Annotated in this window: 38 protein-coding genes; 26 read left to right on the top strand and 12 right to left on the bottom strand. The window is 73.1% G+C overall.

What is annotated here, in order from left to right:
- The 4 genes from B4E97_RS09830 to B4E97_RS09815 all read left to right on the top strand — a co-directional run.
- A partial coding sequence (locus B4E97_RS09830) for a PTS sugar transporter subunit IIA (protein WP_286959699.1) occupies positions 1–873 on the top strand: 873 nt, incomplete at its 5' end.
- A gap of 49 nt (positions 874–922) precedes the next feature.
- Positions 923–2,536, top strand: coding sequence for a PTS ascorbate transporter subunit IIC (locus B4E97_RS09825; protein ID WP_286956448.1), 1,614 nt, complete (start codon positions 923–925; stop codon positions 2,534–2,536).
- Positions 2,537–2,713: 177 nt separating this feature from the next.
- On the top strand, positions 2,714–3,685 hold the full coding sequence (locus B4E97_RS09820; protein WP_286956450.1) for a bile acid:sodium symporter family protein: 972 nt from the start codon (positions 2,714–2,716) through the stop codon (positions 3,683–3,685).
- Between the two features lie 166 nt (positions 3,686–3,851).
- Positions 3,852–6,284, top strand: a complete 2,433-nt coding sequence (locus tag B4E97_RS09815; RefSeq protein ID WP_286959698.1) for a GH92 family glycosyl hydrolase — start codon at positions 3,852–3,854, stop codon at positions 6,282–6,284.
- A gap of 250 nt (positions 6,285–6,534) precedes the next feature.
- Here B4E97_RS09815 and B4E97_RS09810 read toward each other — a convergent pair whose 3' ends face one another.
- The 3 genes from B4E97_RS09810 to B4E97_RS09800 all read right to left on the bottom strand — a co-directional run bounded on the left by B4E97_RS09810 (position 6,535) and on the right by B4E97_RS09800 (position 10,659).
- On the bottom strand, positions 6,535–7,974 hold the full coding sequence (locus tag B4E97_RS09810; RefSeq protein ID WP_239262757.1) for an FAD-dependent oxidoreductase: 1,440 nt from the start codon (positions 7,972–7,974) through the stop codon (positions 6,535–6,537).
- Positions 7,975–7,991: 17 nt separating this feature from the next.
- Positions 7,992–9,695, bottom strand: coding sequence for an AMP-binding protein (locus B4E97_RS09805; protein WP_239262754.1), 1,704 nt, complete (start codon positions 9,693–9,695; stop codon positions 7,992–7,994).
- 241 nt (positions 9,696–9,936) lie between these two features.
- A complete protein-coding gene (locus tag B4E97_RS09800; RefSeq protein WP_019287958.1) occupies positions 9,937–10,659 on the bottom strand; it encodes an IclR family transcriptional regulator in 723 nt (240 codons plus the stop codon).
- A gap of 140 nt (positions 10,660–10,799) precedes the next feature.
- On the opposite strand from B4E97_RS09800, the gene leuC reads away from it, so the two are divergent.
- From leuC to B4E97_RS09780, 4 genes are all read left to right on the top strand, one after another.
- The gene (gene leuC, locus B4E97_RS09795; protein ID WP_019287957.1) at positions 10,800–12,218 is read left to right on the top strand and encodes a 3-isopropylmalate dehydratase large subunit; all 1,419 of its coding nucleotides are present in this window, start codon (positions 10,800–10,802) and stop codon (positions 12,216–12,218) included.
- A 10-nt stretch (positions 12,219–12,228) separates the two neighbouring features.
- Positions 12,229–12,819: a 3-isopropylmalate dehydratase small subunit gene (leuD, locus tag B4E97_RS09790; RefSeq protein ID WP_019287956.1), complete on the top strand. Its 591-nt coding sequence runs from the start codon at positions 12,229–12,231 to the stop codon at positions 12,817–12,819.
- Between the two features lie 461 nt (positions 12,820–13,280).
- Positions 13,281–13,865, top strand: a complete 585-nt coding sequence (locus B4E97_RS09785) for an HU family DNA-binding protein (RefSeq protein WP_019287955.1) — start codon at positions 13,281–13,283, stop codon at positions 13,863–13,865.
- Between the two features lie 44 nt (positions 13,866–13,909).
- A complete protein-coding gene (locus tag B4E97_RS09780) occupies positions 13,910–14,398 on the top strand; it encodes a hypothetical protein (RefSeq protein ID WP_286959697.1) in 489 nt (162 codons plus the stop codon).
- Here the strand turns inward: B4E97_RS09780 and cofC are convergent.
- Complete coding sequence (cofC, locus tag B4E97_RS09775) at positions 14,366–15,073, bottom strand: 2-phospho-L-lactate guanylyltransferase (RefSeq protein ID WP_029212643.1); 708 nt, start codon at positions 15,071–15,073, stop codon at positions 14,366–14,368. The genes B4E97_RS09780 and cofC overlap by 33 nt on opposite strands.
- Positions 15,074–15,201: 128 nt before the next feature.
- Here cofC and B4E97_RS09770 point away from each other — a divergent pair, with 128 nt between their 5' ends.
- Entirely contained in the window at positions 15,202–15,927 is a 726-nt protein-coding gene (locus B4E97_RS09770; protein ID WP_286959696.1) for a lysophospholipid acyltransferase family protein, read from the top strand.
- Positions 15,928–15,992: 65 nt separating this feature from the next.
- On the top strand, positions 15,993–16,943 hold the full coding sequence (locus tag B4E97_RS09765) for an NAD(P)H-dependent glycerol-3-phosphate dehydrogenase (protein WP_286959700.1): 951 nt from the start codon (positions 15,993–15,995) through the stop codon (positions 16,941–16,943).
- A gap of 196 nt (positions 16,944–17,139) precedes the next feature.
- Here the strand turns inward: B4E97_RS09765 and B4E97_RS09760 are convergent, their stop codons facing one another.
- The 6 genes from B4E97_RS09760 to B4E97_RS09735 form a co-directional block, all read right to left on the bottom strand.
- Positions 17,140–18,204, bottom strand: coding sequence for a trans-sulfuration enzyme family protein (locus B4E97_RS09760; RefSeq protein ID WP_286959695.1), 1,065 nt, complete (start codon positions 18,202–18,204; stop codon positions 17,140–17,142).
- Between the two features lie 64 nt (positions 18,205–18,268).
- Positions 18,269–19,246, bottom strand: a complete 978-nt coding sequence (locus B4E97_RS09755; RefSeq protein ID WP_286959694.1) for a GNAT family N-acetyltransferase — start codon at positions 19,244–19,246, stop codon at positions 18,269–18,271.
- A gap of 25 nt (positions 19,247–19,271) precedes the next feature.
- Positions 19,272–20,381 (bottom strand): metallophosphoesterase family protein, encoded by a 1,110-nt coding sequence (locus B4E97_RS09750; protein WP_286959693.1) that lies wholly within the window; start codon positions 20,379–20,381, stop codon positions 19,272–19,274.
- Between the two features lie 122 nt (positions 20,382–20,503).
- The gene (locus B4E97_RS09745; protein WP_034253124.1) at positions 20,504–21,469 is read right to left on the bottom strand and encodes a cation diffusion facilitator family transporter; all 966 of its coding nucleotides are present in this window, start codon (positions 21,467–21,469) and stop codon (positions 20,504–20,506) included.
- 22 nt (positions 21,470–21,491) lie between these two features.
- On the bottom strand, positions 21,492–21,965 hold the full coding sequence (locus B4E97_RS09740) for a DUF3515 family protein (protein WP_286956513.1): 474 nt from the start codon (positions 21,963–21,965) through the stop codon (positions 21,492–21,494).
- A gap of 10 nt (positions 21,966–21,975) precedes the next feature.
- Positions 21,976–22,209, bottom strand: coding sequence for an Lrp/AsnC family transcriptional regulator (locus B4E97_RS09735; protein ID WP_019287944.1), 234 nt, complete (start codon positions 22,207–22,209; stop codon positions 21,976–21,978).
- Positions 22,210–22,328: 119 nt separating this feature from the next.
- On the opposite strand from B4E97_RS09735, the gene thiL reads away from it, so the two are divergent.
- The gene (gene thiL / locus B4E97_RS09730; RefSeq protein WP_286959692.1) at positions 22,329–23,402 is read left to right on the top strand and encodes a thiamine-phosphate kinase; all 1,074 of its coding nucleotides are present in this window, start codon (positions 22,329–22,331) and stop codon (positions 23,400–23,402) included.
- Here thiL and B4E97_RS09725 read toward each other — a convergent pair.
- Together B4E97_RS09725 and rpmB are read right to left on the bottom strand one after the other, a co-directional pair.
- The gene (locus B4E97_RS09725) at positions 23,347–24,495 is read right to left on the bottom strand and encodes a DUF418 domain-containing protein (RefSeq protein WP_286959691.1); all 1,149 of its coding nucleotides are present in this window, start codon (positions 24,493–24,495) and stop codon (positions 23,347–23,349) included. The genes thiL and B4E97_RS09725 overlap by 56 nt on opposite strands.
- A gap of 86 nt (positions 24,496–24,581) precedes the next feature.
- Positions 24,582–24,776, bottom strand: coding sequence for a 50S ribosomal protein L28 (gene rpmB / locus B4E97_RS09720; protein WP_019287942.1), 195 nt, complete (start codon positions 24,774–24,776; stop codon positions 24,582–24,584).
- Between the two features lie 284 nt (positions 24,777–25,060).
- Here rpmB and B4E97_RS09715 point away from each other — a divergent pair, with 284 nt between their 5' ends.
- The 15 genes from B4E97_RS09715 to B4E97_RS09645 all read left to right on the top strand — a co-directional run bounded on the left by B4E97_RS09715 (position 25,061) and on the right by B4E97_RS09645 (position 42,303).
- On the top strand, positions 25,061–26,752 hold the full coding sequence (locus B4E97_RS09715; RefSeq protein WP_286959690.1) for a DAK2 domain-containing protein: 1,692 nt from the start codon (positions 25,061–25,063) through the stop codon (positions 26,750–26,752).
- A complete protein-coding gene (locus B4E97_RS09710; protein ID WP_239262722.1) occupies positions 26,753–29,074 on the top strand; it encodes an ATP-dependent DNA helicase RecG in 2,322 nt (773 codons plus the stop codon).
- Between the two features lie 15 nt (positions 29,075–29,089).
- A complete protein-coding gene (gene rsmD, locus B4E97_RS09705) occupies positions 29,090–29,650 on the top strand; it encodes a 16S rRNA (guanine(966)-N(2))-methyltransferase RsmD (protein WP_286959688.1) in 561 nt (186 codons plus the stop codon).
- Between the two features lie 87 nt (positions 29,651–29,737).
- Positions 29,738–30,229, top strand: a complete 492-nt coding sequence (gene coaD / locus B4E97_RS09700; RefSeq protein ID WP_019287938.1) for a pantetheine-phosphate adenylyltransferase — start codon at positions 29,738–29,740, stop codon at positions 30,227–30,229.
- 190 nt (positions 30,230–30,419) lie between these two features.
- Positions 30,420–30,989 carry a YceD family protein gene (locus tag B4E97_RS09695; protein WP_286959686.1) on the top strand — a complete coding sequence of 190 codons (570 nt, stop codon included), beginning with the start codon at positions 30,420–30,422 and terminating at the stop codon, positions 30,987–30,989.
- A 1-nt stretch (position 30,990) separates the two neighbouring features.
- Entirely contained in the window at positions 30,991–31,185 is a 195-nt protein-coding gene (rpmF, locus tag B4E97_RS09690) for a 50S ribosomal protein L32 (RefSeq protein ID WP_019287936.1), read from the top strand.
- Between the two features lie 17 nt (positions 31,186–31,202).
- Positions 31,203–32,018 carry a ribonuclease III gene (gene rnc / locus B4E97_RS09685; RefSeq protein ID WP_019287935.1) on the top strand — a complete coding sequence of 272 codons (816 nt, stop codon included), beginning with the start codon at positions 31,203–31,205 and terminating at the stop codon, positions 32,016–32,018.
- Between the two features lie 9 nt (positions 32,019–32,027).
- The gene (gene mutM, locus B4E97_RS09680) at positions 32,028–32,945 is read left to right on the top strand and encodes a bifunctional DNA-formamidopyrimidine glycosylase/DNA-(apurinic or apyrimidinic site) lyase (RefSeq protein ID WP_239262717.1); all 918 of its coding nucleotides are present in this window, start codon (positions 32,028–32,030) and stop codon (positions 32,943–32,945) included.
- A 162-nt stretch (positions 32,946–33,107) separates the two neighbouring features.
- Complete coding sequence (locus tag B4E97_RS09675; RefSeq protein WP_286959685.1) at positions 33,108–34,640, top strand: PHP domain-containing protein; 1,533 nt, start codon at positions 33,108–33,110, stop codon at positions 34,638–34,640.
- A gap of 402 nt (positions 34,641–35,042) precedes the next feature.
- The gene (locus B4E97_RS09670; RefSeq protein WP_286959684.1) at positions 35,043–35,498 is read left to right on the top strand and encodes a hypothetical protein; all 456 of its coding nucleotides are present in this window, start codon (positions 35,043–35,045) and stop codon (positions 35,496–35,498) included.
- A 184-nt stretch (positions 35,499–35,682) separates the two neighbouring features.
- Entirely contained in the window at positions 35,683–35,985 is a 303-nt protein-coding gene (locus B4E97_RS09665; RefSeq protein WP_286956555.1) for an acylphosphatase, read from the top strand.
- Positions 35,986–36,122: 137 nt separating this feature from the next.
- Positions 36,123–39,899 carry a chromosome segregation protein SMC gene (smc, locus tag B4E97_RS09660; RefSeq protein WP_239262709.1) on the top strand — a complete coding sequence of 1,259 codons (3,777 nt, stop codon included), beginning with the start codon at positions 36,123–36,125 and terminating at the stop codon, positions 39,897–39,899.
- Positions 39,900–39,966: 67 nt separating this feature from the next.
- Positions 39,967–40,140: a hypothetical protein gene (locus B4E97_RS09655; protein ID WP_239262707.1), complete on the top strand. Its 174-nt coding sequence runs from the start codon at positions 39,967–39,969 to the stop codon at positions 40,138–40,140.
- 121 nt (positions 40,141–40,261) lie between these two features.
- Positions 40,262–41,632: a signal recognition particle-docking protein FtsY gene (gene ftsY, locus B4E97_RS09650; RefSeq protein ID WP_286959683.1), complete on the top strand. Its 1,371-nt coding sequence runs from the start codon at positions 40,262–40,264 to the stop codon at positions 41,630–41,632.
- Entirely contained in the window at positions 41,632–42,303 is a 672-nt protein-coding gene (locus B4E97_RS09645) for a mismatch-specific DNA-glycosylase (protein ID WP_372490234.1), read from the top strand. The genes ftsY and B4E97_RS09645 overlap by 1 nt, the downstream gene beginning before the upstream one ends.
- Positions 42,304–42,318: the final 15 nt, after the last annotated feature.

The following is a 42,318-nucleotide window of genomic DNA, read 5'->3' as shown; positions in this document are numbered from 1 at the left end:
TCTGAACTCCGTGATCTGTTGCCCGTCAACGCGATTCGCCTCGACGTCGACGCGTCCGACTGGCGGGCGGCGATCCGTGCGGCCGGCGAGCTGCTCGGCGAGACCGGGGTCGCCGGGGACTCCTACACGGACGCCATGATCCGCGTCGTGGAGGAGCACGGTCCCTACATCGTCCTCGCGCCGGGCTTCGCCCTGGCCCATTCGAGGCCGGACGACTCCGTCACGCGGACCGGCATGAGCCTTGTGCGTCTGGCCGAGCCCGTGCGCTTCGGGCACGACACGAACGACCCGGTCACCCTCGTCATGGCCCTCGCATCGGTCGACTCGTCGGCCCACCAGGACGCCCTCGCGGCGCTGGCCGGCGTGCTCGCCGCCCCGGAGTGCCGCGAGGCGTTGGAGCGAGCGCAGACGCCGGACGAGGTGCGCGACGCCCTCACCGCTCGTCCCGCAGCGGCTCCGGCGGCTGCTGCATCCTCGGCCCCTGCTGACGCGCCCCCGGCAGCCACCACCACGCGCTCCACCGACGAGCAGCACGACCTCCGTCCCGCGATGGCCGACACAGCCGTCACAGGCGATGCCGTGCCGTCCAAGCGGCTCATCCTCACGGTGTGCGGCAACGGCCTCGGGACGAGCCTGTTCCTCAAGAACACCACGGAGCAGGTGCTCGACCGATGGGGCTGGACGCCATACCTCTCCGTCGAGGCCACCGACACGATCTCGGCCAAGGGCCGAGCCAAGGAAGCCGACTTCCTGCTCACCTCCGGGGCGATCGCCCAGACCCTCGGTGACGTCGGGGTTCCCGTGGAGGTCATCGACAACTTCACGTCCCAGAGCGAGATCGACGCCACTCTGCGGCGTCTCTACGCCATCTGACCGGCCTTAGTCACCGGCTCACCCACCCCTGCGCGCATCGGAGCGACCCATGGACGTCCTGCTGGCCATCGCCCAGTTCCTCGTCAACGAGATCCTGAGCGTCCCGGCCTACCTCATCGGCATCATCACCGCCATCGGCCTGATCGCCATGCGGCGCAGCGCCGGCCAGGTGGCGGGAGGCGCGCTCAAGGCCGTCCTCGGCTTCCTCCTGATCGGTGCCGGCGCCGGTCTCGTGGCGGCCTCGCTCACCCCCCTGGGCAAGATGATCCAGGGCGCGCTCGGCGCGCAGGGTGTCGTCCCCACCAACGAGGCCATCGCCGGCATCGCGCAGGCGCGGTACGGCGCGCAGGTGTCGTGGCTCATGATCCTCGGCTTTGTCGTCGCGATCCTGCTCGCCCGCTTCACGCCGCTGCGCTACGTCTTCCTCACCGGGCACCACCTGCTCTTCATGGCGACGCTGATCACGATCGTCATGGCCTCAGCAGGCATGCCCCCGGTCGTGGTGGTCGTCCTGGGGGCGATCCTCCTGGGGATCCTCATGGTGTCGCTGCCCGCGCTCTCCCAACCGTGGACCCGCAAGATCACCGGCGACGACTCCATCGCGATCGGGCACTTCGGAACCGCGGGCTACGTCGCCGCGGGCACCGTCGGACGCCTCGTCGACCCGCGGGGGACCAGCCGTTCTACCGAGGACCTCAAGGTCCCCGAGTCCCTACGCTTCCTGCGGGACTCGATGGTGGCGACGGCGCTGTCCATGGTGCTGATGTATGTCGTCGTCGCCGTCCTCTACCTCGTGCGCGCAGGGGCGACGACCGCCTTCACGGCGTTCGAGGGCGGCGCGACCAACGTGGGCAACTACGTGATGCAGGCGGTCACCCAGGGTCTGCAGTTCGGGATCGCGGTCGCGGTCATCCTCTTCGGCGTCCGCACGATCCTCGGTGAGCTCGTGCCCGCCTTCCAGGGCATCGCGGCCAAGGTCGTGCCCGGGGCGATCCCGGCGCTGGACGCCCCCATCGTGTTCCCCTACGCCCAGAACGCCGTGCTCATCGGCTTCCTGTCCAGCTTCCTCGGTGGCCTGATCGGCCTGCTCCTGCTCGGCGTCGTCTTCGGTCCGATGTTCGGGCTCGCCCTCATCCTGCCGGGGCTCGTGCCCCACTTCTTCACGGGTGGCGCGGCGGGTGTCTACGGCAACGCCACGGGCGGTCGCCGGGGCGCGGTGGCCGGCGGCCTGGTCAACGGCCTGCTGGTGACCTTCCTCCCCGCCCTGCTGCTCAAGGTGCTCGGCTCCTTCGGCTCGGAGAACACCACCTTCGGCGACGCCGACTTCGGCTGGTTCGGCATCCTGATCGGCTACGGCGCCCGCGCAGGCGTGGTGGCCGGCACGGTGATCCTGTCGCTCATCGGCCTGGCGCTGCTCTCGGCGGCCATCCTCGTGCAGAAGCGCGTGGTCGACCGGAGGTGGGACCCGGCACCGGCCGCCGGTCGGGCTGCCCCGGCCACCGTCACGGGTGCTGGGGTCGGCTCAGGCTCCGGGACAGCAGGACCCAGCAGCGCGGCGATGTCCACGCACGGATCCGGTGGGGCGCCTCGCTACCCGCGCATCGCACCGCCGGAAGGCGCTCCCACGCCTCCGCCCCCGCTCGAGGATGCGTCACGCCCCTGACCCGGGCCCTACGCCCTTCGTTCCCCCGAGATCGTGAGTGTTCGGTCCAACATCCTTGGACCAAACACTCACGATCTTTGGGGAGGACGACGCGTTTCAAGCGCACGTATGACGAGACGATCGTCCCGAGATGTGGAACGGCGGGTCACAGTGTGTGGTCCGTCCTAGGAGGTCCCCATGTCCAGCCCCGCGCCCACCGAGCAGCGCGACCCGTCCACCGCAGCCGAGGACCGCTCGGCCCGGATGGCCGTCACCCTCTTCCCGATCCTGATCCTGGCGGCCGCATCGTTCGGCTATCTGGCCCCGTCGTCGGCGAAACCCCTTCTGCCCCACGTCAACACGCTGCTAGGGATCATCATGTTCGGGATGGGGCTCAGCCTGCGCGGGCAGGACTTCGCGCTCGTGGCCCGCCGGCCGCTTCCCGTCCTCATCGGTGTCGTCGCCCAGTACCTCGTGATGCCCCTGCTCGGCTGGGCGGTGGCCAAGGCGCTGGGGCTGTCCCCGGAGCTGGCAGCCGGCGTCATCCTCGTGGGTTGCGCGCCCGGCGGCACCGCCTCCAACGTGGTGAGCTATCTCGCCAAGGCGGACACCGCGCTGTCGGTGGCGATGACCTCGGTGTCGACCCTGCTGGCCCCGATCCTCACCCCGCTGCTGACGTTGTGGCTCGCGGGGACCTACCTCCCCGTCGACGCGCGCAGCATGGCCTCCAGCATCCTGTGGATCGTGCTCGTCCCCGTCGTGCTGGGCCTGCTGGTGCGCACCTTCCTCGGCCGGGTCGTCGAGCGGGTGCTTCCCGCCCTGCCCTGGGTGTCCGTCGTCGCCATCTCGCTGGTCGTGGCCGCCGTCGTCTCGGGCTCGGCGTCCAAGGTCGTCGCTGCCGGCGGGATCGTCCTGCTCGCCGTCGTCCTGCACAACGGTCTCGGCTACCTGGTGGGCTATGGCCTTGCCGCCCTCACCGGACAGCGTGAGCGGGCCCGGCGCACCGTCGCCATCGAGGTCGGGATGCAGAACTCCGGTCTGGCCGCCGGCCTTGCGTCGCAGTACTTCTCGCCGACGGCCGCCCTGCCGGGCGCCGTGTTCTCGATCTGGCACAACCTCTCCGGAGCCATGCTCGCGGCGTACTTCCGGCGCCGCCCGATCCGCGATTGACCACCAGTGCGGGTAGGGGAGACGGGTAGGCAGGGGCGACGGGAGGGCACGGCGGTGAGCCAAGTCTTGGCCTGGATGGCGGCCGGTGTTCACGGGCGCGACACCGGGTCGCCCTGGATGCAGAATCTGCTTGCGGCACCACCCTTCTCGAGCCCCAGGAGCCCCCGTGCGCAGACTCGTCCCCCTCGCTGCTGCCAGCACGCTCGTCCTCGCCGTCACGTCGTCGGCCACCTCCGCAGCAGGCGCTCCGGTCGATCCGGCCACGCCGCTGGTCTCGCGGCCCCAGGTCGCCAAGGACCTGTCGCGCTACGTCGACCCCCTCGTCGGCACGAGCAACGGTGGCAACACCTATCCCGGCGCTGTCCGACCCTTCGGCATGCTGTCGTGGAGCCCCACCAGCACCGCGGGCGACCAGACCAGCACCGCTGCCTCCAACGGCTACAGCCATGACACCACCAAGCTGCGCGGCTTCTCGCTGACGCACGTCAACGGCGCCGGCTGTCACCCGGGCGCCATGGGTGACGTCCCGATCTTTCCCCACCCGGCCGCGATGGGGATCTCGCCCTCGGCGGACACCAAGGACGAGGTCTACGCCAGCACCTTCTCTCACGCGGGCGAGCGCGCGGTGCCCGGTCGCTACACCCTGGCCCTGGACAACGGCGTCCGCATCGACGCGGCCGCCACCACCCGGGCCGCCGTCACGTCGCTGGGCTTCCCTGCGGGCAAGCCCGCCAACCTGTTGTTCCGGACCTCGAACTCGCTCAACGGGAGCGAGTCGGCCGAGATCTCCATCGACCCGGCCACCCGCACCGTGACCGGGTCGGTCCTCACGGGCGCCTTCTGCGGTCGCCGCGCGACGGGCAACGGCAGCAACAAGCGCAGCTACTACCGCCTGCACTTCGTGGCGAGCTTCGACCGGGCCTTCACCGGGACGGGTACGTGGGTGAACGACCGGATCCGTCCCGGGACGAGGAGAGCCATCGGAGGTGAGGGCTACGAGACCGGGGCGGCTCGCGCCGGGAAGGGCTCGGGCGGCTGGGTCTCGTTCGCACCGGGCACCACGGTCGGCATGAAGGTCGGCATCTCCTACACCAGCCTCGGCGCGGCCAGGGCCAACCTCGCCGCCGAGGTCGCGCCGCGCGACACGGTCGCCAGCGTGGCCAGGGCGGCCGACCAGCAGTGGGACGAGCAGCTGACCCGGGTGCAGGTCGCCGGGGGGAGCACGGAGTCCCGCACCAAGCTCTACACCGCGCTCTACCACGCCTTCCTCGAGCCCAACGTGGTCAACGACGTGGCCGGGACCTACTGGGGGGCCGACCAGCGCGTCCACCGGCTGTCTCCCGGCCAACGCGCCCAGCTCGGCAACTTCTCCGGCTGGGACGAGTACCGCGCCCACACGCAGCTGCTCGCGCTCCTCGAGCCCCGGCTCGCCGGCGACTTCGCCCAGTCGCTGCTCAACAACAGCCGGCACCACGGCGGGGTCTGGGACCGGTGGGTGCACCTGACGGCCTGGACCCACGTCATGACGGGGGACCCGAGCGCGCCGACGCTGGCGGGCTTCTACTCCCTCGGGGTCCGCAACTTCGAGACCCGGGCGGCGTTCGCGTCCCTCTACCGCCAGGCGACCGTGCCGCACGCGGACGGCCTGTCGACCTACGGGTGCCCGGGCCAGTGCGCCGGCATCCGCCCGGACCTGGCGCAGTACCTGGCGCTCGGCTACGTGCCGCAGGACGGTGGCCACAGCTGGGGCGGCGCCGCCGAGACCCTGGAGGACTCGGTGGCGGACTACGCCCTGGCGGACTGGGCTGCACGTCTCGGCCGTACGTCGGAGGCCGACGCCATGCGCCGCCGGGCGTCCAGCTGGAAGAACACCTTCAACCCCGTGGCGACGCCCGACGGCGGCTACCAGCAGGCGCGCAACGCGGACGGCTCGTGGGTGCAGCCCTTCACGCCCGCCTCCGACAAGGGCTTCGCACAGGGCAGCTCGGCGACCTACACCTGGATGGTGCCGCACGACGTCTCCGGCCTGTCGCGGGCCATGGGTGGCGACGCCAGGGCCATCAGCCGACTGGACGCCTTCTTCCGCAAGCCCGACGGGTCGTGGGTGACGGGCGGTGACCCGCTCCGCTACGACGCGACCAACGAGCCGGGCATCCACACCCCCTGGCTCTACAACGCGCTCGGTGCTCCGTGGAAGACGCAGGAGGCCGTGCGGGCGATGGAGCGTCTGGCCTACACGACCGGACCCAAGGGGCTGCCGGGCAACGACGACCTGGGGACCATGTCCTCGTGGTACGTCTTCGCGGCGCTGGGGATCTATCCCCAGAACCCCGCCCGTGCGGAGATGCTCCTGTCGAGCCCGGTCTTCCCCCGGGCCTGGATCCGGCGCGACGGCGGGGCGACGATCCGGATCGACGCGCCGGCGGCCTCCCCCGACCACGTCTACATCGACCGGGTGCGCGTCAACGGCAGGCCGTGGACCCGGTCCTGGCTGACCGAGGGGGTCGTCAACGACGGCGGCGTCGTGCGGATCGACCTGCGCCGCACCCCCAACACCCGGTGGGCCACGATGCCGGGCGATCGCCCGGTCGACCGCTGAGGCCGTATGACGCAGCGCCCCGCCTCCTGTCCGGCTGAGCTCGGGCGGCGGGGCGCCGTCATGCGCGGCCCCGATGCGCGATCGACCGCCAGCGCCCCCACCCGGGATCGTGAGTGCTTGGTCCAAGAATGTTGGACGAAACACTCACGATCCTGCGAAGCGTGGCCAGCCTGCGAGGGGGTGGCCGGCCTGCGAGGGGGTGGCCGGCCTGCGAGGGGGTGGGGAAGGGCGAGGGCCAGGGGCCCGTCTGTCAGTGGTCCGTGACGAGGCGGAGGAGCTCGTCCCAGGTCGACACCTTGACGCGCTCGCGACCCTCGCCGCGGCCGAGCTCGATCTCCGCCGCGTCGATGGCGCGCCAGTCGGCCAGGGTGCTCGGGTGGTGGCCGCGGGCGCGGAGGACAGGGCCGACACCGTCTCGAGACGCGCCGGGTCGATGACCCTCGCCGGTCCCAGGGTCCGCGACGGCGCCAGGCTCCTCGACCCGCCCACCCTGCGGGTCCCGTGGAGCGTCCTCGGCTGCCTGCAGGTCGGCGAGCACGTGCGCCACGGTCTGCGCGGCGTCGGACTTGTTGGTGCCGATGACGCCGATCGGTCCGCGCTTGACCCAGCCCGTGCAGTACTCCCGCGGCTGCCTCACGCCCGCCTCGTCGACGACGCGGCCCTCGACGTTGGGGATGATCGCGCGCGTCCGGTCGAACGGCACGTCGGCCAGCGGGCTCCCGCGGTAGCCCACCGCGCGCAGCACGAGCTGCACGTCGAGGGTCTCGAGCGAGCCCGTCCCCTCGACCGATCCGTCGGGAAGCAGCCGGGTGCGCTCGACCGTCAGACCGTCCACCCGCCCGTCACGCTCGGTCATCTCCACCGGCCGGGCGTAGAACGCGAAGTGCAGCCGTCGCCGGCCCCCGTCCGATGCGGGGGCGCCGTCGCCCTCGGTGGGCAGACCACGCAGCAGCTGGACGTTGGCGCGCGTGCGCCGGTCGAGCGCCGCCTCGTCCAGCCCGTCGAACGCCCCCTCGGAGACGGTCACGTCGATCCCCGGGGTGGCGACCAGCTCGCGCAGCTCCTTGGTCGTGTAGCTCGCGTGCTGGGGACCCCGCCGCCCGACGATCCACACGTCGCGCACCTCGCTGCGGGCGAGCTCCTCCAGGACGGGTTCGGCCATGTCGGTCACCCTGAGCGAACGGGCCTCCTTGAGCAGGATCCGGGCCAGGTCGACGGCGACGTTGCCGACGCCGACCGTCGCGACCGCCCGCACCCCGTCGAGCGGTTGAGGTCGCGCGTCGGGGTGCCCGCCATACCAGGCGACGAACTCGCGCGCGGAGCGGCTGCCGCTCAGGTCCTCCCCGGGTATGCCGAGGCGCACGTCCTCGCTCGCCCCGACCGCGTAGATCACCGCGTCGTAGGCCTCGAGCAGCTCGGCCCGGGACACGTCACGACCCACCTCCACGAGCCCCCAGAAGGTGACGGCCTCCAGGTCGAGGGTGCGGGCGAGCGCCGTCGCCACCGAGCGGATGCTCTCGTGGTCCGGGGCGACGCCGTAGCGCAGCAGGCCGAAGGGCGTCGGCATCCGGTCGAGCAGGTCCACGTGGACCGGCAGCTCGTCCTGACCGGCCAGCGCCTGGGCGGCGAAGAGCCCGGCGGGTCCGGCGCCGACCACGGCGACCCGTCGGACGCGGTGCGCGTTCGTCATACGGTCAGGGTCCACGCTCAGCCGCGCAGCTCGGGGAAGTCGTCCTCGTGGAAATCCCCGGTCGGACGCGCGTCGGCGGTGGCGTAGCCCGCGTCCTCGGCCTGCCGCAGCTCGACGCGGCGGATCTTGCCGGAGATCGTCTTGGGCAGCTCCGAGAAGGACAGGCGCCGGATCCGCTTGTAGGGCGCGAGGTTCTCGCGGGAGTGCCGGAAGATCTCCCGCGCGGTGTCGGCGGTCGGCTCGACGCCCGGGGTGAGGACCACGACGGCCTTGGGCACCGCGAGACGCAACGGGTCCGGCGACGGCACGACGGCCGCCTCGGCCACGAAGTCGTGCTCCAGCAGGACGGACTCGAGCTCGAACGGCGAGATGCGGTAGTCAGAGGCCTTGAAGACGTCGTCCGCGCGGCCGACGTAGGTCAGGTAGCCGTCCTCGTCGATGCTCGCCACGTCACCCGTGTGGTAGTAGCCGTCCCGCATGACCTCGGCGATCTTGTCCGGGTCGCCGTTGTAGCCCACCATCAGGCCGAGGGGGCGGTGAGCCAGGTCGAGGCAGATCTCGCCCTCCTGCACGCCGACCTCGCCGGTCGCGGGGTCGACGAGCCGCACGACGTAGCCGGGGGAGGGCCGTCCCATGGCGCCGGGCTTGACCGGCTGGCCGGGGGAGTTGGACACGGCGAGCGTCGTCTCGGTCTGGCCGAAGCCGTCGCGAACCGTTGCGCCCCAGCCCTTCTCGACCTGCTCGATGACCTCGGGGTTGAGCGGCTCGCCAGCCCCGACCACCTTGGTGGGAGGGTTCTGCAGACCACCCAGGTCGGACTGGATCAGCATGCGCCACACGGTCGGCGGGGCGCAGAAGCTGGTCACGCCGCACCGGTCCATGTGGTGCATGAGCGCCGCGGGGTCGAACCGCGTGTAGTTGTAGATGAACACGCACGCCTCGGCGTTCCAGGGGGCGAAGACGTTGGACCAGGCGTGCTTGGCCCACCCCGGCGAGGAGATGTTGAGGTGGATGTCGCCGGGCTCCAGGCCGACCCAGTACATCGTCGTGAGGTGCCCGATGGGGTAGGACGCCTGCGTGTGCTCCACCAGCTTGGGCTTGGAGGTCGTCCCCGACGTGAAGTAGAGCAGCATCGACTCGTCGCCGCGGGTCGGCACCTCCGGCGTGTACGTGTCGGGGGACGCGGCGGAGTCGGCATACGACGACCAACCGTCGACCGGCTCGCCCACGGCGATGCGGGTGTAGTCGCCGGAGACCCCGTCGAAGGTCCCCACGTCCTGCGAGCGGGCGATCGCGTGCTGCGCGCCGCCACGCTCGATCCGGTCGCGGACGTCCGCGGGACCGAGGAGGGTGGTCGTGGGGATGATGACGGCGCCGAGCTTGATGCAGGCGAGCATCGACTCCCACAGCTCGACCTGGTTGCCGAGCATGATGATCACGCGCTCGCCGCGCCGGACGCCCTGGTCCCGCAGCCAGCTCGCGACCTGCGCCGAGCGACGTGACATCTGCGCGAACGAGACCTTGGCCTCCGACCCGTCCTGCTCGACGATCCACAGGCAGGGCTTGTCGTTGCCCTCGGCGATCTGGTCGAACCAGTCGAGCGCCCAGTTGAACTCGTCGATCTGCGGCCAGGTGAAACGCTCCTTGGCGGCGGCGTAGTCGGTGCGCAGGTCCAGGAGCAGGTCCCGGGCCTCGCGGAAGGTCTCGGTCGCAGCGGTCATCGTCTCTCCTCGTCGAGTCGGATGTATGGCGGAAGCCTGCGACCAACGTAGGACGGGAGAGCGCGAGGTGGGGCCGCCGAATCGTTGAGCGGTCGCCGTGACCCGCCGGGCGGCTCGCGCCATGGACCGACCCGAGGTCGTCACGGCGACATGGCGTGCGAACCCAGGCGGACGTGCCTACCTCAGGTCGTCACGTCCGCCCGGCGGGCTGACCCGGGCGGACGTGCTTACCTGAGGGAGGTTAGACGGAGGAGGTGCGGCGCAGGATCTCGGTGAGCTTGTTGGCGCCGGCGACGACCGTGGCGGCGTGCAGGCGGCCGGGCTGGCGCGAGATGCGCTCGATGGCCCCCGAGATGGAGACGGCCGCAACGACGCGCCCCGAGGGGCCCCGGACGGGCGCGGAGACCGAGGCGACGCCGAGCTCGCGCTCGCTGACGCTCTGGGCCCAGCCACGGCGGCGGACGCCCGACAGGGTGGTGGCGGTGAACTTGGCGCCCTGCAGGCCGCGGTGCAGCCGGTCGGGCTCCTCCCACGCGAGCAGGACCTGCGCGGCGGACCCGGCGAGCATGGACAGGGAGGCGCCGACGGGGATGGAGTCGCGCAGGCCCATCGGGCGCTCGGCGGCGGCGACGCAGATGCGGTGCTCGCCCTGGCGGCGGAAGAGCTGGGCGCTCTCGGAGGTGTGGTCGCGCAGCGCCCCGAGGACCGGGCCGGCGGCGGCGAGGAGGCGGTCCTCGCCGGCGGCGCTGGACAGCTCTGCGAGGCGGGGGCCGAGGACGAAGCGGCCCTGCATGTCGCGGGCGACGAGGCGGTGGTGCTCGAGGGCGACCGCGAGACGGTGGGCGGTGGGGCGGGCCAGGCCGGTGGCGGCGACCAGCTGGGCCAGCGTGGCCGGTCCGGCCTCCAGCGCTCCGAGCACGACGGCGGCCTTGTCCAGAACGCCGACTCCAGAAGAGTTGTCCATAGGGTGATACTGCCGTCTCGCAGCCTGAGACGCAAATCCGGAGCGGGTCGAGATGAGACAGCCTGCCAGGGAGAGGGGCGGTCAGCCCGTCCACGCAAGCCCATTCGCGCCGTCACAGCCAGCAAAGCCGGAGGAATCTCATGAGCGGCACCCTTGCCGAGAAAGTGTGGGACGCCCACGTCGTCCGCCGTGCTGACGGCGAGCCCGACCTGCTCTACATCGACCTGCACCTGCTGCACGAGGTGACCAGCCCGCAGGCCTTCGACGGGCTGCGGCTCGAGGGGCGCGCGGTGCGCCGCCCGGAGCTGACGCTCGCGACCGAGGACCACAACGTCCCCACCACACCGGGCCCGATCACCGATCCGGTGAGCCTGACCCAGGTCAACACTCTACGCCGCAACTGCGAGGAGTTCGGCATCCGCCTCTATCCCATGGGCGACGCCGAGCAGGGGATCGTCCACGTCGTGGGCCCGCAGCTCGGCCTGACCCAGCCCGGGATGACGGTCGTGTGCGGCGACTCGCACACCTCGACGCACGGCGCCTTCGGGGCGCTGGCCTTCGGCATCGGCACCTCCGAGGTCGAGCACGTCCTGGCCACCCAGACGCTGCCCCTCAAGCCCTTCCGGACCATGGCGATCAACATCGAGGGCGAGCTGCCCGACGGCGTCACGGCCAAGGACGTGATCCTCGCCGTCATCGCGGAGATCGGCACCGGTGGCGGTCAGGGCTACGTGCTGGAGTACCGCGGCTCCGCCATCCGCAGCCTGTCGATGGAGGCGCGGATGACCATCTGCAACATGTCGATCGAGGCGGGCGCGCGCGCCGGCATGATCGCCCCCGACGAGGTGACCTTCGACTTCCTCAAGGACAAGCCGCACGCGCCGCAGGGCGCCGACTGGGACGCCGCCGTCGAGGCGTGGACCTCGCTGCGCACCGACGACGACGCGACCTTCGACCACGAGGTCACGATCGACGCGACCCAGCTGTCGCCGTTCGTCACCTGGGGCACCAACCCGGGTCAGGGCCTGCCGCTGTCGGCGTCCGTCCCCGACCCCGAGCAGCTCGGTGACGACAACGACAAGGCCAACGCCCAGCGCGCCCTGGAGTACATGGGCCTGCGAGCGGGCCAGCCGCTCAAGGAGATCGCGGTCGACACGGTCTTCGTCGGGTCCTGCACCAACGGCCGGATCGAGGACCTGCGCGAGGTCGCCGGGGTCCTGGCCGGTCGTCAGGTCGCCGGCTCCGTGCGCATGCTCGTGGTGCCCGGTTCGGCGCGGGTGCAGCTGCAGGCCGAGGCCGAGGGGCTGGACGCGGTGTTCACCGCGGCCGGGGCCGAGTGGCGCCTGCCCGGCTGCTCGATGTGCCTGGCGATGAACCCCGACAAGCTCGCCCCGGGGGAGCGCAGCGCCTCCACCTCCAACCGCAACTTCGAGGGGCGCCAGGGCAAGGGCGGTCGCACGCACCTGGTCTCGCCGGCCGTCGCCGCCGCCACCGCCGTCCGCGGCACCCTGTCCAGCCCCGCCGACCTGGAGCCGGCCCGCGAGCCGGCCACCCACTGAGGAGCCCGCCATGGATGCCTTCACCACGCACACCGGCGTCGGAGTCCCGTTGCGTCGCAGCAACGTCGACACCGACCAGATCATCCCGGCGGAGTACCTCAAGCGGGTCACCCGGTCGGGCTTCGAGGACGGCCTCTTCGCGGCCTGGCGCAGCGACCCCACCTTCGTCCTCAACCAGGCGCCGTATGCCGAGGGCTCGGTCCTCGTCGCCGGACCCGACTTCGGCACCGGCTCGTCGCGCGAGCACGCGGTGTGGGCGCTGATGAACTACGGCTTCCGCGTGGTGATCTCGAGCCGATTCGCCGACATCTTCCGCGGCAACTCCGGCAAGGCGGGGCTGCTCACGGCCGTCGTGTCCCAGGGCGACGTCGACCTGCTGTGGAAGGCGCTGGACAACGACCCCGGCACCGAGATCACGGTCGACCTGCGGGACAAGACCATCACCTGCGGCGACATCGTCGCGCCGTTCGAGGTCGACGACTACACGCGCTGGCGGCTGCTGGAGGGGCTCGACGACATCGGCCTGACGCTGCGGCACGAGGACGCGATCGAGGCCTACGAGGCAGACCGGCCGGCCTACAAGCCCCGCACGACGGTCTAGCCGACGGGACCGCTCACCCGGACGGCGTAACGCCACGCCCGGTGGCGGACAACGGATTTCGAGGGTCGGGAGGCGCGTCCACGACAGTGTCGACGTGCCCCCGGCAGCGCTCCTCGGGGTCTCGGATCGGGGACGTCGAGGTGCGCGTCGCCACCTCGGTATACCGCGAAGTCGTTTGTCGATCAACAACTTCCACGCTGACCGGGTCAGCGGGTCGACCCCGTCGGGAAGGCCGGTGACCGGAGGTCCTGCCCTCACCCGGCCGTCGGCGCAGGCCGGTCTGCTGGGGTCAATGTCGTTGCCCTGCAACGACGCCAAGTTTGACAAACCGTGGACGCCGCGTCCGGTTGCCCCTACCGTCGATGCCAGGTCGAACGTCGTTGCCGTGCAGGGCTGTTGCGGCGAGCTGACCTGCGACGACCGGTAACCACCGGGCGTGCACCGGGATTCGTGGAGGAATCGTGAACAAGGCAGATCTGCTCGACGCCCTCGAGGACCGTCTGGGTAGCCGCAAGGCCGCGTCCGACGCGGTCGAGGCCCTCGTCGACGTCGTCATCCGTGAGGTGGCCAAGGGCGGCAAGGTCGGGATCACCGGCTTCGGCACCTTCGAGCGCGCCGCACGTGCGGCCCGCACGGGACGCAACCCGCGCACCGGTGAGTCCGTGCGCATCAAGAAGACCAACGTCCCGAAGTTCCGTCCGGGCACGCAGTTCAAGGACGTCGTCTCCGACCCCAAGAAGCTGCCGAAGGCCGGCGTCGCCGGCGCTCGCGCCAACTCCGCCTCGGCGCTCGGCGCCACCACGACTGCCGCGCCGGCCACGAAGGCCACCGCGAAGAAGGCCACCACCAAGGCGGCACCCGCCAAGCGCGCCAGCGCGGGCACGACGAGCAAGGGCACGACGGCCAAGAAGGCCGCCAGCACGACTGCCAAGAAGGTCACCAGCACGGCTGCCAAGAGCACGGCCAAGAAGACCTCCGCCGCCAAGGTCGCGACCCCGCGCCCCGCGGCCCGCTCCGCCGCCAAGAAGGCCGCCCCGAAGAAGTAGCGACCTCCGGCACCGGACAGCCCGACGAGGGGGCGCCACGATCGGTGGCGCCCCCTCGTCGTGCGTCGGCGTCCTGCCCCCTCTGCCTGCCCCAGGCAGGCAACCACCCACGACCGCCCCTCGGGACGGTCGCCGGGTTCGCGGTCCTCACGACGGTGGTGGCCTGGGCCCACGGGGCCGGGCACCTCGACGGACTGGTGGCCCTGGCCGGCACGGGATCCAGCACCGGGGACCTGCTGCGCGTGGCCGGGGTGACGGCGGTCGCTGCCAACGTCGTCAACAACCTGCCGGCCTACCTGGCGCTCGAGCCGGCGGGGGTGGGCGAACCCACCCGCCTAATGGCGGTGCTCGTCGGTGCGAACGTCGGTCCTCTCGTCACCCCCTGGGCCTCCCTGGCGACCCTCCTGTGGCTGCAGCGCTGCCGCACGGCCGGGGTGCGCTGGCGGCTGTGGCGCCTGGCGCTGGCGGGCGCCGCCTGCGCGGTCCTCGCCGTGACGGCCTCAGCGCTGGCCCTGGGCCTGCTGGGCGGCTGAGGGCTCGGGGGTCCCCAGCGAGAGGACCATGGCCGTATGCCGACCCACCCCGATCGCCGCCACGCGGGCCAGCGACGCCCGGTCGTCGACGTCCAGGCGGAAGCGCTCCGGCACCGGGCCGAGCGTCGTGAGGTCCACCGCACCGGCGCCGTGCCGGGCCGCCGAGCCGGCGCCGAAGGCCGGGTCCAGCGCGACCCCGGGCCTGGCCGTCAGCAGCACCGTCCCGGTGCCCTCGTGGTCGGGGACGTAGCCGCGGTCGACCCCCTCGGCCAGACGCAGCGCGGCGGCCAGGTCGTCCGGGTGCATGCCGGGCACGTCCCCGAGCAGCGCGGCGACCCCGGGAGCGGGCAGGCCCGAGGCGGCGGCGCGCTCCTCGGCATACGAGGCACCGGCCCGCAGGGCTGCGTCCAGGCCGTCCCCGGGGTCCGGCACGACCGGGATCTCCCAGGCGCGGGCGTGGGACTCGAGCGCGGCGTCCGAGGTGACCACGACCACCGCCGCGGCACCCACGCAGTGCCGGACGGCGTTGATCGTGTCGAGGGCCAGGCTCATGGCGAGCAGGTTGCGCGGGACCCCGTCGGGCGGCTGGAGTCGGGACTTGCCCAGGCGGGTGTCCTTGACGGGGACGACGACTCGCCAGGGGACGGCGGGCGCGGGGGAGGTGTGAGCGGACATCACCTGCAGTCTGGCAGGCGCGGCGCGCGGTGCGCTGAGGTCGACAGCACGCGGGACGCTCCGCGAAGATGTGTCGGCGGGCCACCTGGCCGGGAGCTCCCGGCCGCCCGCCTGTCGAAGGGACTGACGTGGGTCGATCGCCGAGGGTGCGGCTGCCGTGGGCCTATCGCGTGTGCGTCGCGATCGCCAAGTCCGGCGTGGTGCCGCTGATGAGGCGGGACTGGCGGGGCGCCGAGCACCTGGACCGGCCGGGTGGTGTGGTGGTCTGCTGCAACCACGTGTCCCACCTGGACTTCATCATGCTGGCGCACTTCCTCTACGACAACGGGCGCCCGCCGTTCTTCCTGGCCAAGGACGCCGCGTTCCGGGTCCCGTTCTTCGGCCGGCTGATCGGGCAGGCCGGGCAGATCCCCGTCTACCGCAACACCGGTCGCGCGATCGAGGCCTATCGAGCGGCGATCACCGCCATCCAGCAGGGCAAGACCGTGCCGATCTATCCCGAGGGCACCATCACCCGCGACCCGCAGATGTGGCCGATGACCGGCAAGACCGGCGCCGCCCGCATCGCGCTGGAGACGGGGTGCCCGGTGATCCCGGTGGCGCAGTGGGGCGTCCAGGAGCTGCTGGCGCCCTACTCCGGCAAGCTTCGGCCGTTCCCCCGCAAGACGATGCGGGTGCTCGCCGGCCCACCGGTGGACCTCTCCGACCTGCAGGGTCGTCCCGTCACCGGCGAGGTCGTCCGCGAGGCGACCGACCGCATCATGCGCGACGTCATCGGCCTGCTGGAGCAGCTGCGCGGCGAGACCGCCCCGCCGACCCGCTACGACATGCGCCGTCACGGGGAGTCCGAGTGAGCACCACCTCTCCCGCCCGGCGGGTCGCGGTGCTCGGGACTGGCAGCTGGGGGACGGCCTTCTCGATGATCCTGGCCGACGCCGGCAACGACGTCACCATGTGGGGTCGCCGCGCCGAGGTCACCGACGAGATCCGCCGGCACCACACCAACGGCCAGTACCTCCCTGGCCTGACCCTATCCCGCCGCATCACCGCGACGGACGACGTGGCCGCGGCGCTCGACGGCGCCCAGATCGTGGTGCTCGCGGTGCCGTCCCAGAGCCTGCGGGCCAACCTCGACGGGTGGCGTCCGCACCTGCCGGCCGACGCCCTGCACGTGTCCCTCATGAAGGGGATCGAGCTGGGCACCGGTCGACGCATGTCCGAGGTGATCTGCGAGGTCGGTGACGTCGACCCCGACCGCGTGTCGGTCGTGACCGGCCCCAACCTGGCGCGCGAGATCGTCCGCCGGGACCCCGCCGCCAGCGTCGTGGCGTCCACCTCCAAGGCCACGGCCGAGGAGGTGGCGCACGCCTGCGCGACCCCCTACTTCCGTCCCTACACCGAGACCGACGTCGTGGGGTGCGAGCTCGGCGGCGCGACCAAGAACGTCGTCGCCCTCGCCGTCGGCATGGCCGAGGGCCTGGGCATGGGTGACAACTCCAAGGCCTCGATCATCACCCGCGGCCTCGCCGAGACCACGCGGCTCGGTGTGCGGCTCGGGGCCAAGCCGCTGACCTTCTCGGGGCTCGCGGGCGTCGGCGACCTCATCGCCACGTGCATGTCGCCCCTGTCGCGCAACCACTCCTTCGGGGTCAAGCTCGGTCAGGGCATGACCGTCGACGAGGTCGTCGCCGAGACCCGCCAGGTCGCCGAGGGCGTCAAGTCCGCCGAGTCGATCCTGGCGCTGGCGCGCAGCGTCGAGGTGGACATGCCGATCGTCGAGCAGGTCGCTGCCGTGGTCCACGACGGGCGCGACCCCAGCGAGGTCGTCACGCAGCTGATGTCGCGGGCCCGCAAGGAGGAGCGCCGCTAGGTTCGTGGGGGCCGGTCTCGCGCTGGCGAGGTGGTCTCGGGTTGCAGGGTGAGACGGGTGCGGCGACCCGAGTCAGCGGCGCGGGTGCCCGGTTCGGCGTCGCGCTGGCGAGGTGGTCTCGGGTTGCAGGGTGAGACGGGTGCGGCGACCCGAGTCAGCGGCGCGGGTGCCCGGCTCGACGACGCGGGGCCAGGTGTCACACGCTGCGCAGTGCCTGGTCGAGGTCGCGCCACAGGTCCTCGACGTCCTCGATCCCGACCGACAGGCGGACGAGATCCTCGGGCACGACGACGGGCTCGTTGGCGTGACGGCGACGGCGCTCGAGCAGTGACTCCACCCCGCCGAGGCTCGTCGCGTGCGTCCACAGCCGGGTGGCGCGGCACACGCGGTCGGCGGCCTCTGCGCCGGCGGCGATCTCGATGGACACGATCGCGCCCAGCCCCGGGTAGCGCACCCGGCTCACCGACGGGTGCTCGCCCAGCCGCCTGGCCAGCTCGGCGGCGCTCGCCGTCGCCCGCTCGACCCGCAGCGCCAGGGTGCGCATGCCGCGCAGCGCCAGCCACGTCTCGTGCGGTCCCGGGATCGCGCCGTGCAGGGTCCGGTGCGCGTGCAGCCGTTCGCCGAGCTCACGTCGGTCCGTGACGACGGCACCGAGGACGACGTCGGAGTGTCCCGCGAGGTACTTCGTCACCGAGTGGACGACGACGTCGACCCCGAGCTCCAACGGCCGCTGCACGATCGGAGTCGCAAAGGTGTTGTCGCACACCACGATCGCACCGGCGTCGTGGGCGGCCGCGGCGATCGCGGACAGGTCGGCCACCTCGAGCAGGGGATTGGTGGGGGACTCGAGCCACACCAGGTCGGCCCCCGGCAGCGCCGCGACCACCGCGTCCGTGTCGGCCGGGTCCACGCGACGCAGCTCGCGCACGGAGCCGTCCGCAGCCAGCGACGCGAGCAGCGACAGCGTCGTGTTGTAGGCCCCGTCCGGCGCCACGACGACCCCGCCTCGCGGGACGAGGGAGAGGGCGGCGGCCACGGCCGCCATACCGCTGGCGAAGGCGAGGCACCGGCCGCCCTCCAGCCCGCCGAGGGTCTGCTCGAAGGCGTCCCACGTGCGGTTGCCCACGCGTCCGTAGCCCGGATCCGCGCCCGCGACATAGGTGCTCGACAGCTCGAGCGGCGCGTTGACCGGCGCGCCGGGCTCGTGCGCCGGGCGTCCGAGGGCGACGGAGCGGGTGGCCAGGGTCCAGTCCTCGTGCATGCCCACACCGTATGCCGAGAAGACCGACCGCACCGCCGTCAGGAGCCTCGGGGGCGCCAGGGCCTCAGGAGGGGAGGGCGCGGTAGTGGTAGCGGTGGTGCCGATGCCAGCCGAGGGCGTCGTAGAGGCTGGTGGCCGCGGCGTTGGTCTGGAGCACCTGCAGGTAGCCGAAGCGGGCCCCCGACTCGCGCCCCGCACGGGTCAGCTCGCCCATGGCGCGACGTCCGATCCCCCGCCCGCGCGCCGACTCGTCGACGACGAGCTCGGTGATGCCGCACCAGTCCTCGGTGACGACGAGCCGCGCCCGGGCCACGAAGGCATCGCCCGACCGCAGCGTCAGGTAGCCCGCCGGGCACGCCGTGATGACGTCGACGGCGCGCGGGTGGCGACCGTGCAGCGGGCTCTCGGGGGCGAGCCACTCCTCGTCCGGGTCGTCGGCCCAGGAGGCGGCCAGGTCGCCCAGCGGTGCGGGGTCCAGCGTGCGCAGGTCGGCGACGTAGGTGTAGGTCGGCGTCACCACCGCGTAGCCGCGCCGGGCGAGCACGGCGTCGACGTCACCGGCCGGGTCCTGAGGTCCCGTGAGGGGATAGGCGAGCTGGAAGCGGGCCGAGGTCTGGCGCTCGGCGTAGAACGCCTCGACCCGCGTCACCGCGTCCTCGACCGACAGCCCCGGATCCCCGGCGACGAGGGCGGAGTTGGCCCGCCCCGTGTAGCCCGCACCCGCCCGCAGCAGCCACCCGCCGAGGCGGTGCTGCTCGAGACCTGGCCAGCCGCGAGCGGCGAGCCGCTGGACGTCGTCGATCGAGGAGGTCGGGCGGACGACGCGGGGCGGCACCTCGCGGGCCGCCCGCACGTCCGCCACCGCCACCGTCTCGGGGCCACGGTCCTCGGGCAGCAGCGTCCACGTGCCCGCGTCCGCACCGACGAGGACACCCACCACGTCGCGGGCCGCGATGCCGGTGGCCACGCCGCCGGCGACGGGGTGGGCGGGGGCCACGCGGACGGCATACCGCCGCCCGGGGAGCACGTGGGGGAGAGGCATGCCGCCACTCTCCCACGAGCGTCGGTCAGGTCAGGGGCACGCGGCGGTAGACGAGGACGTCGCGGGAGCCCTTCTTGGCCTTGGGGTCGACGGTCATCGAGAGGTACTCGTCCGCGGCGGCCTCGCCGTCGACGGTGATGCGGTGGATCCTCGGGGCCGGCGTGGTGAGCCCGTAGCGCTGCAGCCAGACCGAGCCGGCGGTCAGCGGGTAGTCGTCGTTGAACACGTGCGAGTCGCCGTCCAGGAGGTAGGTCGCCCCGCCGAAGCGGTTGGACTCCTCCGTCAGGGCCTTGATGACGGGGACGAAGGCGCTGTTGGTGTCGAGGCTCCAGGCCTTCTGGGTCACGTCGAACATGTCGGCCTGCATCCCGATGACGACCGCCTTGGCCTTGGTGCGGCGCGCCTCGGCGTAGGTTGCCCGGATGTGCGTGACGGCCGCGGCGGTGCGGTCGACCGCCTCCGCGAGCTGCTGCGTCGTGGTGGTCGTCCTGCCGGTCCACGGCAGGAAACCGTTGTTGGAGCCGACGACGTGGGCCGTGGCGAACTGCACCTCGGCGCGGGACCACATGACGTTCTCGGGGAAGCCGAGAGAGGTCTGGGCGTTGACGTACATCGGGTGCTTGCCGAGGGTCGTGCCAGGCTGCGGGTAGAAGACCGAGCGGACCTTGGCGAGCCGCTCCAGCGGGTCGAAGCCACCGGCGGCGGGACGGTGGCAGTCGGTCCACTCGTTGTCCCCGGGGGTGAGGACCACCGGGTCCTCGCGCCGGTCGAGCTGCCCTCGCATCCAGGTGAAGTAGGCGTCGGAGCACGGCGACGAGCCGTTCTTGATGTCGCCGACGTGCATGACCAGCTGGACGTCCTTGTCGGCGTTGATGCGGTCCACGTCCTGCGGGAAGCGGGCGATCATCTCGGCGCCGTAGGGCGTGTCCCCGATGACGGCGAACGTGTAGAGCCGCTGGTGGCCCTTGCCACGCCCCTGTGCCTGGACCTGTCGCTGGTCCTTGGCCTGCTCCTTGACCTGGTCCCTGCCGGTGCCGTCCTGTCCGGCGCCGTCCTGCCCGGCGACCGCGGGCGCGCCGAGGGACAGGCAGAGGGTGAGGGCGCCGAGACCGGCGAGGGCGTGACGGGTGCGCATGGCGGACCTCCGGGGGAGTCTGGTCGGATCCCCGCAGCCTGCCTCGGCGAGGTGACGGGCCGCCGTCGGGTGGGCGACGGGCAGGCCAACAGGGGGAGGCGCCGGTCAGCCGTGGGGTGGGATCAGCCCAGCTCGAGCGACGGACGGTCCGGCGTGGCGAGGGTCAGGACGGCCTCCTCGACCATCTCGTGCGTCCGCAGCTCGTCGCCCAGCCGGTCCAGGGTCACGGCGAGGTCGTGCTCGGGGGCGTCGCCCGTCAGGTCGACGGCGGCCACCAGGAAGACCTTCTGCGGGCCGACCCACTCGAGGTGCAGGTAGGTCACGCGCTCGATCTCGGGGTGCCCGAGCAGGGCGGTGAGGGCCTTGCGTCGGACGTCGGGCGACACCGCCTGCCCCGTGAGGAAGTCGCGGTTGCGGTCGATGAGGAAGATCGCGACGATCCCGAGAAGGACGCCCACGAGGATCGAGCCGACGGCGTCCCACACCGGGTTGCCGGTCAGCTCGTGCAGCAGGATGCCCAGCGCGGCGAGCACGATGCCGATGAGCGCCGCGCTGTCCTCGGCGACGACGGCGCGCAGGGTGGGGTTGGGCGTGCCCCAGATGTAGCGGGCCGCCGACAGGCCGCGGGCCCGGGCCTCGCGTCGCGTCTGCCGCATGGCCTGCAGCCAGGAGATGCCCTCGAGGACGAAGGCGACGGCCAGCACGACGTACGCCAGCAGGTAGTCGGTCTCGGCCTCCTCGGTGGTCAGGGAGGTGATGCCGTGCCAGATGGAGACGATCGAGCCGGCCGTGAACAGGCCGAACGCCGCGAACATGGACCAGACGTACGCCTCGCGGCCGTAGCCGAGGGGGTGCGAGCGGTCGCGAGGGCGCCCCGACTTGCGCTCGGCCAGCAGCAGGAAGATCTCGTTGCCGGCGTCCGCCCACGAGTGTGCCGCCTCGGCGACCATCGACGCGGATCCGGTGATGACCGCCACCACCGTCTTGGCGACCGCGATCAGGGCGTTGGCGCCGAGGGCGACGAGGACGGTGACCAGGCTGTCCCCGCCCTGGTGCTCGGTGGGGGCGGCGTTGTCGGAGGCGCTCATGGGCCCAGTCTGCACCGGGGAGTCAGGTGCAGCGGCGACCGGTCGAGGGCAGAGACCGGACGGCGTCCGCGAAGACCCCGACCCGCAGGGGAGCGGGTGCGTAGCGCTCGGGGACGAGCACCTCGATCGCGGGGTCCGTGCCGTATGACGTCAGCCGCGTCCCGTCCGTCAGCGGCTGCACGACCCAGTCCGTCCCGCTGACGTCGATGCACTGGTCGGCGCTGGGCGGCTGCGGAGCCAGGCCGCAGCGGGCGATGATCGCGGGCGATCCCCAGGCCGTCGCGCTCCGGGCGCCCACGACGTCGTCTCGGCGCTCCTGACCGGCCACCGTGACGGGCCAGTGCTCCCGGGCCGCCACGCAGGCTGCCGACGTGTCGGCGGGGCCGGCGACCACCTCGACCGGCCGCGGACGCAGCAGGAGCAGCGTCACGGCCACCGCTGCGAGAGCGCAGACGGTGGCCGTGACGAGGATGCGTCGGTCGAGCAGACCCTGCACGGTCTCCTGCTCAGCCGTGGACGACGGTGCAGGTCAGGGTGCGGGTGATGCCCTGGATGTCCTGGATCTTGGCGATGACGAGCTGGCCGAGCTCGTTGACGTTCTCCGCCTCGACCCGGGCGATGACGTCGTAGGGTCCGGTGACCTCCTCGGCCTTGACCACGCCGTCGATGGCGCCGACGGACTCGGAGACCTGGGACGACTTGCCGACCTCGGACTGGATCAGGATGTAGGCCTGGACCATCGAATCCTCCACTCGTTCTAGGTGACCGCCGCGTCGCTGCGGCGGGTGCGGGACCAAGGGTGGTGCCGCTTCGCGACCACGGTAGCGTGTCGCTCCCGAAGGCCCGCACTGGAGGTCGCATGTCAGAAGCCCACGCCGAGGACGGACCGCGCCTGCGGGACCTCTCCGAGGAGGACCTGCTCGACCGGATCTTCCCCTACTTCGTCCAGTCCGAGGATGTCCTGGTGCCGCCCGGTGACGACGCCGCCGTCCTGCGGGCGCCGACCGGCTCCGTGGTCGCGACCACCGACACGATGGTGCTGGGGCACGACTGGCGCGACGAGTGGTCGACGCCGGCCGAGGTCGGGTCCAAGCTCGTCACGCAGAACGTCGCCGACATCGCCGCGATGGGCGCCCGCCCGACCGGGCTCCTGGTCACCCTGGCCGCGCACGGTGACCTGCCGGCCCGGTGGGCCGAGGAGTTCTCGCAGGGGGTCGCGTCCCAGGCCGAGCGGTATGACGTGAGCGTCGTGGGCGGGGACCTCTCAGGGGCGCCCGACGGCGTGGTGATGGTCTCGATCACGGCGCTCGGCGACCTGGAGGGCCGCGACCCGGTGCTGCGGTCAGGGGCGCGGGTCGGCGACGTCCTAGCCGTCCACGGGTCCCTCGGCTGGTCGGGGGCCGGCTGGTGGCTCTACGACCAGGGGGAGACGGATCCCGGCAGCCCCCGGCCATACCCCACGGGCGAGGAGCCCCCTCCGGGATGGCACGAGCAGAGCGCCCGGAGCGTCCTCATGTGGTTCCACCGCACGCCGGTGACCTCCGTCTCCTCGGGGGTCGTCGCCTCGCTCGCGGGCGCCACCGCGATGATGGACGTGTCCGACGGCCTGGTGCGTGACGCCGGCCGGATCGCCCGGGCGTCCGGGGTCCGCATCGACCTCGACCGCACGAACCTCGAGCGGGACTTCGTGGACCCGCCGCTGACGGACGTGCTGCCGCTCGACGTGGCGTGGTCGCAGGTGCTGACCGGGGGCGAGGAGCACTCGCTCCTCGCAACCTTCCCTGCCGACAGCCCGCTGCTGCGGGACCAGAGCGACCCGGACGGGCACTGGTGGGCCGTCGGCCGGGTCGTGGAGGCGGACGACGCGCGGCCGCGGGTCACGCTGGATGGCGAGGCGATCCAGGGGCAGGGGTGGGACCACTTCGCCGGGTGACCGCCGAGATCGCTGCTCGGGTCGGCCACTCCAGCGGACCGACCGACGCCGGACGGCGCAGGGTGCGACGCCAGGTCAGCAGAGCGACGGCGATGACCGTGACGTGCGCGAGGTAGAGCCACCAGGGGTCCAGGCCCGGCCAGGCGTCGAGGGCGACCTCCGTGCCGGGCAGCATCAGGACGTGCAGGGCGTAGGCGGACAGGGTCATCGACCCCACGTCCGCGGCGGCCCGCACGACCAGGGATCCCCGCACCCGGTCCGAGCGGCACAGGCCCAGCACCCCGGCGAGCACCAGCAGCGCCAGGCCGCCGCTGACGAGCAGGCTGGGCGTCGAGGGCAGGTAGGCCCCCACGAGCGAGAGCCGATCGAGGTCGTCCGGCAGGGCGGACTCCTCCAGCGCCGCCTGCTGCTCCGCCTCGAGCAGGGCGGTCCGGCCGGTCAGGACGAGCGCGAGGATGCTCCCGACCCGCCCCACGAGCACCAGCCCGAGCCCGGTCAGGGCGAGGGCGGCGGGCCGGGCCGGCCGACCGTCGCCGGGCAGGTAGGCCCGCGCCGCGAGGACGCCGAGCAGCCCGAGCACCGTCCACAGCAGCGCAGGGTAGGACGTGGCGACCAGCAGGGTGGCCAGCGCGTGGGTCGGGTCCTCCAGGTCGCTCCACGCCACGTCGGGGTGCCAGGGGCCCTGCATCTCGCCCCGCGCGAGGTGGGCGAGCACGGGTGCGACGAGGGCGATGCCCACAGCCACCGCACCCACGACGACGGTGCTGCGACGGGCCGCCCAGGTGACCGCCAGGGTCACCACGGCGAGGTTCACGAGCACGATGGCGGCCCGGGTCTCGAGCTCGGCGAGGCTGAGCCCGACGACGGCGAGGGCGGTGGCCCGGACGGCGCCGGCGGCGACGGTGGACCCACGACGGTGGGCGGTCGAGCCGAGCTGCGCGCCGACGCCGACGAGCACCGCGAACAGCACCGCGTGGACGTCCCACAGGATCGCGCTCGCCAGGCCGCCGACGAGGTGGTTGACGAGGATGCCGAGCAGGGCCAGGCAGCGCGCGACGTCCACGGCGACCACGCGGGTCGTGGCGCTCGGCATACGGTCTCCTGCGGGTCGCTCAGGTATGACGCCGAGGGCGGCTCTCCCGGTGGAGAGCCGCCCTCGGCGGTCGTGCGGTGCTGGTGTCAGCGCTTGACCTTGCCCGCCTTGAGGCAGGAGGTGCAGACGTTGAGACGCTTGGGGGTCACACCCGCGTCGCCGACCAGAGCCTTGACACGCTGGATGTTGGGGGTCCAGGTGCGCTTGGTGCGACGGTGCGAGTGCGAGATGCTGTGACCGAAGGACGGTCCCTTGCCGCAGACATCGCAGTTGGCAGCCACGGTGATCTCCTACATTCGTTGACAGTCGGGGTGCGCCCCGACAAGCACGCCGACGGCGCGGAAGTGGTGGGGCAACCGCTCTAGCGTAGCCGACCCGAGGGGCAGGCACCAAACCTGGGCCTCGGGGTCCGGCAGCACGCGACGGTGAGCGGTGTTCGTCGATGGTCTGCGCTGGGCGGCGAAGGTCAGCCCGGGGCGGCGAGGGCCTGTCGGTGCGCTCGCGTAGGCTCAGCGCGAGCCGAGGGCCGAGGGCCGAGTGACGACCGATACCGAGGGAGCCGCACGTGGGTGAGGAGCAGCGCCGCGAGCCTCGCGATCCACTGCGGGTGCTCGACCGCCACGCCCTGCGTCTGTGGGCGGTCCGGTCCCGGGCGGCGCTCGCGGAGCGGCGCGAGGAGATCGATGCCCTCAACGTCTTTCCCGTCCCGGACGGCGACACCGGCACCAACATGTTCCTCACGCTCGACTCCGCCGTGGAGCGCTCGGTCGCCGCGGAGCCCGAGGAGGAGCTCACCACCTTCGCCCGTGCCGCCGTGCTCGGGGCCCGCGGCAACTCCGGGGTCATCGTCAGCCAGCTGGTGCGGGGGCTGCTCGACGTCGTCGAGCGTCCGGCGCACCACGGCGGGGCGGACGCCGGTGTGGTGGCGCAGGCCTTCCGGCGGGCCTCGGACCTGGCCTACGACTGCGTCGGTGACCCCACCGAGGGCACGATCCTCACCGTCGCCCGCAGCGCCGCCGAGGCGGCCGAGGCGCGCGCCCGGCAGGCGCAGGCGACCCTCAGCGCCGTGGTGGACGCCGCCGTCACCGCGGCCCGCGCGGCCCTGGACCGCACGCCCACCCAGCTCGCCGCGCTGCGGACGGCCGGGGTCGTCGACGCCGGAGCGTCCGGCCTCGTCACGGTCCTCGACGCGCTCAAGCGGGTGGTCGACGGCGGTGAGTCCGGCCCCGGCGACCCCGGCGCCGCCGCCATGGAGGCGGACCGCCTGTCAGCGCTCGCCCGGGAGGCCCACGACGACGGGCCGGACGTGGGGGAGGACTACTCCGGTCCCCAGCACGAGGTGATGCTGGTGCTCCACCTGGCCTCGCCCGACGGCGTGGTCGCCCTGAGGTCGTCGCTCGCCGCGCTCGGCGACAGCGTCGTGGTGGCGGTCGACGGCGACCTGGCCCGTGTGCACGTGCACGCCGACGATCCCGACGCCGTGCTCCGGGTCGCCGACGACGCCGGCGCCGTGTCGGCCGTCACGGTCACCGACCTGCACGCCCAGGCGGCTGCTCTCCGGGAGAGCCGCGGCACCGCCGGCGCCGTCGCCGACCCGGACGGGCCTCTGGTCGTGGCCTGCACCGACGGGCGGGGGCTGCGCGAGCTCTTCGTCGCCGAGGGCGCCCTGGTGGTGCCGAGCAGCCCGGGAGCCCGGGCCAGCGTCGGCGCCATCGTCGACGAGGTCCAGGCGCACCCCGGGCGCCCCGTGGTCCTGCTCCCCAACGACCCCGACGTGCTGCTCACCGTCACGAGCGCGGCCGACGAGCTGGCCGCCGCCCGCCGCGAGGTGCACGTCGTGCCGTCCCGGTCCGACGTCGCCGGGCTCGCCTGCCTCGCTGTCCTCGATCGCGGGGCCCCGGCGGCCGAGGCGGCCGAGGCGATGCGGGCCGTCGTCGACGAGGTGCGCAGCGGTGCGGTCGCCCGGGCCACGCGTGACGCGGCGACGGCTGCGGGTCCCTGCCGGGCGGGTGACCTGCTCGGCATCGTCGAGGGCGACATCGTCCTGGTCGGCGACGCCATGGACGAGGTCGCCGTCGACCTCGTCGACCACCTGCTGCAGCAGGGCGGCGAGCTGGTCACCCTCGTGACGGCGGGGCTGTCCGACGCCGATGTCGCGGTCGTGCGCAAGCACCTCGCCACCCGGTGGCCCGACGTGGAGGTGGGCGTCCACGCGGGCGGGCAGGCGGCATACCTGTTGCTGGTGGGGGTCGAGTAGGTGGCGGGGGAGACGACCTGGGTCGACCGGGAGGGCGCGGACCGCGCCGGACCGGGCAGCAGCCTGCGCTCGCTGCTCGGCAAGCGCACCGCCGACCCGCTGGACAAGGTCGGCCTGGTCACGGCGGCTGACCTGCTGGGGTGGTACCCCCGGACCTATCTCGAGGCCAAGCTGTCCACCACCCAGCTGCACGAGGGGGAGCACCTGGTCGTGGTCGCGGAGGTGCTCCGCGCCGCCGTCGCGCCGATCCGCTCCAACCCCCGCAAGAAGCTGCTGCGCGCCACCGTGACCGACGGCACGACCGAGATCGACCTCACCTTCTTCAGCCACTGGGGGCCGGCCAAGGACCTCACCCCCGGCACGCTGGCGGTGTTCTCGGGCAAGGCCGGCACCTTCAACGGGCGCTGGCAGCTGTCGCACCCGGACTACCAGGTCATCCAGGACTCCGTCCGGCACCAGCAGATCCTCCCGGTCTACCGAGCCGTGGACAAGCTGACCTCGTGGCAGATCGGCACCGCCATGGGCATCGTGCTCGACGCCGTCGGCGACCTGGAGGATCCCGTGCCGGACGAGCTGCTCCGCCGCCACGGGCTGTGCGACCGGGCCACCGCGATCCGGCTGATCCACCAGCCCCGCACCTGGGGCGACCTCGAGACCGCTCGTGCTCGGCTGCGCTACGACGAGGCGCTGGTGCTGCAGACCGCGCTGGTCCAGCGACGGCTGACGGCGGCCGCGGACGAGGGAACGGCCCGGCCCGGACGGCCCGGGGGTCTGCTCGACGCGTTCGACGCGGCCCTGCCGTTCCCGCTCACGGAGGGGCAGCGGATCGTCGGCGAGGAGCTGGCCCACGACCTGGCCTCCCCGGTCCCCATGCACCGGCTCCTGCAGGGCGACGTGGGCTCCGGCAAGACCGTCGTGGCGCTGCGCGCCATGCTGCAGGTCGTCGACTCCGGGGGGCAGGCCGCCCTGCTCGCCCCGACCGAGGTGCTCGCCGCCCAGCACGACCGCTCCATCCGCGCCATCATGGGCCCGCTGGCCGAGGCGGGCCTGCTGGGCGGGGCGGACGACGCCACCAGGGTGGTGCTGCTCACCGGGTCGATGAGCACCGACGCCCGGCGCCGGGCCCTGTCCGAGGCGGCCTCCGGCCAGGCCGGCATCGTCATCGGCACGCACGCGCTGATCCAGGAGGCCGTGCAGCTGGCCGACCTCGGGCTCGTCGTCGTGGACGAGCAGCACCGGTTCGGCGTCGAGCAGCGAGATGCGTTGCGCGCCAAGGCTGCTCGTCCGCCGCACGTCCTCGTCATGACAGCGACCCCGATCCCTCGCTCGGTGGCCATGACGGTCTTCGGCGACATGGAGACGGCGGTCCTGCGCGAGCTGCCGGCCGGACGCTCGCCCATCACCACGCACGTGGTGCGGCAGGGGGACGGCACGTGGATGGCCCGCATGTGGCAGGTCGTGGCCGACGCCGTGGCCGCAGGCCGTCAGGCCTATGTCGTGTGCGGACGGATCGGTGACAGCGACAGCCCGAGCGGCGACGAGACCGAGGACGGCTTCGTCGAGGTGGGGCCCTCGGCGGGCGCCGGGGCCGGCGGTCCAGATGGCGCCGACGGCGCTGACGGCATCGACGGCGCTGACGGCATCGATCCCGGCGGCACCGACGAGGCCACGGCACGGCCGCCCGCGGTGAGCCTCCTGCAGGCCTACGACCTGCTCCTGCACGCCACCCCGCAGCTCCAGGGCGTGCGGTTCGCGCTGCTGCACGGGCGTCTCTCGGGCGAGGAGAAGGACGCCGTCATGCGCCGCTTCGCCGCCGGCGAGATCGACGTGCTGGTCGCCACGACGGTCATCGAGGTGGGGGTCGACGTCCCCAACGCGACGGTGATGGTGGTGCTGGACGCCGACCGGTTCGGGATCAGCCAGCTGCACCAGCTGCGCGGCCGGGTCGGACGTGGACAGCACGCCGGCACCTGCTTCCTCGCCACCCCGGTCGACCCGAGCGGTGACCCCGAGGGCCGGCCCGTGGCGTGGCAGCGGCTGCAGGCCGTCGCCGGCACGACGGACGGCTTCGCCCTGGCCGAGCAGGACCTCGAGCTGCGCGGCGAGGGCGACGTGCTCGGGGCCAGCCAGAGCGGGCGCCGGCGCCGCATCCGCATGCTCCGCCTCGCCAACCCCCGCGACGTCGAGCTGATCGCCGAGGCTCGTGACGACGCCCAGGCCCTGCTGCGCGACGACGTCGCCCTCACGGCCCACCCCCGGCTGGCGGCCTGGCTCGCCGACACGCTCGACGACGAGAGCGCGGCCTACCTCGAGCGTGGCTGACCGTAGGCTGCCCGCGTGACCAGGATCATCGCCGGCAGCGTCGGGGGCAGGCGCATCAGCACCCCCACCGGCCGCGGCACCCGCCCCACGAGCGACCGGGTGCGCGAGGCGGTGTTCTCCCGTCTCGACCACCTCGACGTCCTCACCGATGCCCACGTCGCCGACCTGTATGCCGGGTCCGGGGCGCTCGGGCTCGAGGCGGCCTCGCGCGGTGCCGCGAGCGTCCTGCTGGTCGAGCACGACCGGTCGGCGGCGCAGGTGGTGACCCGCAACGCCGCGGAGCTCGGGCTTCGCGACGTCACCGTCCGCCGGGACACCGTGGAGCGCGTCCTCGCCGGGCCTCGAGCAGGGCAGCCCTTCGACGTCACGCTGGTCGATCCGCCATACGACCTGTCCGAGGAGGCCCTCGCGGCCGTCCTGGCCCGTCTGTTCGAGGGCGACTGGCTCGCCGCGGACGCGATCGTCGTGGTCGAGCGGTCCTCCCGCTCGCCCGAGCCCACCTGGCCGCAGGGGCTGGTCGCGCTCGACGAGAAGCGGTACGGCGAGACCGTCGTGTGGTACGCCGAGCGGGGGTAGGTTTCACGGCATGACCACCCCCCATGACCGCGGGACGACGGGACGACGCGCCGAGGACCTGGCATCTGTGAGGCCGGTGAGGACACCATGAGCGCGGTGCGCCGCTGCATCTGCCCCGGCTCCTACGACCCGGTGACCCTCGGGCACCTGGACATCGTGGAGCGGGCCACCGGCCTCTACGACGAGGTGGTGGTGGGCGTGCTCTACAACCCCGCCAAGGCCGACTCGGGGATGTTCTCGATCGACGAGCGGGTGCGTCTGGTCGAGGAGTCCGTCGCCCACCTCCCCGGCGTGACCGTCGGGGCCTACTCCGACGGGCTGCTCGTCGACCTGTGCACGAGGCTCGAGATCGGGGCCGTCGTCAAGGGCCTGCGGTCCGGCACGGACTTCGCCTACGAGCTGCCCATGGCCCTCATGAACAAGCACCTCACCGGCATCGAGACGGTCTTCCTGCCAGGGAACCCCGCCTTCGAACACGTGTCGAGCTCGCTGGTCAAGGAGGTATGGCGCCTCGGCGGCTACGGCCTGGACCTCGTCCCGGAGCCGGTGGCGAGGGCGTTGCGGGCGCGCGGAGCCTGAGCCGCCGGCGCGGTGCGGGGTGCAGTGAGGCTGGACGGGTCGTCGCATTTGGGGCAGCCCGCCACGTCCGGTAGTCTTGTGCGTCGGTCTGTGTGCTGGTATCTCGATGCCTGCGACGGACCGGCAGCACCGATGTGCGCGGCCCGGACGGGACGTGCCGTCACCATCCTCGACCGCTCGGACTGGAGCCATGCCCCGACTCGACCCCCGCTCGCCCCTGGTGTTCGACACCCGGGAGCTCGGTCGTCGCCCCGGGTCCATGCACCCTGAGCAGCGCGTCGTGGAGGCTCCGGAGGATCTCGGGACCGACGTCATCGCCGTCGCGCCCGGCACCCCCGTGGACCTCGACCTGCGCTACGAGTCCGTGCTCGAGGGCGTCCTCGTGACCGGCACCATCACCACCACGGCGACCGGCGCCTGCGTGCGGTGCCTGGACCCGGTGACCCTCCCCGTGGAGGCCACCTTCCAGGAGTTGTTCGCCTACGCCGAGCGTGCTGCTCGACACGAGCAGGTGGCGGCGGACGACGGGGACGACGACGTGCGTGAGCTCGAGGGCGACCTGCTCGACCTCGAGCCGGTGCTGCGGGACGCAGTGGTGCCCACCCTGCCGTTCCAGCCGGTGTGCCGGGCCGACTGCCCAGGGCTGTGCTCCGAGTGCGGAGCCCACCTGGCGGAGGATCCGGACCACCACCACGAGGTGCTCGACCCCCGGTGGTCGGCCCTGCAAGCTCTGACCAGCAACGAAGAGAAGAGGAACTGACGTGGCTGTCCCGAAGCGGAAGATGTCGCGCTCCAACACCCGTTCGCGTCGCGCGAACTGGCGCACCACGGCGACCGCCCTCACGGCGTGCCCGCAGTGCCGCTCGATGAAGCAGCCGCACATGGCCTGCCCGTCCTGCGGTTCCTACAACGGTCGTCACTACGCGGCCGCGGAGCGCACCGAGCTCCAGGGCTGATCGGGGTCGCCGAGCGCATGAGCACCACATCACGCGCCGCGACCGGTCCGGAGGGTTCGCAGCAGCGGCCCGTCGGCGCCCTCGTCGACCACCTCGCGCAGGTGGTCGGAGAGCGCGTCGACGAGTCGCTGCTGTCGCGTGCCCTGACGCACCGGTCGTACGCCTACGAGCACGGCGGCCTGCCCCACAACGAGCGCCTGGAGTTCCTGGGCGACTCGGTGCTGGGGCTCGTCGTCACCGACACCCTCTATCGCACCCACCCCGACGAGGCCGAGGGCCAGCTGGCCAAGCTGCGCGCCGCCGTCGTCAACATGCGAGCCCTCGCCGACGTCGCGCGCGGTCTCGACCTCGGGGCCTACCTGCTGCTCGGACGCGGCGAGGAGAGCACCGGGGGTCGTGACAAGACCTCGATCCTCGCGGACACGACCGAGGCCGTGATCGGCGCGGTCTACCTGTCCTGCGGCTCGGACGCCGCGTCGACGCTGGTCCACCACCTGCTCGACCCGCTCATGGCGTCCTCGGCGCGGATGGGGGCGGCCCTCGACTGGAAGACCTCCCTGCAGGAGCTGACGTCGACACTCGGGATCGGCGTCCCGGAGTACTCCCTCACCGACGAGGGCCCCGACCACCTCAAGGTGTTCACGGCCCAGGCGGTCGTGGGCACCGAGGTCCTTGGAGAGGGCGTCGGACGGTCCAAGAAGGAGGCCGAGCAGAAGGCCGCCGAGGTGGCGTGGACGGCGCTCAGCTCGCGAGCCACCTCGCCGACGGCCGACGACTCGGTCGCCACGGACGCGGACGGGACCCCCTCCGGGGAGATCCTCGAGCGCGGCTGACGAGGCCGTATGCCGGAGCTCCCCGAGGTCGAGGTGGTCCGCCGGGGCCTCGCCGAGCACGTGGTCGGGCGACGCCTCGCCGACGTCAGCCTGCGCGGAACCCGCGTCGCCCGCCGGCACACGCCGGGTCCACGCGACCTGGAGGACCGGCTGCGCGGTCGGCTGGTGCGGTCCGCCGAGCGGCGCGGCAAGTACCTCTGGCTCGTGGTCGAGGACGAGGGCGGGGACGCGGACGCGCTGATCCTCCACCTCGGGATGAGCGGTCAGCTGCTCGTCGAGGAACCCGACGCGCCGCCGGAGAAGCACCTGCACGCGACCTTCGACCTCGTCGGGCCGTCGGGTGAGCCGGCGCGTCAGCTGCGCTTCGTCGACCAGCGCACGTTCGGCGGGCTCGCCTGGTCCGAGCTCGTCGCTGGAGGGCGGGCGTCCGGCATACCGGAGTCCATCGCCCACATCGCCCCCGACCCGCTCGAGCCGGCCTATGACCAGGCTGCCGTGGTGCGCCGGGCTAAGGCGCGGCAGGTGGCGGTCAAGCGGGCGCTGCTCGACCAGGGGCTGGTGAGCGGAATCGGCAACATCTATGCGGACGAGGCGCTGTGGCGCGCGCAGGTCAACGGGCTGCGGGACACGGCATCGCTCACGAAACCGACGCTGGCTCGGGTCCTGGACCACGCGGCCGAGGTCATGCGCGAGGCCCTGGAGCAGGGCGGGACCAGCTTCGACGCGCTGTACGTCAACGTCAACGGGGCGAGCGGCTACTTCGACCGGTCGCTGAACGCTTATGGGCAGCAAGGTCGTTCGTGCGGGCGGTGCGGGACACCCATCCGTCGGGAGCCGTTCATGAACCGCTCCAGCCACTACTGCCCTCGGTGCCAGCCGAGGCCGCGGGATCGGCGCGCCGGCGGCGATCCCACCGTTCGCAGCTAGCCCCTCCGACCTCACCAGACGTTCACTGAGCGTTCAACGATGCCGCGCCGGACCGTTGCCCGGCGGGAGGACGCTGACGGTGCCTGCCCGGGCACTCATGCCCGGACGACCCACCTCGCCGGGGCGGCGAGATGGTCCTGACGAGCACGCGAAGGACGCCCGATGGGTCACCACCACCACCCTCACGACCACTCTCACGAGCACCCGCACACCCACTCCCACGACCACGACGCGCCCGTCGGCCCGGCCGAGGACCTGCACGTCCCCGACACGGAGCTGGCCCCGAGCGACCTCGGCCGGCGCAACTTCCTGCGCGCCGCCGGTGTGCTGGGCGCAGGGGTGGCGGCCGCCGGCTTCGTCACCGAGCAGGGCACCGGCACCGCCGCCGCGGCCGAGCAGGAGATGCTCCACTCAGGCAAGCGTCACGGACGGGGCCAGCGCTGGCTCGCCGGTGACCACCACATCCACACGCAGTTCTCGTCCGACGCGATGTACCGGGTCGTCGACCACGTGCAGCACGCGAGCGCCTACGGCCTGGACTGGATGGTCATCACGGACCACGGCTCGGAGACGCACGCCAAGATCGGCGTCGACAAGGTCAACCCGCACATCCGGGCGGCTCGCGCGGAGTTCGACGACATGCTCGTCTTCCAGGGGCTGGAGTGGAACATCCCGGCCGCCGAGCACGGCACCGTCTTCGTCCACCCCGGGGCCAACGAGGTCGCCGTCCTCAAGGCCTTCGAGAACACCTACGACGGGTCGGTCAAGAAGGCCTCCGCCGCCACCCCGCAGAACGAGTCGCTGGCGCTCAAGGGCCTGGCCTACCTCGCCTCGGCGGTCGGGTCGCGCGAAATCAAGGACGCGCTGATGCTGGCCAACCACCCGGCGCGCAAGGGGATCGACTCCCCGCACGAGATCCGCGGCTGGCGCGACGTGCCAGGACGCATCGCGGTCGGCATGGAGGGCGCCCCGGGCCACCAGGCGGCGGGCCTCCCCAAGCCGCACGGCCCCGGCTCGGGCCGCGGCTACTACGACGGCTCGCCGAGCAAGGACTCGTTCGCGGGCTACCCGCTGGAGAGCTACCGGACCTTCGGCGGCTTCGACTGGATGACGGCCACCGTGGGCGGGCTGTGGGACAGCCTCCTGTCGGAGGGCAAGCCGTGGTGGATCACCGCCAACTCCGACAGCCACAGCGTCTACCTCGACACCGCCGTGCGCGGTGGCCCGGACAGCGACTTCGCCAAGCAGGGGCACTACGCCGACCCGGTCAACGGGCCGGTCCCCGACACCGGCAACGGTGACTACTGGCCCGGCTACTACAGCCGCACGCTCGTCGGCGCCGACCGCCGCGACTACGCCGCCGTCATGTCCGGCCTGCGCGACGGACGCGTCTGGGTGGACCACGGGCGCCTCGTGCAGGACCTCGACGTGCGGATGCGCGCCGGCGGTCGCGAGGTCGGCCTCGGTGGCGTCCTCACCGTCCGCCGCGGCACCCAGGCCGAGCTGGTGGTGCGGATCCGTACGCAGTCGCTGCCCAACTGGGCGCAGTTCGTGCCCAGGCTCGCCAAGGTCGACGCCGTCGCGGGCTTCGTGACCGGTCCGGCCTCCGACCGCGACACCTTCGTGGCTCCGGAGACGCAGGTCGTCCGCAGCTGGGACGTCAGCACGGTGGGAGCGGGCAGTGGGTCGAGCTGAGGTTCGGTCCCGTCACCATCGGTGACCGCGGCGTCTACGTCCGCCTGCGCGGATCCGACGGCAAGCGCACCGCGGTCGGGCTGCGGGGCGCGGCCGTGGACAAGGCCGGGCCGGCCATCGACGTCGTCGGTGCGGCCAACCCCTGGGACGACCTGTGGTTCTACACCAACCCCATCTGGGTCCTCCCCCGCACGTGAGCACCACGGCGACGGTCGAGCCCGGCGACACCACGACGGTGGTCGTCGGGCTCGACCCGGTGGCCCCGACGGTGCGGGACGCCGACCACCTGGCCGAGATCCTCGGTGACGTGCTGTCCAGGCTGGGGCGCGACGCCGCCGTCGTGTCCACCCACCTGGTGCCGGGGGAGGTGGGCGCCTCCTCGCACGTGGCCCTGTCGGTCCGGTGGACCGTGGCACCGCCACGAGCGCTGACCTGGCTCGCATCCTCGCCGCGCTGCGTCCGGCCCTGGTGCCGCAGACCGCCGCGGCGAGCCCGGACGAGATCGGGCTCGCCGCCCCAGGGGCGCGTGGTGGCTATCCGCGGCTCGCCGACTCGGCCGCGCGTGCCGCTGCCGACGCGGAGGCGGGTCGCGACGGTCGCGCCGTGGTCTATCCGGGCAGGCCGCGCCTGACGGGCATCGTGACGGTGGCCGACGCGCTGGCCTGGTCGGCGATCGACGAGGTGGTGGGGCTCGCCGACGTGGTGGTCGGTCCGGAGACCCTCCTGGTGACCCGGGGGCACGTGCGGCCCGTATGGCGCGCCGGCCGGCTCGTGCTCGTCGTGCAACCGGCTGCGGGGGGCACGGTCGTGCCCTACGAGACGGCGACGCCGACGCCCTGCTGCGCCGACCACGGGTGACGGCGGGCGGTCCGGCATACGGCCGAGGCCGGGGCCGGGGCCGGCCGACCCGTGGGGTCCACGGACCTACCCCCGGCGGGATCATCAGCCTGGGGAACGAAGCCCGGCTGATGCCTTCGCCCGCGGCGGGTCGTGGGTCTGGGGAGCCCGGCCGGACCCGTCCGGGTGGCCTAGGCTGGGAGTCATGACCGAGGGCACCGCCAGGACGACCTACTTCGTGCGAGGCATGGTGCAGGGCGTGGGTTTTCGATGGTGGACCCGGGCCCAGGCGCTGGAGCTCGGCCTTGCCGGGCACGCCCGCAACATGAGCGACGGGCGGGTCGAGGTGGTGGCAGAGGGCCCGGCCGACACGGTGGAGGAGCTGGGCCGGCGCCTGTCGCCGGCCCCGCCTCCCGGGGCGGGGCGGCGCCGGCCAGGGCACGTCGAGTCCTGCGTGGCCGTCCCCGGGGAGCCGCGTGGAGACGCCTCTGGGTTCGTCGAGAAATAGGTTCGTCGACAGATAGCCGCTCGTCGAGAAGTAGCGGTTCGTCATACGACATCACCGTCCGTGAACCGGCGCAGGACGGCCCGGCCGCTAGAGTGACGACCTGACCGCGTCCCCCGCCGAGGAAGTCGCCGCCGACCGTGTATGTCAAGCAGCTGACGATGAAGGGCTTCAAGTCCTTCGCGTCCGCGACGACCTTCAAGCTCGAGCCCGGGATCACCTGCGTGGTCGGTCCCAACGGCTCGGGCAAGTCCAACGTCGTGGACGCCCTCGCCTGGGTCATGGGCGAGCAGGGGGCCAAGAGCCTGCGCGGCGGCAAGATGGAGGACGTCATCTTCGCCGGCACGGCCGGGCGGCCGCCGCTGGGGCGGGCCGAGGTCGCGCTGACGATCGACAACACCGACGGCGCGCTGCCCATCGACTACACCGAGGTGACGATCCGGCGGACCATGTTCCGCAACGGCGGGTCGGACTACGCCATCAACGGCACCGCCTGCCGCCTGCTGGACATCCAGGAGCTGCTGTCCGACTCCGGCATCGGGCGCGAGATGCACGTCATCGTCGGCCAGGGCCAGCTCGACACCGTGCTGCGGGCGACCCCCGAGGAGCGGCGTGGGTTCATCGAGGAGGCGGCGGGCGTCCTCAAGCACCGCAAGCGCAAGGAGCGCGCGCTGCGCAAGCTCGAGCAGATGGAGGGCAACCTCCAGCGCGTCCAGGACCTCACCGGTGAGATCCGCCGTCAGCTGGGGCCGCTCGGACGGCAGGCCGAGACGGCTCGGCGCGCCGCCACCATCCAGGCCGACGCCCGTGACGCCCGGCTGCGACTGCTGGCCGACGACCTCGTCCAGCTGACGAGCACGCTCGAGCAGGAGGTCGCCGACGAGACGGCGCTGCTGGCCCGCCGCTCCGAGGTCGAGGCCTCGCTGCGTGCCGCCCAGGACGAGCTGCAGCAGCTGGAGGCCGCGGTCGCCGAGGTCACCCCGCAGGTGGCCAGGGCCCAGGAGCAGTGGTTCGCCCTCTCGTCCCTGCGCGACCGCATCTCGGGCACCGGCAACCTGGCCGCCGAGCGCGCCCGCCTGCTCGCGGACGACGAGGCCCACCAGCCGGTGCAGGCCGGTCGCGATCCCGAGGCGCTGCGGGCCGAGGCCGGGCAGGTGCGGGCCCAGGAGCAGGCGCTCGCCGAGGAGGTCGAGCAGGTCAAGGATCGGCTCGCCGAGACCGTGACGCGGCGCGGCGAGCTGGAGCGGGCGCACCAGGACGAGGTGGAGCGGCTCGCCCGCCTCGCCCGGGCCGCGGCCGACCGCCGCGAGGGGCTGGCGCGGCTGGCCGGGCAGGTGGCGGCCCGACGCTCGCGGATCGAGGCGGCCGAGGCCGAGCTCGGCCGGCTCGACGAGACCATCGCCGCCTCCCGGGAACGAGCAGCGTTGGCGGACAAGGAGTTCCACGCCCTCGAGATGTCCATCGCCGACCACGAGCAGGGCGAGGAGGATCTCGACGGCGCCTACGAGCGCGCGGAGGCCGAGCGTGAGGCCGCCCAGGCCGAGGTGACCCGGCTGCAGGACGCGGTGCGTGCCGCCGACCGCGACCGCTCCTCGTCGACGGCCCGCCTGGAGGCGCTGCAGCTCGGCCTGCGACGCAAGGACGGAGCGGCGGTGCTCCTGGAGGGTCCCGGCGGCGCGGCTGCGTCCGGGGTGCTCGGGTCGTTGGCGTCGTTGGTGCAGGTGCGCGGCGGCTACGAGGCCCGGCTGGCGGCTGCTCTCGGGTGGGCGTCGGACGCGGTCGCCGTGGCCGGGCGAGACGACGCGGTGTCGGCCCTGGCGCTGCTGCGCGAGCAGGACGCCGGACAGGTCTCGCTGGTCGTGGCGGGGGAGTCCGACCCGGACGGGCCGGCGTGGCCGGCCCTGCCGTCGGGGGCCGTGTGGGCCATCGACGCGATCGAGCAGGTGCCCGCCGACGTGCGGCCCGCCCTGGTGCGGATCCTCGAGCGGGTGGCCCTGGTCGACGACGCCGGCTCCGTGGAGTCGGTCGTCGGCCTCGGGGCGACCGCGGTCACGCCCGACGGTGACGTCCACGCGCCGGGGTTCGCCAGGGGCGGCTCCGGCTCGGCGCCCAGCCTGCTCGAGGTGCAGGCCGCCGTCGACGAGGCGCGGGTCGCCGTCGACGCGGCCACGGCGGCGGGGGAGCGGGCGACCTTCGAGCTGCAGGGGGCCGCGAGCCGGCTCGAGCAGGCGGGAGCCGCGCTCGACGCCGCGCTGGACCGCCTCAACGACAACGACGCCCAGCTCTCGGCCGTCGCCGAGAAGCTCGGGTCCCTGGCCGCCACCGCCCGCTCGGCCCGCGCCGAGGCCGAGCGCACCGAGCGCCGAGGCGCCGAGATCACGGCGGGCCTCGACCGCGACCGGGGCGAGCTGGCCGAGCTCGAGCAGCGGCTGGAGGACGCCCAGGCCGAGGTCGACCCGGACGAGGCGGAGCCGTCGACCGAGCACCGGGACGAGCTCGCCGGATCGGCGTCCGCCGCCCGGCACCAGGAGACCGAGCTGCGCCTGACGCTGCGCACCCGCGAGGAGCGGGTGCGCGGGCTGGGCGGTCGCGCGGCGGGGCTCGAGCGCGCGGCCCAGCAGGAGGAGCTGGCCCGGCAGCAGGCCGCCCAGCGCCTGGCGCGTCGTCGCCGCGAGGCCCAGGTCGCCCGCGCGGTCCAGGCCGGCGCCGAGCGGGCCGTCACCGTGGTGGGCTCGCTTGTGGAGCAGGCCGCCGAGCGACGTGGCCGGGCCGAGGCCGAGCGGGCGACCCGCGAGGCGGGGCTGGTCGACATACGACGCCGGGTCACGGCCCTCGCCGACGAGCTGCGCGAGCTCACCGACTCGGTGCACAAGGACGAGGTGGCCCGCGCCCAGCAGCGGCTGCGGATCGAGCAGCTGCAGACCCGCTCCATCGAGGAGCTCGGGATCGAGCCGGACGTCCTGGTCGAGGAGTACGGCCCGCACCAGCCGGTCCCGGTCATCGAGGAGCCGGCGCGGGGCGAGCGCGCGGGCTCCCAGGGGACCAAGGTCACTCAGCACTCCCAGGGCAATGAGGAGCCTCACGACCACGAGACCCCCGAGGGCCGGCAGGGATCCCGCGACCAGCCCGACGCCCAGGCCCGCGAGCCCCGCACCGTCGCCTTCGTCCGGGACGAGCAGGAGAAGCGCCTCCGCAAGGCCGAGCGCGGCCTGGCCGCCCTCGGTCGCGTCAACCCCTTGGCGCTGGAAGAATTCGCCGCGCTGGAGGAGCGCCACACCTTCCTGACCGAGCAGCTCGACGACCTCAAGCGGTCGCGGCGCGACCTGCTCGACATCGTCAAGGAGGTGGACGACCGGGTCCAGCGGGTCTTCGCCGAGGCCTTCGAGGACACGGCGCGGGAGTTCGTCGGAGTGTTCTCGCGGCTCTTTCCCGGCGGCGAGGGGCGGCTGTTGCTCACCGACCCGGACAACATGCTCACGACGGGCATCGAGGTCGAGGCTCGTCCCCCCGGCAAGAAGATCAAGCGGCTGTCGCTCCTGTCCGGCGGCGAGCGCTCGCTGGTCGCCGTGGCGCTGCTCGTCGCGATCTTCAAGGCGCGGCCGAGCCCCTTCTACATCATGGACGAGGTCGAGGCGGCGCTGGACGACGCCAACCTCGGGCGGCTCATCGGGCTCTTCGAGGAGCTGCGCGACTCGAGCCAGCTCATCGTCATCACGCACCAGAAGCGCACGATGGAGGTCGCCGACGCCCTGTATGGCGTCACCATGCGGGGCGACGGGGTCACGACGGTGGTGTCGCAGCGGATCCGCGACCTCGACGACGCCGACGTCACCGAGGGCGCTGGCGTCACCGAGGGCGCCGCCGACGGCCTCCCCGCTGAGGCCGTCGCCGCCGCTCACTCGGATGGCCCAGCCTGATCACAGTCCGGACGCGATGCGGCGATTTCTGGACGGGCACCCAGGCGGGCAGGACACACTGGGTGTCATGGTCGTCGTCATCCTTGGCATGCTGCTCGCTCTCGCTCTCGCCCTCGTCGTGGTGGCCCTCGTGGCCATCCCCGCCGCCCGTGAGGGCGACACCCTCCTGACCGTCGAAGGGCAGGAGCGGGTCGCCGACACCGTCACCGCCGCCCGGGACAAGGTCAGCAGCAGCCGCTGACCCCGGCCGTCGCCATGCGGGTCCTCGCGACCCCGCAGGACACCCCTCACCGCCCGTCCGGCGTCGCGCCGGCCGGGCGGCGCGTTGTGTGTCGGGCGTCGACCTTTGCGAGGATGGCGGCGTGGACACCCTCCAGGACTACCTGCTCCTCATCGTCGGCATCCTCGTCTTCGCCGTCGTCGCGCTCGTCGGCCTCGTGCGCAGCCGTGGCGGCCGGACCAAGGACGCCCCCAAGCCGCCCTCGACCCGACCCGAGCCTCGCCGTGACGCGCCCGCCCCGACCTGGGGAGACGTCCTCGAGCCCAAGGCTCCCCGTCGCGACGCCGGCACGCCCGGTGAGCCCGGACAGCCTGGCGGCGCCACCAGCACCAGCGGCGGATCTGCTGACGGTGCCGAGCTCGACGACGAGACCGCGCGGTCGTCATCGCCGGTCGGCACGCCCGCGCCCGACCAGGACCCCGAGGGCCTGACCTCCCGCACGACGACCCTCGAGCCCGGCGATCGCGACGGAGCACCGTCGGGCGCGACCCCCACCGCCCCCGAGGCCGAGGTCGCAACCGAGCGGCCCGAGTCCGCCCGGGGCCGCATGCACAAGCTGCGCTCGCGCCTGGCCCGCTCCAACACGGCCTTCGGGCGTGCCCTGCTCACCCTGCTGTCCAGCGGCCGGCTCGACGAGGCTGCGTGGGAGGAGGTCGAGGACACCCTGCTGGCCTCCGACCTCGGCGTCCAGGCCACCTCCGAGCTCGTCGACTCGCTGCGCACCCACGTGCGCGTCGACGGCACCACGGACGAGGCCGAGGCCCGCGAGTGGCTGCGCGAGGACCTGCTGACCCTGGTCGACCCCACCATGGACCGCCGCATCGCCTCCACCCGCCGCGGTGACCGCCCGGCCGTGATCATGGTCGTCGGCGTCAACGGCACCGGCAAGACCACCACCGTCGGCAAGCTCGCGCGCGTGCTCGTCGCCGAGGACCGCGACGTGATCCTCGGCGCGGCCGACACCTTCCGCGCCGCGGCCGCCGACCAGCTCGAGACCTGGGGCGAGCGCGTGGGTGTCCCGACCGTCCGCTCCCACCGCGACGGCGCCGACCCCGCGTCCGTGGCCTTCGACGCGGTCAAGGCCGGCATCGAGCAGGAGGTCGACGTCGTCATCCTCGACACGGCCGGCCGCCTGCACAACAAGGTGGGCCTGATGGACGAGCTCGGCAAGATCAAGCGCGTCGTCGAGAAGACCTCCGAGGTCGACGAGGTCATCCTCGTCCTCGACGCCACCACGGGGCAGAACGGCCTCAAGCAGGCCGAGGCCTTCGCCAAGGAGGTCGCCATCACCGGCATCGCGCTCACCAAGCTCGACGGCACCGCCAAGGGCGGCATCGTCGTCGCCATCCAGCGCACCCTCGGCGTCCCGGTCAAGCTCGTCGGGCTGGGCGAGGGCCCGGACGACCTCGCGCCGTTCGACGCGGTCGCGTTCGTCGACGCCATCGTCGAGTAGTGGTCTCGCAGCACCCGAGCGGGAGCCCGTCGCCTCGTGAGGCGGCGGGCTCCCCGGCATACGTGCGGGGTCGGCGGCCCACGGCCGACGAGCTCCAGCAGGCCCGGGGGAGGGTCATCGCGGACCTGCTGCCGGATCCCCTGCGCCTCCTCCTCGTCGGCATCAACCCCTCGTTGTGGTCCGGGGCCGTGGACGCGCACTACGCGCGGCCGGGCAACCGGTTCTGGCCGGCCTTGCACCGGGCCGGCCTCGTGCCCCGGGTCATGGACCCGAGCACCGGGCTGGCCGACAGCGATCGGGTCGCCTTGTGCGACAGGGGGATCGGTATGACGAACCTGGTCGCCCGCGCGACGGCGCGCGCCGACGAGGTGAGCCCCGAGGAGCTGCGCGAGGGCCTGGACCGGCTGGCCTCGGTGGTGCAGGATCGGCGTCCGACCGTGGTGGCGTTCGCGGGGATCACGACCTACCGGATCGCGTTCGGGGTCAAGCAGGTCAAGCAGGTCAAGCGTGGACGGCAGCCGGAGCCCTGGCACGGCGCGATCGTCCACGTCGTCCCCAACCCGAGCGGGCTCAACGCGCACGACACCGTGGACTCGATCGCCCTCGCGATGCGGGCGGCGGGGGCGGACGCGGGGCTGGTCCCGCCCATGGGCGGCCACTGGGGTCGCTAGGGCGTGTCTCTTAAA

It is taken from the genome of Arsenicicoccus sp. UBA7492, assembly GCF_002479615.1.
Classification (GTDB): domain Bacteria; phylum Actinomycetota; class Actinomycetes; order Actinomycetales; family Dermatophilaceae; genus Arsenicicoccus; species Arsenicicoccus bolidensis.
This window is presented reverse-complemented; position numbering and strand designations above follow the sequence as displayed.

Excerpts from the sequence above, each read along its gene's own strand:
- B4E97_RS09745 (WP_034253124.1), bottom strand. The coding sequence starts at position 21,469 with ATGAGCGCCTCCGACAACGCCGCCCCCACCGAGCACCAGGGCGGGGAC.
- B4E97_RS09755 (WP_286959694.1), bottom strand. The coding sequence starts at position 19,246 with ATGCCTCTCCCCCACGTGCTCCCCGGGCGGCGGTATGCCGTCCGCGTG.
- B4E97_RS09750 (WP_286959693.1), bottom strand. The coding sequence starts at position 20,381 with ATGCGCACCCGTCACGCCCTCGCCGGTCTCGGCGCCCTCACCCTCTGC.
- mutM (WP_239262717.1), top strand. The coding sequence starts at position 32,028 with ATGCCGGAGCTCCCCGAGGTCGAGGTGGTCCGCCGGGGCCTCGCCGAG.
- B4E97_RS09820 (WP_286956450.1), top strand. The coding sequence starts at position 2,714 with ATGTCCAGCCCCGCGCCCACCGAGCAGCGCGACCCGTCCACCGCAGCC.
- B4E97_RS09655 (WP_239262707.1), top strand. The coding sequence starts at position 39,967 with ATGGTCGTCGTCATCCTTGGCATGCTGCTCGCTCTCGCTCTCGCCCTC.
- B4E97_RS09810 (WP_239262757.1), bottom strand. The coding sequence starts at position 7,974 with ATGACGAACGCGCACCGCGTCCGACGGGTCGCCGTGGTCGGCGCCGGA.
- B4E97_RS09825 (WP_286956448.1), top strand. The coding sequence starts at position 923 with ATGGACGTCCTGCTGGCCATCGCCCAGTTCCTCGTCAACGAGATCCTG.
- rnc (WP_019287935.1), top strand. The coding sequence starts at position 31,203 with ATGAGCACCACATCACGCGCCGCGACCGGTCCGGAGGGTTCGCAGCAG.
- cofC (WP_029212643.1), bottom strand. The coding sequence starts at position 15,073 with ATGTCCGCTCACACCTCCCCCGCGCCCGCCGTCCCCTGGCGAGTCGTC.
- coaD (WP_019287938.1), top strand. The coding sequence starts at position 29,738 with ATGAGCGCGGTGCGCCGCTGCATCTGCCCCGGCTCCTACGACCCGGTG.
- B4E97_RS09805 (WP_239262754.1), bottom strand. The coding sequence starts at position 9,695 with ATGACCGCTGCGACCGAGACCTTCCGCGAGGCCCGGGACCTGCTCCTG.
- B4E97_RS09760 (WP_286959695.1), bottom strand. The coding sequence starts at position 18,204 with ATGCACGAGGACTGGACCCTGGCCACCCGCTCCGTCGCCCTCGGACGC.
- B4E97_RS09735 (WP_019287944.1), bottom strand. The coding sequence starts at position 22,209 with ATGGTCCAGGCCTACATCCTGATCCAGTCCGAGGTCGGCAAGTCGTCC.
- B4E97_RS09800 (WP_019287958.1), bottom strand. The coding sequence starts at position 10,659 with ATGGACAACTCTTCTGGAGTCGGCGTTCTGGACAAGGCCGCCGTCGTG.
- leuC (WP_019287957.1), top strand. The coding sequence starts at position 10,800 with ATGAGCGGCACCCTTGCCGAGAAAGTGTGGGACGCCCACGTCGTCCGC.
- B4E97_RS09765 (WP_286959700.1), top strand. The coding sequence starts at position 15,993 with ATGATCCTGGCCGACGCCGGCAACGACGTCACCATGTGGGGTCGCCGC.
- B4E97_RS09695 (WP_286959686.1), top strand. The coding sequence starts at position 30,420 with ATGCCCCGACTCGACCCCCGCTCGCCCCTGGTGTTCGACACCCGGGAG.
- B4E97_RS09675 (WP_286959685.1), top strand. The coding sequence starts at position 33,108 with ATGGGTCACCACCACCACCCTCACGACCACTCTCACGAGCACCCGCAC.
- B4E97_RS09665 (WP_286956555.1), top strand. The coding sequence starts at position 35,683 with ATGACCGAGGGCACCGCCAGGACGACCTACTTCGTGCGAGGCATGGTG.
- leuD (WP_019287956.1), top strand. The coding sequence starts at position 12,229 with ATGGATGCCTTCACCACGCACACCGGCGTCGGAGTCCCGTTGCGTCGC.
- B4E97_RS09725 (WP_286959691.1), bottom strand. The coding sequence starts at position 24,495 with ATGCCGAGCGCCACGACCCGCGTGGTCGCCGTGGACGTCGCGCGCTGC.
- thiL (WP_286959692.1), top strand. The coding sequence starts at position 22,329 with ATGTCAGAAGCCCACGCCGAGGACGGACCGCGCCTGCGGGACCTCTCC.